At 38.8% G+C, this 57,671-nt stretch carries 47 protein-coding genes (1 of these 47 running past the window's edge); 25 read left to right on the forward strand and 22 right to left on the reverse strand.

The window, feature by feature from the left end:
- Window positions 1-103: 103 nt before the first annotated feature.
- A complete protein-coding gene (gene infC, locus PVV68_RS02645) occupies window positions 104-622 on the reverse strand; it encodes a translation initiation factor IF-3 (protein WP_273720309.1) in 519 nt (172 codons plus the stop codon).
- Window positions 623-815: 193 nt separating this feature from the next.
- Here infC (PVV68_RS02645) and PVV68_RS02650 point away from each other — a divergent pair, with 193 nt between their 5' ends.
- Entirely contained in the window at window positions 816-1,613 is a 798-nt protein-coding gene (locus tag PVV68_RS02650; RefSeq protein ID WP_273720289.1) for a carboxylesterase, read from the forward strand.
- Between the two features lie 247 nt (window positions 1,614-1,860).
- Here PVV68_RS02650 and infC (PVV68_RS02655) read toward each other — a convergent pair whose 3' ends face one another.
- Complete coding sequence (gene infC, locus PVV68_RS02655; protein WP_273720309.1) at window positions 1,861-2,379, reverse strand: translation initiation factor IF-3; 519 nt, start codon at window positions 2,377-2,379, stop codon at window positions 1,861-1,863.
- Window positions 2,380-2,572: 193 nt separating this feature from the next.
- Between infC (PVV68_RS02655) and PVV68_RS02660 the strand changes: the two genes are divergently transcribed.
- The 3 genes from PVV68_RS02660 to dapE all read left to right on the forward strand — a co-directional run bounded on the left by PVV68_RS02660 (window position 2,573) and on the right by dapE (window position 5,523).
- Window positions 2,573-3,355 carry a carboxylesterase gene (locus PVV68_RS02660; RefSeq protein ID WP_273720287.1) on the forward strand — a complete coding sequence of 261 codons (783 nt, stop codon included), beginning with the start codon at window positions 2,573-2,575 and terminating at the stop codon, window positions 3,353-3,355.
- 34 nt (window positions 3,356-3,389) lie between these two features.
- Entirely contained in the window at window positions 3,390-4,136 is a 747-nt protein-coding gene (locus PVV68_RS02665) for a M48 family metallopeptidase (protein ID WP_273720285.1), read from the forward strand.
- Window positions 4,137-4,350: 214 nt separating this feature from the next.
- Entirely contained in the window at window positions 4,351-5,523 is a 1,173-nt protein-coding gene (gene dapE, locus PVV68_RS02670) for a succinyl-diaminopimelate desuccinylase (RefSeq protein WP_273720284.1), read from the forward strand.
- 102 nt (window positions 5,524-5,625) lie between these two features.
- Here the strand turns inward: dapE and hemW are convergent, their stop codons facing one another.
- Together hemW and rdgB are read right to left on the reverse strand one after the other, a co-directional pair.
- On the reverse strand, window positions 5,626-6,828 hold the full coding sequence (gene hemW / locus PVV68_RS02675; RefSeq protein ID WP_273720282.1) for a radical SAM family heme chaperone HemW: 1,203 nt from the start codon (window positions 6,826-6,828) through the stop codon (window positions 5,626-5,628).
- Window positions 6,825-7,475 carry an RdgB/HAM1 family non-canonical purine NTP pyrophosphatase gene (gene rdgB / locus PVV68_RS02680; protein ID WP_273720280.1) on the reverse strand — a complete coding sequence of 217 codons (651 nt, stop codon included), beginning with the start codon at window positions 7,473-7,475 and terminating at the stop codon, window positions 6,825-6,827. Before rdgB ends, hemW begins: the two co-directional genes overlap by 4 nt.
- 314 nt (window positions 7,476-7,789) lie before the next feature.
- Here rdgB and hrcA point away from each other — a divergent pair, with 314 nt between their 5' ends.
- Both hrcA and grpE read left to right on the forward strand, forming a co-directional pair.
- On the forward strand, window positions 7,790-8,860 hold the full coding sequence (gene hrcA / locus PVV68_RS02685; protein WP_273720307.1) for a heat-inducible transcriptional repressor HrcA: 1,071 nt from the start codon (window positions 7,790-7,792) through the stop codon (window positions 8,858-8,860).
- 124 nt (window positions 8,861-8,984) lie between these two features.
- Window positions 8,985-9,647: a nucleotide exchange factor GrpE gene (gene grpE / locus PVV68_RS02690; protein ID WP_273720279.1), complete on the forward strand. Its 663-nt coding sequence runs from the start codon at window positions 8,985-8,987 to the stop codon at window positions 9,645-9,647.
- A 111-nt stretch (window positions 9,648-9,758) separates the two neighbouring features.
- On the opposite strand, the gene thpR is transcribed toward grpE, so the two are convergent.
- The 6 genes from thpR to PVV68_RS02720 form a co-directional block, all read right to left on the reverse strand.
- Complete coding sequence (gene thpR / locus PVV68_RS02695; protein ID WP_273720277.1) at window positions 9,759-10,298, reverse strand: RNA 2',3'-cyclic phosphodiesterase; 540 nt, start codon at window positions 10,296-10,298, stop codon at window positions 9,759-9,761.
- Between the two features lie 957 nt (window positions 10,299-11,255).
- Entirely contained in the window at window positions 11,256-11,552 is a 297-nt protein-coding gene (locus PVV68_RS02700) for an HPr family phosphocarrier protein (protein WP_273720275.1), read from the reverse strand.
- A gap of 25 nt (window positions 11,553-11,577) precedes the next feature.
- Complete coding sequence (locus PVV68_RS02705) at window positions 11,578-11,967, reverse strand: PTS sugar transporter subunit IIA (RefSeq protein ID WP_273720274.1); 390 nt, start codon at window positions 11,965-11,967, stop codon at window positions 11,578-11,580.
- A 133-nt stretch (window positions 11,968-12,100) separates the two neighbouring features.
- On the reverse strand, window positions 12,101-12,565 hold the full coding sequence (locus PVV68_RS02710) for an HPr kinase/phosphatase C-terminal domain-containing protein (protein WP_273720272.1): 465 nt from the start codon (window positions 12,563-12,565) through the stop codon (window positions 12,101-12,103).
- 22 nt (window positions 12,566-12,587) lie between these two features.
- Window positions 12,588-14,372, reverse strand: a complete 1,785-nt coding sequence (locus PVV68_RS02715) for a sensor histidine kinase (RefSeq protein WP_273720271.1) — start codon at window positions 14,370-14,372, stop codon at window positions 12,588-12,590.
- Between the two features lie 39 nt (window positions 14,373-14,411).
- Window positions 14,412-15,134, reverse strand: coding sequence for a response regulator transcription factor (locus PVV68_RS02720; protein ID WP_208441257.1), 723 nt, complete (start codon window positions 15,132-15,134; stop codon window positions 14,412-14,414).
- Window positions 15,135-15,510: 376 nt separating this feature from the next.
- Between PVV68_RS02720 and lysM the strand changes: the two genes are divergently transcribed.
- Window positions 15,511-15,966: a peptidoglycan-binding protein LysM gene (lysM, locus tag PVV68_RS02725; protein ID WP_273782645.1), complete on the forward strand. Its 456-nt coding sequence runs from the start codon at window positions 15,511-15,513 to the stop codon at window positions 15,964-15,966.
- Window positions 15,967-16,075: 109 nt separating this feature from the next.
- Here lysM and PVV68_RS02730 read toward each other — a convergent pair whose 3' ends face one another.
- The gene (locus PVV68_RS02730; RefSeq protein ID WP_273720305.1) at window positions 16,076-16,630 is read right to left on the reverse strand and encodes a copper chaperone PCu(A)C; all 555 of its coding nucleotides are present in this window, start codon (window positions 16,628-16,630) and stop codon (window positions 16,076-16,078) included.
- Window positions 16,631-17,493: 863 nt separating this feature from the next.
- Between PVV68_RS02730 and dnaK the strand changes: the two genes are divergently transcribed.
- The 5 genes from dnaK (at window position 17,494) to lepA (ending at window position 26,603) form a co-directional block, all read left to right on the forward strand.
- The gene (gene dnaK / locus PVV68_RS02735; RefSeq protein ID WP_273720267.1) at window positions 17,494-19,386 is read left to right on the forward strand and encodes a molecular chaperone DnaK; all 1,893 of its coding nucleotides are present in this window, start codon (window positions 17,494-17,496) and stop codon (window positions 19,384-19,386) included.
- Window positions 19,387-19,542: 156 nt separating this feature from the next.
- Window positions 19,543-20,688, forward strand: a complete 1,146-nt coding sequence (gene dnaJ, locus PVV68_RS02740; protein WP_273720304.1) for a molecular chaperone DnaJ — start codon at window positions 19,543-19,545, stop codon at window positions 20,686-20,688.
- 1,311 nt (window positions 20,689-21,999) lie between these two features.
- On the forward strand, window positions 22,000-22,905 hold the full coding sequence (argB, locus tag PVV68_RS02745) for an acetylglutamate kinase (RefSeq protein ID WP_273720263.1): 906 nt from the start codon (window positions 22,000-22,002) through the stop codon (window positions 22,903-22,905).
- Between the two features lie 33 nt (window positions 22,906-22,938).
- A complete protein-coding gene (locus PVV68_RS02750) occupies window positions 22,939-23,853 on the forward strand; it encodes a DMT family transporter (RefSeq protein ID WP_273720262.1) in 915 nt (304 codons plus the stop codon).
- A 944-nt stretch (window positions 23,854-24,797) separates the two neighbouring features.
- Complete coding sequence (gene lepA, locus PVV68_RS02755) at window positions 24,798-26,603, forward strand: translation elongation factor 4 (RefSeq protein WP_273720260.1); 1,806 nt, start codon at window positions 24,798-24,800, stop codon at window positions 26,601-26,603.
- A gap of 86 nt (window positions 26,604-26,689) precedes the next feature.
- Here the strand turns inward: lepA and dapD are convergent, their stop codons facing one another.
- Window positions 26,690-27,538: a 2,3,4,5-tetrahydropyridine-2,6-dicarboxylate N-succinyltransferase gene (gene dapD / locus PVV68_RS02760; RefSeq protein ID WP_273720257.1), complete on the reverse strand. Its 849-nt coding sequence runs from the start codon at window positions 27,536-27,538 to the stop codon at window positions 26,690-26,692.
- Between the two features lie 112 nt (window positions 27,539-27,650).
- Here dapD and PVV68_RS02765 point away from each other — a divergent pair, with 112 nt between their 5' ends.
- Complete coding sequence (locus PVV68_RS02765) at window positions 27,651-28,514, forward strand: LOG family protein (RefSeq protein ID WP_273782646.1); 864 nt, start codon at window positions 27,651-27,653, stop codon at window positions 28,512-28,514.
- 32 nt (window positions 28,515-28,546) lie between these two features.
- Here PVV68_RS02765 and truA read toward each other — a convergent pair whose 3' ends face one another.
- The 3 genes from truA to def are packed head-to-tail and all read right to left on the reverse strand — an operon-like array spanning window position 28,547 to window position 30,751.
- Window positions 28,547-29,290 carry a tRNA pseudouridine(38-40) synthase TruA gene (gene truA, locus PVV68_RS02770; RefSeq protein WP_273720254.1) on the reverse strand — a complete coding sequence of 248 codons (744 nt, stop codon included), beginning with the start codon at window positions 29,288-29,290 and terminating at the stop codon, window positions 28,547-28,549.
- 1 nt (window position 29,291) lies between these two features.
- Window positions 29,292-30,221 (reverse strand): methionyl-tRNA formyltransferase, encoded by a 930-nt coding sequence (fmt, locus tag PVV68_RS02775; RefSeq protein ID WP_273782647.1) that lies wholly within the window; start codon window positions 30,219-30,221, stop codon window positions 29,292-29,294.
- Window positions 30,221-30,751 (reverse strand): peptide deformylase, encoded by a 531-nt coding sequence (gene def, locus PVV68_RS02780; RefSeq protein ID WP_273720250.1) that lies wholly within the window; start codon window positions 30,749-30,751, stop codon window positions 30,221-30,223. The genes fmt and def overlap by 1 nt, the downstream gene beginning before the upstream one ends.
- Before the next feature lie 91 nt (window positions 30,752-30,842).
- On the opposite strand from def, the gene PVV68_RS02785 reads away from it, so the two are divergent.
- The gene (locus PVV68_RS02785) at window positions 30,843-32,027 is read left to right on the forward strand and encodes a DNA recombination protein RmuC (RefSeq protein WP_273720302.1); all 1,185 of its coding nucleotides are present in this window, start codon (window positions 30,843-30,845) and stop codon (window positions 32,025-32,027) included.
- A gap of 105 nt (window positions 32,028-32,132) precedes the next feature.
- Entirely contained in the window at window positions 32,133-32,720 is a 588-nt protein-coding gene (locus PVV68_RS02790; RefSeq protein WP_273720249.1) for a hypothetical protein, read from the forward strand.
- An 859-nt stretch (window positions 32,721-33,579) separates the two neighbouring features.
- On the opposite strand, the gene PVV68_RS02795 is transcribed toward PVV68_RS02790, so the two are convergent.
- Together PVV68_RS02795 and PVV68_RS02800 are read right to left on the reverse strand one after the other, a co-directional pair.
- The gene (locus PVV68_RS02795; RefSeq protein WP_273720247.1) at window positions 33,580-33,831 is read right to left on the reverse strand and encodes a DUF1150 domain-containing protein; all 252 of its coding nucleotides are present in this window, start codon (window positions 33,829-33,831) and stop codon (window positions 33,580-33,582) included.
- 33 nt (window positions 33,832-33,864) lie between these two features.
- Window positions 33,865-34,290, reverse strand: a complete 426-nt coding sequence (locus tag PVV68_RS02800; RefSeq protein ID WP_273720245.1) for an Hsp20 family protein — start codon at window positions 34,288-34,290, stop codon at window positions 33,865-33,867.
- Window positions 34,291-34,409: 119 nt separating this feature from the next.
- Between PVV68_RS02800 and nth the strand changes: the two genes are divergently transcribed.
- The 10 genes from nth (at window position 34,410) to PVV68_RS02850 (ending at window position 44,171) form a co-directional block, all read left to right on the forward strand.
- Window positions 34,410-35,150: an endonuclease III gene (nth, locus tag PVV68_RS02805; RefSeq protein ID WP_273720244.1), complete on the forward strand. Its 741-nt coding sequence runs from the start codon at window positions 34,410-34,412 to the stop codon at window positions 35,148-35,150.
- A 183-nt stretch (window positions 35,151-35,333) separates the two neighbouring features.
- Entirely contained in the window at window positions 35,334-35,537 is a 204-nt protein-coding gene (gene rpmI / locus PVV68_RS02810) for a 50S ribosomal protein L35 (RefSeq protein ID WP_273720242.1), read from the forward strand.
- Window positions 35,538-35,570: 33 nt separating this feature from the next.
- The gene (gene rplT / locus PVV68_RS02815) at window positions 35,571-35,972 is read left to right on the forward strand and encodes a 50S ribosomal protein L20 (protein WP_273720240.1); all 402 of its coding nucleotides are present in this window, start codon (window positions 35,571-35,573) and stop codon (window positions 35,970-35,972) included.
- A 97-nt stretch (window positions 35,973-36,069) separates the two neighbouring features.
- Window positions 36,070-37,155: a phenylalanine--tRNA ligase subunit alpha gene (gene pheS, locus PVV68_RS02820; protein WP_273720239.1), complete on the forward strand. Its 1,086-nt coding sequence runs from the start codon at window positions 36,070-36,072 to the stop codon at window positions 37,153-37,155.
- A 32-nt stretch (window positions 37,156-37,187) separates the two neighbouring features.
- Window positions 37,188-39,602: a phenylalanine--tRNA ligase subunit beta gene (gene pheT, locus PVV68_RS02825; protein WP_273720236.1), complete on the forward strand. Its 2,415-nt coding sequence runs from the start codon at window positions 37,188-37,190 to the stop codon at window positions 39,600-39,602.
- A 289-nt stretch (window positions 39,603-39,891) separates the two neighbouring features.
- Window positions 39,892-40,800 carry a metal ABC transporter substrate-binding protein gene (locus PVV68_RS02830; RefSeq protein ID WP_273720234.1) on the forward strand — a complete coding sequence of 303 codons (909 nt, stop codon included), beginning with the start codon at window positions 39,892-39,894 and terminating at the stop codon, window positions 40,798-40,800.
- Entirely contained in the window at window positions 40,797-41,627 is an 831-nt protein-coding gene (locus PVV68_RS02835; RefSeq protein ID WP_273720233.1) for a manganese/iron ABC transporter ATP-binding protein, read from the forward strand. Before PVV68_RS02830 ends, PVV68_RS02835 begins: the two co-directional genes overlap by 4 nt.
- Window positions 41,624-42,490, forward strand: coding sequence for a metal ABC transporter permease (locus tag PVV68_RS02840; RefSeq protein WP_273720231.1), 867 nt, complete (start codon window positions 41,624-41,626; stop codon window positions 42,488-42,490). Before PVV68_RS02835 ends, PVV68_RS02840 begins: the two co-directional genes overlap by 4 nt.
- Window positions 42,487-43,392 carry a metal ABC transporter permease gene (locus PVV68_RS02845; RefSeq protein WP_273720229.1) on the forward strand — a complete coding sequence of 302 codons (906 nt, stop codon included), beginning with the start codon at window positions 42,487-42,489 and terminating at the stop codon, window positions 43,390-43,392. The genes PVV68_RS02840 and PVV68_RS02845 overlap by 4 nt, the downstream gene beginning before the upstream one ends.
- 392 nt (window positions 43,393-43,784) lie before the next feature.
- A complete protein-coding gene (locus PVV68_RS02850; RefSeq protein ID WP_273720228.1) occupies window positions 43,785-44,171 on the forward strand; it encodes a YbaN family protein in 387 nt (128 codons plus the stop codon).
- A gap of 626 nt (window positions 44,172-44,797) precedes the next feature.
- Here PVV68_RS02850 and pncB read toward each other — a convergent pair.
- The 5 genes from pncB to aroA form a co-directional block, all read right to left on the reverse strand.
- A complete protein-coding gene (pncB, locus tag PVV68_RS02855; RefSeq protein WP_273720227.1) occupies window positions 44,798-46,093 on the reverse strand; it encodes a nicotinate phosphoribosyltransferase in 1,296 nt (431 codons plus the stop codon).
- A 188-nt stretch (window positions 46,094-46,281) separates the two neighbouring features.
- Window positions 46,282-54,843 (reverse strand): GH36-type glycosyl hydrolase domain-containing protein, encoded by an 8,562-nt coding sequence (locus PVV68_RS02860; protein WP_273782664.1) that lies wholly within the window; start codon window positions 54,841-54,843, stop codon window positions 46,282-46,284.
- A gap of 232 nt (window positions 54,844-55,075) precedes the next feature.
- On the reverse strand, window positions 55,076-56,776 hold the full coding sequence (gene rpsA / locus PVV68_RS02865) for a 30S ribosomal protein S1 (protein ID WP_273720226.1): 1,701 nt from the start codon (window positions 56,774-56,776) through the stop codon (window positions 55,076-55,078).
- A gap of 131 nt (window positions 56,777-56,907) precedes the next feature.
- Window positions 56,908-57,555 carry a (d)CMP kinase gene (gene cmk, locus PVV68_RS02870; RefSeq protein ID WP_273782649.1) on the reverse strand — a complete coding sequence of 216 codons (648 nt, stop codon included), beginning with the start codon at window positions 57,553-57,555 and terminating at the stop codon, window positions 56,908-56,910.
- Window positions 57,552-57,671, reverse strand: partial view of a 3-phosphoshikimate 1-carboxyvinyltransferase gene (gene aroA / locus PVV68_RS02875; RefSeq protein ID WP_273782650.1) — the final stretch only. It continues 1,209 nt past the right edge of the window; the window shows 120 of its 1,329 coding nt (coding positions 1,210-1,329); its start codon lies off the right edge, out of view; the stop codon is at window positions 57,552-57,554. The genes cmk and aroA overlap by 4 nt, the downstream gene beginning before the upstream one ends.

A 57,671-nucleotide genomic window follows, 5' to 3' on the forward strand; every position in this document is an offset into this window, starting at 1 on the left:
CACTTAATTTAAAAGCATCACAACAACACTCTCTGATGCTTTTACAACACGCCATACACTCAACTCTTTTATAATCTGTATTTTATATGATTCTCACAAAGAATCATTTAGCTGCTATCACCATCATCATCTGGCGGCCTTCGAGTTTTGGCTCAGATTCAATTTTAGCAATTTCACTTGTATCTTCTTTAACCCGCTGAAGAAGCTTTAATCCAAGATCTTGGTGAGCCATTTCACGTCCACGAAAACGCAAAGTGATCTTCACTTTATCACCATTACCAATAAAACGATGAATAGCTTTGAGTTTTACACTATAATCATGAACGTCAACATTTGGGCGCATCTTAATCTCTTTGATTTCGATGACCTTTTGTTTTTTACGTGTCTCTGCAGCTTTTTTTTGGGTTTGATATTTCAATTTTCCCAAATCAATGATCTTACACACTGGTGGTTCTGCATTTGGCACAATTTCAACCAGATCAAGCCCTGCTTCTGCAGCCATAGCAAGCGCCTCTTGTATTGCAACAACGCCTTGATGTTGCCCTTCATCGTTGATAAGTTGAACACGCGGAACGCGAATATCCTGATTTGAACGTGGTCCGTCTTTTTGGGTAGGTGTTATTTTAAACGGTTTGCGAATGGTTTATATTCCTTAATTCTGATTCATCTACAGCGTAATTTAATATACAATTATACACAGAAAAACAACTAGGATTCGTGCTTTTTTCATATTTGATTTATGACTTTGAGATTTGATTTAGAGGATAAAAATTTTTCTTTTATGAGTATGAAGTGTTTTATGGAGAAAAGAAATTATGGATCAGAATATTCCTTGCCAGTTTTTTTCGTTTGAAGGTACCTCTCTTGCGGTACGGCATCGCAAAGGGCGGGGTTCTCCAGGTTTAGTTTGGCTTTCTGGCTATCAGTCTAATATGTTAAGAAGCAAAGCGATGTTGGTTGATGATTTTGCACAGAAGCATGATTTATCTTGTTTGCGTTTTGATTATTCTGGTCATGGAGAATCGGGGGGAGATTTTTTTCAAGGCACGATTTCACGTTGGGTTAAGGAAAGTTTAGCGGTTTTTGAAACCTATTGTGAAGGGCCACAAATAGTGGTTGGTTCTTCCATGGGGGGATGGATTGCCCTAAGACTTGCTATGTTGTTAGCGCAGCAAAAGAAGAGACTTGCTGGTATGATCTTAATTGCTCCAGCTCCTGATTTTACACAAACATTGCTAGAACCAGAATTAGGGACAGAAGAGTGGAAAATTTTGGAAGAAAAAGGCTATGTTGAACGACCTGGGGATGAAGATGATGAAACGATGCCCTTTACAAAAGCATTTATTGAAGATGGAAAAGATAACTGCGTTATGAAAGGATGCATTGATGCTGGTTGTCCGATCCATATTCTCCAAGGGATGGAGGATGATAAAATACCCTATCAACATACATTGAATTTACTAAATCATTTACCTTTACAGGATGTAACATTGACACTTGTTCGTGATGCAGATCATCGATTTTCTCGCCCAAAAGATTTGGAATGCCTTGAGACAGTTTTGAGGTCATTGATTGATAAAATTTCTGAAAATTTTCTCGCAAAAGACGAATGATAAGATGTTTATCAAAAGCAGAAATTTGTTTTTTGATCATGAGTGCTTCTCTATTCTATCATTATTTATGCAAGATTGAAGCACTTTGATGAGAGACATTTAGCCTTTATAAAATACTCCCCCTGAAAGGTTGCGTACAGCTATCACTTAATTTAAAAGCATCACAACAACACTCTCTGATGCTTTTACAACACGCCATACACTCAACTCTTTTATAATCTGTATTTTATATGATTCTCACAAAGAATCATTTAGCTGCTATCACCATCATCATCTGGCGGCCTTCGAGTTTTGGCTCAGATTCAATTTTAGCAATTTCACTTGTATCTTCTTTAACCCGCTGAAGAAGCTTTAATCCAAGATCTTGGTGAGCCATTTCACGTCCACGAAAACGCAAAGTGATCTTCACTTTATCACCATTACCAATAAAACGATGAATAGCTTTGAGTTTTACACTATAATCATGAACGTCAACATTTGGGCGCATCTTAATCTCTTTGATTTCGATGACCTTTTGTTTTTTACGTGTCTCTGCAGCTTTTTTTTGGGTTTGATATTTCAATTTTCCCAAATCAATGATCTTACACACTGGTGGTTCTGCATTTGGCACAATTTCAACCAGATCAAGCCCTGCTTCTGCAGCCATAGCAAGCGCCTCTTGTATTGCAACAACGCCTTGATGTTGCCCTTCATCGTTGATAAGTTGAACACGCGGAACGCGAATATCCTGATTTGAACGTGGTCCGTCTTTTTGGGTAGGTGTTATTTTAAACGGTTTGCGAATGGTTTATATTCCTTAATTCTGATTCATCTACAGCGTAATTTAATATACAATTATACACAGAAAAACAACTAGGATTCGTGCTTTTTTCATATTTGATTTATGACTTTGAGATTTGATTTAGAGGATAAAAATTTTTCTTTTATGAGTATGAAGTGTTTTATGGAGAAAAGAAATTATGGATCAGAATATTCCTTGCCAGTTTTTTTCGTTTGAAGGTACCTCTCTTGCGGTACGGCATCGCAAAGGGCGGGGTTCTCCAGGTTTAGTTTGGCTTTCTGGCTATCAATCCGATATGTTGGTGAGTCACGCGACATTGGTTGATGATTTTGCACAGAAGCATGATTTATCTTGTTTGCGTTTTGATTACTCTGGTCATGGAGAATCGGGGGGAGATTTTTTTCAAGGCACGATTTCACGTTGGGTTAAGGAAAGTTTAGCGGTTTTTGAAACCTATTGTGAAGGTCCACAAATAGTGGTTGGTACTTCTATGGGGGGATGGATTGCCCTAAGACTTGCTATGTTGTTAGCGCAGCAAAAGAAGAGACTTGCTGGTATGATCTTAATTGCTCCAGCTCCTGATTTTACACAAACATTGATAGAACCACAGTTAGGTCCGAAGGAATGGAAAATTTTGGAAGAAAAAGGCTATATTGAACGACCTGTGGATGATAATAATGATGACCCGACGCCCTTTACAAAAGCGTTGATTGAAGATGGGCGAAATAACCGAGTTATGGAAGGGCGTATTGATCTTGGCTGTCCGATCCATATTCTTCAAGGGATGCAGGATAATGATATACCCTATCAACATACATTGAATTTACTAAATCATTTACCTTTACAGGATGTAACATTGACACTTGTTCCTGATGCAGATCACGGATTTTCACGCCCAAAAGATTTGGAATGCTTTGAGACAGCGTTGAGGTCATTGATTGATAAAATCAATATAAGATAGAGATCCAACTTACTGATAATCAAGGGTATAATATATGACTGTTTATGAGCAGCCTTTTATTTTTTCTGATCGCATTGTGCCTATACGGGTACGTGAACATGAACATGCGCGCCGACTTACATTACGTATTGATGCAAGGTGTCAGGAAATTGTTGTAACAACGCCACCAGCGGTGAGTCTCTGTTCGATTCAAGATTTTATTGAAAAGCATCGATCTTGGATTGAGGTACGCCTTACGCGCGTACAAATTACTCACGAAAATTCTTATCTCAAAGAGGGAATAACGATTCCTATATTGGGTGTAGTGCATACCATAAGACATAAAGCAGGGCGTGGGATAACAGAAATCATTACAGGAGATGGCGAAAAAGAGCCTCAAATTATCGTTTATGGTCAATTAGAGCATTTACCAAGACGTGTTGCTGATGTTTTAAAAAAGCAGGCTGCGTGCATTATAACACCATTGGTGGGACATTATGCACATAAAATAGAGCGTAAAGTAAAATCAATTTGTTATAAAGATACGAAAAGTCGTTGGGGTTCTTGTTCAATAAGAGGAAATCTCTCTTTTTCGTGGCGTCTTATTATGGCACCAAAAGAAATTGTTGAATATGTTGTTGCGCATGAGGTTGCTCATCTTGTTGAAATGAATCACGGCCCAAGATTTTGGGCTCTTTGTGAAAAACTTTGTCCCGAAAGTAAAAAACATCGAGCTTGGTTGAAGGAAAATGGTCATAAGTTGCAGGCTATCGATTTTCATTCATATAAGCTAGAAATATGAAAAAACTTGAAGAAGACAATATTCGGCGGAACTTTTTATTGAACAGTTTATTATATATGTGCCTCATGACATGATGAGGAATGCATTGAAGCCTCAGCAATATTGTCTTCCCCTGCTTAGTTTGCTGAGTGTCTTCAATGTTTTTACTTTATCTTTTTTATAATTCAGCTTAATAATATTTCATAATTCTTAAATTGAGATTGGAAGAGCGCTTATGCCTGTCCTTAGAGATTCCGTTCAGCTATTACAGGCACTTATTCGTTGCCCTTCTGTTACGCCTCACGAAGCAGGTGTTTTATCAACTTTGGAACAATTTCTCACAAAGATAGGGTTTCATATTGAGCGTCCTGTTTTTTCAGATAAAAATACAGAAGATGTCGAAAATCTTTATGCCAAGATAGGAAAAGAAGGACCGCATCTTATGTTTGCGGGTCATACGGATGTTGTACCGCCAGGGGCATTGGAACAGTGGACATATCCTCCTTTTGCAGCTGTGATAGATCAAGGGAAATTGTATGGGCGTGGTGCTGTTGATATGAAGGGTGGGATTGCTTGTTTTGTTGCAGCACTTGCTCGAGTTCTTGAGAAAAGATCCATTAAAGGAATGGTAAGTCTTTTGATTACCGGTGACGAAGAGGGACCAGCACTGAATGGTACGGTTAAACTTCTCAAATGGGCGGAACAAAAAGGTGAAAAATGGACTGCCGCTCTTGTAGGTGAACCAACAAGCGTAAAAACGGTTGGTGATATGATAAAAATTGGTCGTCGGGGGTCAATTTCTGGTATTATTACCGTTAAAGGTCGCCAAGGTCATGTTGCTTTTCCGGAGCGGGCAGCCAATCCTTTGCCTTTAGCAAGCCAACTTCTTCAAGCATTAACACAAACGACCTTAGATCAAGGCACAGAAGATTTTCCACCAAGCAATTTAGAATTAACATCCATTGATACAGGGAATTCTGCAGTGAATGTTATTCCAGCACAAGCGACAATTCGCTTTAATATACGTTACAACGATCTTTGGACAAAAGAAATGCTTATGAGGGAAATTGAAAAACGTCTCACCTCAGTACAATCAACAAACAACAGTGATCAATTGCCCTTCTATCAACTTGAATGGATTCCAAGTTTGGGTGATGTTTTTTTGACCAAAAATGATAAACTTATTCATACATTATCCAATGCTATTAAAAGCATAACAGGGCATATACCAGAATGTTCAACTTCTGGGGGAAGTTCGGATGCGCGGTTTATTAAAGATTATTGCCCAGTCGTTGAATTTGGCTTACCAGGTCAGACAATGCATATGGTAGATGAATGTGTAGCTCTCGATGCATTGGAGACTCTCACGGCTGTTTATGAACGTTTCATTGTTGATTTTTTTGCATAATGAAGGAAGCGATTGTTTTTTCAAAAACATTTCTTCAACAAATTGAAAGCTATGAATATGATAGCATAATTGATGTCATGAAAGATAAAAATGATAGGGATTTCAGTTTGCCAATTGGTTGATAACATAATCAAGAAGGATTCGTCCTTTGTCTGTCGCTTTTAAGCGTTGATTTCCTGTCATTTCTACTAGCCCTTGTTGTTGCAAATCGATAAGCTTTTTCATTGGTAAACCCTTGGTATTTAGGGCTTCATAACGTGAAAGATCCAAACCTTCGCAAAGACGCAACCCCATGAGGAGCATCTCATTTGCTTGTTGCTTAAGAGTCAAGAGTTCTGTTTCAATACAACCATGTCCTGTAGTTTCTACCAATTCAAGCCAATGTTCGGGATATTTCTCATTGATTGTCACATAACGTTCACGGTTTTCAATTTGAGAGACAGATGCTTTTGAAGAAGTAGGACAATGATTTACTGAGGATTCGATAAAGCGTCCATGGGCTCCTGGACCAAAGCCTGCATATTCATGATAACGCCAATAGAGAAGGTTATGAGCTGATTCGGCACCAGGGGTTGCATGATTTGAAATCTCATAGGCTGGTAGCCCATGCCGCGTAGTTATTTCTTGGGTAAGATGATACAGGTCTGCTGCGAGTTCTGATGGGGGAAGGATAAGCCTTCCTACGTCATGAAGTCGTTTAAAAGCCGTTCCCTCTTCGATAGTTAATTGGTAAAGAGAAAGATGATCTGCTGCAAAATCCAGTGCTTGAAAAAGTTCACATTTCCATTGTTCAAGGGTTTGTTCTGGGCGAGCATAAATGAGATCAAAGGATAAACGTGGAAAGATTTCCCGCGCTAGAGCAATAGCGTGAAGGGCTTGTTTTACATCATGGAGTCTGCCAAGTTTTCTCAGTGCGTGATCATTGAGTGCTTGTACACCTAAGGACAAGCGGTTAACGCCTGCTGCGCGATATCCGCGAAAGCGTTCTGCTTCCACACTTGATGGATTAGCTTCCAGTGTAATTTCAACTTTATCATCAATTGTCCATTTTCTAGCAAGAGCTTGCAATAAGGCATCAACAGTTTGAGGCGTCATAAGAGAGGGCGTTCCTCCACCAATAAAAATGCTGGTAATATGACGTGGACCTATTTTATGATATTGTGTTTCTATTTCACGTTCAAAGGCGGTTACAAAACGTGGCTGATCAACACCATGCACACGAACATGGGAATTAAAGTCACAATAGGGACATTTTGCAGCGCAAAAGGGCCAGTGAATGTAAATGCCAAAGAATGCTTCATTCATGAGAGTGTTAAAAGGTTTTCAGCTAAAAGTTTGAAAGCACGTGCACGATGTGAGAGTGGGGGTGTTTTATCATGGAGTTTCCAGCCATGTTTTTGCTCCGTTGACATTTCTCCAAAGGTATTTTCATATCCATCTGGTAAAAAAATGGGATCAAAACCAAAACCTTTATCTCCTCGTGGAGGCCAAATAAATGTTCCTTCAACGCATCCACGAAAATAATCGGTATGAGCATCGGGCCATGCAATGCAAATAACGGATATAAAACGGCATTTTCGTTGGCTTTTTTCATACGCTCCGTTTTTTTGTAGTTCATCTTCTATTTTTTGCATAGCCTTTGAAAAGTCACGTGTGCCATCAGGTTGTAGGGCAAGATCAGCTGTATAAACACCCGGAGCGCCATTTAATGCGTCCACTTCGAGACCTGAATCATCTGAAAGGGCTGGAAGTCCTGTATTTTTTGCTGCTGCAAAGGCTTTTATATAGGCATTTTCTTCAAATGTTGTTCCTGTTTCTTTTGGTTCTGGCAATCCAAGTTCTTTTGCGGATTGTATTGTCAATCCGAAAGGCGCAAACAGTGTAGTAATTTCATGCAATTTACCGGTGTTATGTGTAGCAATAACGAGTTTTTCGGCTGCTATGCTTCTCATAGGCATTTCTCCAGAAGTGAAAAGGGGACTATTTTGTGCTAAAATTAATTGGAATGCTTAATATATACAAATTATGCCAGATTTTATACAATGTTCTCTTTTTTGCAAATTTATGAATATTTAGCCACATGAAATCTTTCATATTTTGTACTAACAGTGATTGTCTTGAAAAGACATAAAGACGGTCTTTTTTTGATGATGGCATTTTTTATAATAAATATATGCTATGCTTTCACTGCTTTAGTCTATTTGACCAAACTTTGGCAAAACTTATATAAGAGAGAGAAGTGTTTTAAAGTAGTGAAACAAGCGTGATGAAACACAAACCTATTGATGATGAACTAAAATATCTTGATGAGCGTTCGCGAGATATCTTTCGCCATATTGTGGAAGCTTATCTTAATGATGGTGAACCTGTAGGATCACGAAATCTTTCAAAGCTTTTGCGACAGACGTTATCACCAGCAACGATTCGCAATGTGATGAGTGATCTTGAACATCTTGGTTTAATTTATGCACCTCACGTATCTGCAGGTCGGATGCCAACACAATCGGGATTGCGATTTTTTGTTGATGCATTTATGGAAGCGGGTGATTTGCCAAACGAAGAGCGTGAAAGCATTGAAGCTCAAGTTAAAGAAGCCGGTCATGCACAATCGGTTGAACATTTTCTCGTTCAAGCAAGTCGCGTTCTTTCAGATCTTTCTCGTGGTGCAGGGCTTGTTCTGGCAACAAAGTATGAAGGTACATTAAAGCATATTGAATTTGTGCGCCTTGATGGGGAGCACGCTCTTGCTGTTTTAGTAACACAACAAGGAGAGGTAGAAAATCGTATTGTTCATTTACCAGAAGGGGTTACCCATGCGCAATTGACAGAAGCAACAAATTTTCTTAATGCCCATATTCATGGGCGCACATTGAGTGAAGCAAAAGAAGAAATAGCACGTTTATGTGCAGAAACACGGGCTGCGCTTGATCATTTATCCCATCATCTTGTTGAAACGGGATTAGCACTCCTGGGAGGAGAAGATGCTGATCATAAAATACACCTTATTGTTCGTGGGCGCAGTAATTTGCTTGAAGATGTGAAAGCAGAAGAAGATTTAGAGCGGTTACGGCATTTATTTGATGATCTTGAAACACGTGAAAGTATGGCACAGCTTCTCGATTTAACCGATGAAGGTTCGGGAGTTCGTATCTTTATTGGTTCGGAAAATAAGTTGTTTTCGCTTTCTGGTTCTTCTTTAGTCGTCGCACCTTATCGTGATTCAAAACAAAGGGTGATTGGCGCTTTAGGAGTGATTGGACCCACACGGCTGAATTATGCAAGAATTGTACCTATGGTTGATTATACAGCACAACTTGTATCGCAACTGTTGCGTTAAAATAACCAAGTGAATATTTATACTATAGACGTTCATTGTATTAAGATACGTAAATACCCCTTGATTTTTGTCTGCAAAATTTCGATATCGAGAATAACAAATCTTATGAAGGAATGGAATTTTTATGTCTGACGAAAAAAACAAGTTTACTGACGCTTCATTTGAAAATTGCGATTTGAAAAATCCGGCTGATCGCGATGCGCTTAAAAAAGCAGCGGATGAATTTTTAAAAACGCGTGAAGCAGAGGCTCGTGCAGAGGTTGAAGAGGAAAAAGATGAAGTTGTCGATCCTCTGATTGCCTTACAGGACGAAAATAAAGAACTGAAAGATCAGCTTTTACGTCTTGCTGCAGATATGGAAAATCTTCGGCGTCGTACTGCGCGTGATGTGGCGGATGCAAGAGCCTATTCAATTGCTAATTTTGCACGTGACATGTTATCTGTTTCTGATAACCTCAATCGTGCTTTGGAGGCTATTCCAGAAGGAGCAAAGGAGAATGATGCTGGTTTGAAAACATTAGCTGAGGGTGTAGAAATGACTGAACGTGCAATGATAGCAGCGTTAGAACGCCATGGAGTGCAGAAAATTCATCCAGAAGGACAGAAGTTTGATCCTCACTTTCATCAAGCGATGTTTGAAATCCCTAATTCCGATGTACCAGATAATACCGTTCAACAAGTTGTTCAAGCAGGTTATATTATCGGTGACCGTGTCCTGCGTCCGGCTATAGTTGGTGTCGCCAAAGGAGGGATGAAAGAGCCTTCTGTTGAAACTGATTCAGCTTAAAATATATCGGTAATAATGCCTTTGGCGTAAAATAAAGTATTGTATATAACCGTCACACTTCCGTGAAGTATTGTGTCAAAGGAGGTTCTAAAGGGTGGTAAAAACACCCTTTTACTCTTGAAGTGCCCAACTTCCTTTTACAATATATGGGGCATCGCTTGTGGGAGATGACGATAACAATAAAACAAAATGATCAACCTCAAAAGGATGAAATGAAAAATTACCTCGAGAAGACAGATAAGAAGGAAGATCTTCAGGTTTAATATCAAACAGTCGCGCAACGGTAATATGCGGAATAAATTGTTTTTCATCAGTTGTTAAGATTAAGTTGTTGCGAATAGTTTGCATCTTTTCGTGTAAGAGGTTGAGAGTTTCACAAGGCTCAATGCGAACAACAAGAGAATGTGGAGCATTTTCTGAACCAAAAACATCAAAACCCTTTATTTGTAACACAAAAGGAGGGAGTTTTATTGTGTCAAAGGCGCGCATAAGTTCAGCTGCTACAGCGTTTTCAACTTCACCAAAAAAAGATAATGTGGCATGAAAGTTTTGTGGATTAATCCACTGCGCGTTCGGTAAACCATTTTGCAGCGATATGAGTGCTTGTGTTGTTTGCTGAGGAATTTGAATGGCACTAAATAGACGGGACATGGGATCTCTTTATAGTAAAAAGGCGCTACCGCAAAAGCGATAGCGGGTAATAAAGGTGGAGTGCACCATTAAGGATAAGACAATTGTGCGGAAAAAGAATGTCTAAAAGATATTTTCTATAATGATAAGTTGAATTCATAAAACTTACTTCATTTAAGAGAATGATTATAATAATAAAAACTCTATTTACGGATGTCTTACGGCCAAAATATGCAGTAGAAGGATTCTTTATGTTTTCATTTCACGACGGTGTTCGTGAATGGTATAGCGTTATATCCATTATGCACCACCATCTTTACGCTTATGAAAGAGCGAATCAAGCACTATCATTGTATTTTCCAGCCCCCAATATTATAATAGCTCTTGGCACCTGAGAGCATTCATAAGAGTCATTTTATTCCTTTTTTATAAGAGTTTTTATCTACACGCCGATCTACTTGTGCTGTCAAGGAAATGATTTTAATTGATTAATATGAAAGGATTTCAGATGAGGGAATCTTATGATATTCGGGTTTCTCATTCCATATAAAAACTGCGAAGTTATTATTATAATCAATGTGGTATCATTTTAAAACACCACAAATCGAGCCAGATAAGGAAAGTTAGTAAATTTCAACTGTGACGATCATTTTTATATTGTTAATGTAGCTTTAAAGTTTAGCATATCCAGTAAAGGGTGAATATTTCTCTTTCTGTAGATATTTCATCATGCATGTTAGGTATGAGAATAGCTATAAACAACAAACATTTAAATTGATCGAATAGAGTTTGAAACGAAAGCAAACACAATATATTGTGCACAACATAATTGTTAGCAAACATTCACACCTCCGATAATCATAATGCCAATCGATGATGCAAGTTACCGGTCCTTTTAAGAGAAAAATAGGTAAACCAATCAAAATAATAAATGACGAGAAGAGGAGTGATCATACATATTTTGGGGATAATAAATTTCTAATTCTCTTCTCCAAATTTATTATTAATGAGTCTTTCAAGCGCATCGAGAGCATCAGTTGCTTCTGGTCCCCAAACGCGAATGGTAAGGTTACAACCAGAGGAAGCAGCGAGCATCATAAGCCCCATAATCGATGAACCGCCAACGATTTTGCCATCTTTTTCAACTTCAACGCTAGCATTAAAATTGTCAACAGTTTGAACGAACTTTGCAGAAGCACGTGCATGTAACCCACGTTTATTACAGATATTGAAATGACGACTGAGTTTAGAGGGGAGAGGGTCTTTGGAAAGCATTAGAGTTTAATTATCCGCTATAAAATTATACTGGTACATTAATATATTTACGTCCTGCTTCTTGTGCTATTCTTAAAGCTTCTGATAATGAAATATCAGGGCATTGGCGAATAGAAATGAGTTTAATGAGCATAGGTAGATTAACACCCGCAATCATTTCAACACGTCCTTTTTCAATAGCAGGAATAGCCATATTTGCTGGCGTTCCACCGAACACGTCTGTTAATATGATTACGCCATGGTTTGTATCTGTAGAGGAAACAGCGGCTATAATATCGCCTCGGCGCTGATCAATATCATCATCGGGATAGACACATATTGTTGCGAATTTTTCTTGTGTTCCAACAACATGTTCTACAGCATGTAGAAATTCGACAGCCAGCTCACCGTGCGTTACAAGCACGAGTCCAATCATTTACACAAACTCCTGTTAACTAAAGATCCAACTATATGGATGAGAAACATATTTTACAAAGCTTTATTCTGCTGCCAAGAAAAATTTGCAAAAAAAAGGCAAAAAATGTGATTTTTTTATATTTAGAAAAAAATTAGACAGATTTGCGCCACACTTTCCTAAAAAAGAATGCCTCAATAGCTTGACAAATGGCTGTACAATCAGCTTCATGAAGACTCGGGAGTTTTAAAAGGGGAATGTGTAAATCTGCAAATTGAAAAGTTTGATTTGTGGAAAAGCGTTCATATTCAGGGCCAAGAAGAATAACGCAATCAATCGTTGTTTGGTTTTCAAACTCTACCATATAGAGACCAACACCGCGAATCTCAATACCGCCCTGCAAGCCTTCTGGAGTGTATCCGTGAAGTTTTCCATTTTCCACACGCAGCATAGTATAATCATCACTGATAAGTTTTGCTTTGCGTTTTGACCATTCAGCACGGTCGAGCAGAGAAAGGGTAAGAGTTGATTTTCCTGATCCCGATGGACCTATAATTAAAAGTCCCTTTCCTCCTAGTTGAAGGCAATTTGCGTGGAGTATTTCACTTTTTGTTGTCATGCCTTTTTCTTTGGATAAAAATTTATTTAGCAAGGGGAAGTATAATAATAAAACGTGCACCAGTTTTACTATTTCCAAGTTTGGGGTCAACAATATTTTCGGCTGTAATTGTTCCATTATGCGCCTCGATGATTTGTCGACTAATAGAAAGGCCAAGTCCTGAATTTTGACCAAAACTATCTTCATTGGGGCGGTCAGTATAGAAGCGTTCAAAGATGCGTTCAATATTTTCTGAACGAATACCGGGGCCATTATCTTCAATGGTTAAAATAAGAGTTGAAGCATGACTTTTCATAGTTATAGAAATTTTACCGCTATCATGGGGAATAAAGGAACGCGCATTTTCAATAAGATTAGAAATGACTTGTCCCAAACGCAGTTCATGTCCCAACACAAGATAGGCTTTTCCATGAGGACGTGGGATAATATTAAGACTTATATCAATGGTTTGCCTATTACGGTATACTTCTTGAACAGCATGAACAAGACTTTCCAAAAGTGGCGTCATATCAACGATCTGTGCGGTTTCACGAGCAAGTTCTGCATCGAGCCTAGAGGCATCAGAAATATCAGTAATCAAACGATCAAGACGACGTACATCATGTTGAATAATTTCAAATAATTGTTCCTGAGCTTCTTCATTTTTAGCCAGAGGGAGTGTTTCAACAGCACTGCGTAGTGAAGTGAGAGGATTTTTTAATTCGTGACTCACGTCAGCAGCAAAGCGTTCAATGGCTTCAATACGCATGTAAAGAGCATTGGTCATATCACGAATAGAGGTTGAAAGGTGACCAATTTCATCTTCACGCATTGAAAAGTCAGGAATTTCTACACGCTTATTATTACCATTGCGCACACGATTGGCAGAAGCAGATAATTTGCTTAAGGGATGTGCAATCGTATGGGCTAAAAAAAGAGAAAGGACCAAAAGCACACTGCCTACCACAGCAAAGACTTTAAAAATAACCAGTCTTTCGCCTTTTACAATGTTGTCAATATCTGAACCGGTTGTTGAAAGAAGAAGCGCTCCCACCACTGCACGATAGCGTTGCACAGGAACAGCGACAGAAACAATGAGTTGACCTTGTCTGTTACGTCGTTTAGCAGTAGCAAGAGACCCGTTTAATGCTCGGTACACTTCAGGGTAAGCAATGCCACTGTTTCTTGCCTGCTCTCTATCAAGAGTGATAGTACTGCCGTAAAATGTGTTTGAAAACCATGAAATGAAGCGTTCCCACATGTTTTGTTCAGTTTTTAGTGGGGGTAAATTATAGCTAAAAACTTCACCACTAGAATAAAGAACGCGCGAGTCAAGAAGTAAAGTCGCATCACGATCATAGATCCGTGCTCTTGTTGTTTTTGGTGTGATGAGGCGTCGTAAAAGAGGGGCGACTTGTTCAGGATTAATGGGAAAGTCCCAGGAATCGGTTGATTGAGGTGCAGGTGTAATACTTTCTCCGGTCTGTAATTCTAAAAGTTTTTGAGGATCAATAAGAATAGAATTGGGATCTACTGTTGCAGAGGCGGCAATGGCTCCAGCGATAATTTTTCCTTGGATGCACAAACTTTTAATTTTCGCTTCAATTAAACCATCGCGAAATTGATTAAGATACAAAATTCCTGTAACAAGAACGGCAAGGGCAGCAATATTTAAGATGACAATACGGCGTGTAAGACTGGAAAAAAGCAATTGTCTAAGAAGATGTCTCACCCTAAGGTGCAAACAAGTAAACATAGAAAATGGCGTCGATAGAATGCCATTTGGTGTTGTTTTTTGCAGAGTTTCCAGTTGAGTATCTTTTGTCATCGATTTGATCGCCGTTCAAACTTTTGCGACAAAATAGTTTTATACCTCGTGAAAACGATAGCCTACACCATAAAGTGTTTCAATCATTGCAAAATCATCATCCACTTGTTTAAACTTTTTACGCAGACGTTTAATGTGACTATCAATGGTGCGGTCATCTACATAGACTTGATCACTATAAGCAGCATCCATCAAAGCATCACGACTTTTTACGACTCCAGGTCTTTGCGCTAAGGTTTGTAGAATCAAAAATTCTGTAACGGTTAAGATAACAGGTTTATCTTTCCATGTACAGGTGTGGCGCTCTTGATCCATCACCAAATCCCCACGCTTGAGAGAAGAGGTCGGAGAAGTTCCTGTTGTAAGTGGTTGGTTGCGGGCATTGGAACGACGCAAAATAGCTTTTACGCGCTCAATAAGAAGGCGTTGAGAGAAAGGTTTGGTAATAAAATCATCCGCTCCCATTTTAAGACCAAATAATTCATCAATTTCGTCATCCTTAGAGGTAAGAAAAATAACAGGAATATCAGATTTTTGACGCAATCGACGCAAAAGTTCCATCCCATCCATTCGGGGCATTTTAATATCAAAAATAGCTAAATGTGGAGGATGGAGTGTTAGACCTTTGAGTGCAGATGCTCCATCTGTATAGCTTTCAACCCGATAGCCTTCTGTCTCAAGCGCAAAAGATAAAGATGTCAAAATATTGCGATCATCATCAACAAGTACGATCGTTTGCGTGATTGTTGGTGTATCTTTCATGGCTTCTTAGACCTTTCTATTGCTGTGGTAGCAAACTATCCACATTATTTATATGGGAGTTCACATTTTTTTTGCAAAACAAATGTGGTACAAATTGTAGCAAAGTAAACTTCTTTTCATTCTTACGGTAAAAGCTTGTTTTATCTTTGTAATTTTATAATGCTGTTGCGTGCGTAAAGATCCCTTCGTTTGAGAGAAAATCTAAAAAAAATATGTTTTTTATCAAGGTGCATTATTTTTTGTCCCAGAATTAAACAGATTTGTTTGTGATTGTTGAAGTTTAGAAAAACCGCCTATCTGTTTTTAAGAGCAAAGAAAAGAGTGTAGTAACATATATGCAAAAATTTTTCTTCCACTGCACGAAAGGAGAGCATAAATGGGATTTTTTAATTTTATAAAAACAGTTGGAGAGAAGCTTGGTATTGGGGATCATGAGCCAGAAGAAAAGGATTTTAAGGCAGCATTTAATAATTTTCAACTTGATACAGAAAAAGTAAAGATTAAGGTTGAAAACGGTAAAGCTATTTTGAGTGGTGAGGTTCCAGATAGAGAAACACTTGAAAAAGCAGTTTTGGTTGTCGGTAATTCGCAAGGGATTTCTTCTGTTGATATTGATCAATTAAAGATTACAGACAGTAAGTCTGTGAAAGTTTCTCGCTTTTATGAGGTTAAATCTGGTGATACACTTTGGAAAATTGCTGAAGAAGTTTATGGAAAAGGACAAGGGAATAAAAACACCTTTATTTTTGAAGCGAATAAGCCGATGCTAAAATCTCCCGATAAAATTTATCCTGGACAGGTTTTGCGCATTCCTGAAATTAATCTTAACTGATGAAAGAGAAAATAAATTTCTATTTTTACAGTATGTTTTATGGCACTAAACCAAATAAGGAGCATGGTTTTTCCGTGCTCCTTATTTGGTTTAAATAATGATGAAAAATTTAATGATGAGGGACTGATTTGGCAGGTGATTTTCCTCCCATAGCGTTTACAGAGAAATCAACATCAATTGTTCCTGCTTTCTCAAACGTCAATTTTGCGCTGATTTTGTCACCTCGTTTGAATGGTTGAGAAAGCCCCATGAACATAATATGATCACCACCAGGCTTAAGGGTGATTTCGCCATTGCCTGGAATTTCAATGCCATAGTGCATTTTTTCCATTTTCATAATATCGTTCACAACTGCCATGGAGTGGATTTCCGTTGTCTGTACTCCTTTTGTTGAAACAGACACCAAACGATCTGGGGTATTGCCGTGATTAATGATGTAGAGATAACCGCTACCAACTTTTATGCCTCTAGCGGTTTCTCGCGTCCAAGGATGAAGGATTTCTATATCTCCAATTTTATATTGTTGAGCGGTTGCGGGATAGGCTATACAAGCAAAAAGAAAAAACCATACGATATTTGTAACAACTTTTTTGAATGGATGTTGTCTGTAAGTTGTATATTGAGATACGAGCCTCTTTGTTTTCTCGATGATAAGTTTTATCATTAATTCACCCTCCTTTGTTTGATTCACTTTTGAATGCTCCTTTTTATTATTTAGCAGAGTTTTTATTTAAAATAAAAGAAAGAATTGCCAGAGTTATAGGAACAAGGATAGGTTGCATAGATCTCTAGAGTTTTAACAGTATACTTAAAAGCAAAAGGGTATTTTTGAATTCTATGGCTCGATTTAATATACAGATTAAAGAGAAAATGAAGTCGATCATATTTACAGTGGAGCTTTTCAAGAGCAATGAACAATAAGGCGCTTAGAAATGGAACGATTAAGAAAAGATTGATAGAGATATTTTTACAAAGAGATTATTTAGAAAGATGCGGTTTAACGCTACAGCTTTAGTGATGGAAAGAACATCGTATTTATTGATTGTATCAAGATATGATCATCATTATAGAGGTGTGCCTTAAAAAGGATTGTGCTATTTGTGGTATAATCATTGAGTTTTTAAGTGATGTGGCAAAATATTCTGACCAAAAGATCATTTCATTGAGAGGGATCAAAAAAATATGCAATGATTATTTGTTATTTTTCCAATTTTTATAGGTTAATATGTTAATGAACATTGTCAAAAAGGGTTGCTATAATATTCGCATTATCAGTATAGAGAGTGTTTGCGGGTAAGTAGAATAGCTAGTTTTAGAAGAAAAATTTTATTTTAAGAATGTTTCTCTCATGACTCTCTTGTAGCGATAAGAGCCTGTTCTTATATACGAGGCAGAAAGGCTTGTTGCGACTTACAATTTATTGTTTGTATAACTTGAAGTGAAGTACAGGCTTTGAGTGTTATGAGGAGCTGTCTTAGAAAATGCTTAATGAAGATTGAGGTAGCTTGCTGAAATGGAGATTATAATATGGCAAAAGTAATTGGTATTGATTTGGGGACAACAAACTCTTGTGTTGCTGTCATGGATGGTAAAAACGCAAAGGTTATTGAAAATTCAGAAGGAGCACGCACAACGCCTTCGGTTGTTGCTTTTACGGATGGGGGAGAACGGCTTGTTGGACAACCCGCTAAACGGCAAGCGGTAACAAACCCTGAAGGAACAGTTTTTGCGGTTAAACGCTTGATTGGTCGCCGTTTTGATGACCCCATGGTTGAAAAAGATAAAGCGCTTGTGCCTTATAAAATTGTTAAAGGTGATAATGGTGATGCGTGGGTTGAAGAAGCAGGTAAGAAATATTCTCCTTCCCAAATTTCAGCAATGATTTTGCAAAAGATGAAAGAAACGGCAGAATCTTATCTTGGTGAGAAAGTTGAGCAAGCGGTTATAACTGTTCCTGCTTATTTCAATGATGCTCAACGCCAAGCTACCAAAGATGCAGGGAAGATTGCTGGATTAGAGGTTTTACGGATTATCAATGAGCCTACAGCTGCTGCTTTAGCCTATGGTTTAGATAAAAAAGACGGAAAAACCATTGCTGTTTACGATCTTGGTGGTGGTACATTTGATATTTCTGTGCTTGAAATTGGGGATGGCGTTTTTGAAGTTAAGTCGACCAATGGCGATACTTTTTTAGGCGGTGAAGATTTTGACATGCGCTTAGTCGGTTATTTTGCTGATGAATTCAAGAAAGAACAAGGGATTGATCTGAAAAATGATAAGCTAGCATTGCAACGTTTAAAAGAAGCGGCAGAAAAAGCAAAAATTGAACTTTCTTCTTCACAACAAACCGAAATCAATTTGCCGTTTATTACAGCCGATCAATCTGGTCCCAAGCATTTAACAATGAAATTGACTCGGGCAAAATTTGAATCTCTCGTTGATGATTTGGTTCAGCGCACTATCGAGCCTTGTAAAGCTGCATTGAAAGATGCCGGGCTAAAAGCTGGTGAGATTGACGAAGTTGTTTTAGTGGGTGGTATGACACGTATGCCCAAGATTCAAGAAGTTGTGCAAAGCTTCTTTGGCAAAGATCCACACAAAGGCGTTAATCCTGATGAAGTTGTTGCAATGGGTGCAGCCATTCAAGGTGGTGTATTACAAGGCGATGTAAAGGATGTATTGCTGCTGGATGTAACACCTTTATCTTTGGGTATTGAAACGTTGGGTGGAGTCTTTACACGTCTCATTGAACGCAATACCACTATTCCAACAAAGAAATCGCAAGTTTTTTCAACTGCTGATGATAATCAGAGTGCTGTGACTATTCGTGTGTTCCAAGGTGAACGCGAAATGGCTAATGATAACAAGTTGTTGGCTCAGTTTGATCTTGTTGGTATTCCACCAGCACCGCGTGGTATGCCTCAGATCGAGGTTACTTTTGATATTGATGCGAATGGTATTGTCAATGTTTCGGCGAAAGATAAAGGAACGGGTAAAGAGCATCAAATTCGTATTCAAGCATCAGGTGGTTTAAGTGATACTGACATTGAAAAAATGGTAAAGGATGCAGAAGAGCATGCCGCTGAGGATAAGAAGCGCCGTGAAGGTGTGGAAGCAAGAAATCAGGCGGAAGCTCTTATCCATTCAACGGAGAAGTCGCTGAAAGAGTACGGTGATAAGGTCTCTTCAGAAGATAAAGAACAAATTGAAACAGCAATATCTGATTTAAAGTCTGCACTTGATGGCACCGATACTGAAGAAGTGACAACAAAAATGCAGAAATTAGCAGAAGTCAGTATGAAACTTGGACAGGCAATGTATGAAGCTTCACAAGCAGCAGCCGCTAACACTGAAACAGATACAAAGGATGATGATGTTGTTGATGCTGATTTTGAAGAAGTTAATGATAAAAAGAAATAGTGCCAGCAAATGTGTTGATCAATAAAGAAACCCGGCCTTTGAAATATAAGGCTGGGCTTTGTTATTTGAGATAAGTTGCAACTTTTTTGCTAAAAATATAAATTGAAAGCAAATCTTATCCATAAAGATGGATGAAAAAATTATCAGGAATACATGATGAAGGTTGATTATTATGAAATTCTTGGCGTGACTCGCGAATGTGATGATAAAAAGTTGAAATCTGCTTTTCGTAAGTTGGCAATGCAATATCATCCTGATCGCAACGCAGGAGACAAAGAGGCAGAGCGGAAATTCAAGGAAATTGGCGAAGCTTATGAAGTCCTCAAAGACCCTCAAAAGCGTGCTGCTTATGATCGCTTTGGTCATGCAGCTTTTGAAAATGGTGGACGCGAAGGAGCAAATCCCTTTAGTGGTTTTGCTGCTGGTGGCGGATTTGCTGACATTTTCGAAGACTTTTTTGGCGAAATTATGGGGGGAATGCAGCGTAAGCGTGGTGATGGACGCGAGCGTGGTGCGGACTTGAGTTATAATATGGAAGTGACCTTGGAAGAGGCATTTTCGGGAAAAACTGTGCAAATTCATATTCCAAGTTCCGTTACTTGTGATACTTGTGAGGGATCGGGTGCGAAAAAGGGCTCTAAGCCACAAGTTTGTGGAACCTGTCATGGAGCTGGTCGTGTACGTGCTGCACAAGGTTTCTTTTCGATTGAACGGCCATGTCCTGCATGTCATGGGCGTGGTGAAACCATAACAGATCCATGTCCAAAATGTCAGGGAACGAGACGAGTGGAAAAACAGCGTTCATTGAGCGTGAATATTCCAGCTGGTATTGAAGATGGTACGCGTATTCGTCTTTCTGGAGAAGGAGATGCTGGTATTCGTGGTGGTCCCAGCGGTGATCTTTATATTTTTCTTTCTGTTAAACCGCATGAGTTTTTTCAGCGAGAAGGGGCAGATATTCATTGTCGTGTTCCAATTTCGATGGTGACAGCTGCTTTAGGAGGTGAATTTGAGGTTTCTGACCTTGATGGTGTCAAAGCACGTGTGAAGGTTCCAGAAGGTACTCAAAATGGACGACAATTCCGCCTTAAAGGAAAAGGTATGCCCATGTTGCGCCGTCAGCAAGAAAGGGGTGATCTTTATATTCATATCACTATTGAAACACCGCAGAAGCTAACTCAAGAACAACGCGAATTATTGCAAAAATTTGAAAAGCTTTCAAATCATGAGAATTCACCGCAATCACACGGTTTTTTTTCACGTATGAAAGAATTTTTTGAAAATATCTCGAAACAAAATTAATAAATATGCAGCAAAATTCATGATGGGAAAAGTATGCTTGCAAGATTGTTGTCATGCATTTTCTATTGCATCATAATCTTTGAAAAGATTGCTCTTTTTTCTGTCATGAAGTTATTTAAAGAGAAAAGAGGGGGATGTTTTAGGCTATAGTTTTATGGCTATCTGTAGATGTCTTAAATTATGGAGTATCACGAAGAGAAGAAACAATTGAATGATTTTACGGTTTTTTATCAGAGGGGGGTCGTATATTCTATTAAAAAGGACAAAGCATGACAGAGCTACAGTTTTTTTGATGTGCTGTTGTCAAGCCAGTCCTATCATTCATTTATCCGCTTCTATTATCGCGACTATTTTTTCAAGGGTTCATAAAAAACATTTTTAGTTCTTTTAAAACGGTTTTATTCAATTACTGATATTATCTAGTTCTGCCGTAAAATACTGTTGTTTATGATAGTGATATAAGGTATGGGAAACTTTGCGCATGAAGTCTTTTTAGAGAACGTGTGAGTATTCAGAGCTAGACTTGTTCGTAGAGTCTATGCATTGAACTATAGCAATAGTCAGCAGTAGGAATCCACCGAGAGGGTTCGGGTTGTTTACAAACCGGCAGTGGTAGGGATCTTTGTCTTTTCGGACACGGAGGAGATCAGTTGTCATCTGTAAGCTAACGATTTTATTCATTCATCATAAAAAGGAGGTGGAAATAAAGAAAATATTTCCCTATTCAGAGCTCTCATTTAAAAGAATAATTATGAATTATTATTATAAATCAATGTATTATAGTTATCTGTAGTATGAGAGAGGGAGACGGTTCAGTTCATATTTTCTGATATTCAATTATGGAAAAGAAGACAAATTTTGAGGTTAAAATTTTAACTTATTTGAAGGTGGACATATGTGCGACTGAGGCATTTTCTATATTGGTGATATGGTGATTCATGATATCGTGATTTTTATTTTCATCTTATAAAATCAATGGTTGTATATATCTGTATTCATTGTTAAAGATCCGTAAGTTAACATCCGTAAGTTAAGTGTACGGTGTGGCTTCAAAGTTCTTCTAAATTCTGCTTTCATTTATATACAAGGTCATAAAGACAATGATATTTTGTACATCTGTTTTGTTTTATTTTTAGATATCAATTCTTTTAAAGGGCAACCTTTATTGCGTCTTTTGATTACTTTTGTGTGATGTAAACAATGGGCGTTTTTTAAGGGGGGGGGTGGATAGAGTAAACTTGTTTTAAATTTTTTTCACTTTTTCTACATTCTGCTTAAGAAAGGGTAAAAAGTGATGAGGAGGCTCTTTTGATGGATGAAGTTGAAAATGATATTGAAGATGTTTTTGCAACACAAGCAGCATTTTTATCATCTGCTTTACCTTATATGCAAAAGTATGAAAATGAAACAGTCGTTGTAAAATATGGCGGTCATGCTATGGGCGATCCTGATTTGGGGCGGGCATTTGCACGTGATATTGCTTTGTTGAAGCAATCAGGAATCAATCCTGTTGTTGTTCATGGTGGAGGACCGCAAATTGCTGAAATTTTGATGAAAATGGGGATTGAATCACGTTTTGAAAACGGGTTGCGCGTAACTGATGAGCGGATTGTTGAAGTCGTTGAAATGGTTTTGGCGGGTTCCATAAACAAAGAAATTGTTGCTCTTATCAACGCCGAGGGGGAATGGGCAATAGGGTTGTGTGGGAAGGATGGCAATATGGTTTTTGCTGAAAAGGCTTATAAAACTGTTATTGATCCCGATTCACATATTGAACGTGTTTTAGATTTGGGTTTTGTTGGAGAACCGGTTGAAGTTGACCGCACATTGTTAGATCTTTTAGCATGTTCTGAAATGATACCAGTTCTTGCGCCTGTGGCTCCAGGACGCGATGGAAAGACCTATAATATTAATGCTGATATTTTTGCTGGAGCTATTGCTGGTGCATTAGAGGCCAAACGTCTTTTATTTTTAACAGATGTCCCTGGTGTTTTAGACAAAAAAGGTAAACTTTTAAAGGAATTAACGATTTCTGAAGCGGAAATCCTCATTAAAAATGGAACGATTTCAGGTGGTATGATCCCAAAAGTAGAGACGTGTATAAAAGCCCTCCAAAATGGTGTGGAAGGTGTTGTCATTTTAAATGGCAAAACCTCGCATTCTGTCTTGCTAGAATTGTTTACCGAACAGGGAGTTGGAACACTCATTGTTTCCTAAGCTAGAGAGAAGAATTGGAAAAGAAAACCTTTCATGATGAATATAAAACAGTTGAAACATTCTTTATTAAGCAAACCAGAATTCACATTATTTGCTGCGACAATATTGTGGGGTATTACATTTTTAGTCGTTCACATTGCGGTACGCTATAGCGGTCCTCTGTTCTTTGTTGGATTTCGTTTTATTGTTGCATCACTTATATGCGGGGCAATTTTTTGGCGCTCTATGAAAGGTGTAACTGTTTATGAAATTTTTGCTGGGATGGCTATTGGTGTAGGAATGTTTTTAGGTTACGCTTTACAAGCAGCGGGGCTTCAAACCATTATTAGTAGTCAGTCAGCTTTTATCACAGCACTTTATGTTCCGACAGTTCCAATATTGCAATGGATTGTTTTTAGAAAACCACCTCGTTTAGCTTCTTGGCTTGGTATTATTTTCGCCTTTATTGGTCTTGTCTTTATTTCTGGACAAAAGCCAGGACAGTTTGATTTTTCGAAAGGCGAAGTTTTGACTTTGTTAGGCGCTTTAGCAATTGCTGGAGAAGTGATCCTCATCAGCATTTTTGCTAACAGGGTTGATAGTCGACGTGTAACGATTATACAGCTATTTTTTAGTGGTGTTTTTTCATTTTTTTGTATGCCTTTGGTGGGTGAAAGCATACCTGAATTTTCATGGGTATGGTTGAATATCGGAATAGGTTTGGCATTGATGAGTGCGATCATTCAATTGGCGATGAATTGGGCACAAAAATCTATTTCGCCCACACGTGCAACACTCATTTACGCAGGCGAACCTGTATGGGCTGGTATCGTTGGGCGTTTAGCTGGTGAGCTTTTGTCCCCTTTAGCTTTATTGGGGGGAGGGTTTATTTTGATTGGGATTGTTGTGGCTGAACTACAACCTTCACAATGGCGTAAAAAAACGAAAATGACTGAAAAATTTGATTAATTGTGCATTTTTGTCATGCTATTTCCATCTAAAAAGATTTCATAGTTTTTATTTTCAAGTCGATATATTTCTTTATAAGAATAATCTATTTCTTCCTATGTTGAAGAAGAAAGAGGAAAATAGTAAAATTGTCTCATTTAAATCCTATTATTAAATCACTCAAAATCATTTATTTACATGCTACAAGTGAGGTTAGTGGTATGGATAAGAAGCGTTTTTAAAAGCGTAAAAATGTTTCTTATATGAACGCTCTCAAATGAAAGTGTTATTGTAATATTGAAGACTGGCAATAGATGATGGCGCCTTCAGAAGTATAAAAATGGTTTTGTTCAATGCATTTGATATTATACTATTCATGGTTGTTTTCATAAAATGGGTATGATGAGCATTAAGAAAAGTTTCTTTAAAACAGGATATGAATGTGCAAGACAATGGCATTCTATTTTGCGGCGTTTTGTGCTTTATGAGGGGTATGATCCGATCAAGAGAAAGAAGAATAAAATTTTTTAAAGAGTAGACGTTTTTCAAAAGACATGGTGCAAGAGAGAGCTTATTTCTAAAGTTTTAGCAGTTGCGAAGATCATCTGCTTCGATATAAGGTTGTTTTGTGTAAGGTTGTTTTGTGTAAGGTTGATAAAGAAATAGGCTAGCATGTACAAAGAGAAAACAATACTCTTTGCAAATTTTATCGCAAGTCTAAAGCTATAGAAGAATTTCTAACAATATACAGCATATGAGCGGTAAAAGGGCAATGAATATAAACAAGTTAACAGCATTTGGGTGTTTTGAATCATTTGTATAGAGTTTAGCAAACAAAATCCTCATTTTTTATGTTATGAAGGGCTATGTTTTTAAAGAGTCTTTTCATTTATATTTTTTGCAAGGTTTTCGCAGAGACATAATTGGTCTTTGCCTTTTGTGCCATTCTTTGCTAAATCGCCCCTATGACAGTAGATCGTAATTATATTCGTAATTTTTCCATCGTGGCACACATTGACCATGGAAAGTCAACTTTGGCTGATCGTTTGATTCAAATGACAGGAGGGCTTGAGAGCCGCGAGATGAAAGAGCAAGTGCTCGATTCTATGGATATTGAACGCGAACGTGGGATTACCATTAAAGCACAAACAGTACGTTTACACTATAAAGCGCACAGTGGTGAAACTTATATTTTAAACCTTATTGATACACCTGGTCATGTGGATTTTGCTTATGAAGTTTCACGGTCTCTTGCCGCTTGTGAAGGTTCGCTGTTGGTGGTAGATGCGAGCCAAGGTGTAGAGGCGCAGACGTTGGCAAATGTTTATCAAGCTATTGATAATTCTCATGAATTGGTTGTGGTACTTAATAAGGTTGATCTTCCGGCGGCAGAACCTGAACGTATAAAAGAACAAATTGAAGATGTGATAGGCATCGATACCTCTGAAGCCGTGGAAATATCAGCAAAAACAGGTTTAGGTGTCCCTGATGTTTTAGAAGCAATTGTTACACAATTGCCCCCTCCACATACGGGTGATGTTGACAAGCCTTTAAAAGCAATGTTGGTTGATAGCTGGTATGATGCATATCTTGGTGTTATCGTTTTGGTACGCGTTATTGATGGTGTGTTGAAAAAAGGTCAAACCATTCGCATGATGGGGACTGGGGCAAAATATCCAGTGGAACGGGTTGGGTTTTTTACTCCCAAAATGATTCAGGCCGATGAATTAGGTCCAGGAGAGATTGGTTTTATAACGGCCTCCATCAAAGAAGTTGCAGATACACGGGTTGGTGATACCATTACGGAAGAGCGCCGCCCTTGTGAAGAGGCATTACCTGGTTTTAAACCAGCCCAACCGGTTGTTTTTTGTGGACTTTTTCCCATTGATGCCGCTGATTTTGATGATTTACGCGCAGCCATGGGCAAATTACGCTTAAATGATGCAAGTTTTTCTTTTGAAGTTGAAACATCAGCGGCTTTGGGATTTGGTTTTCGTTGTGGTTTTTTAGGCCTTCTTCACCTTGAAATTATTCAAGAGCGGTTAGAGCGAGAATTTAATTTAGATTTAATTGCGACAGCGCCTTCGGTTGTTTATCGTATGAATATGAATGATGGTTCTGTCAAAGAACTCCATAATCCAGCAGATATGCCAGATATTATTAAAATTTCTTCTATTGAAGAACCATGGATTCGCGCGACAATAATGACTCCTGATAATTATCTTGGATCCGTTTTAGAGCTTTGCCAAGAACGGCGTGGAATACAAGTTAGTTTGTCCTATGTCGGGACGCGTGCCATGGTGACATATGATTTGCCACTCAATGAAGTTGTTTTTGATTTTTATGATCGTTTAAAATCAATCTCAAAAGGTTATGCTTCCTTCGATTATCAGATGACAGATTATACAGAGGGCGATTTGGTTAAAATGTCTATTTTGGTGAATGGAGAATCGATAGATGCATTATCGATGCTTGTGCACCGCACTATTGCAGAAAAGCGTGGGCGTTCACTGTGCGAAAAATTGAAGGATCTTATTCCTCAGCATATGTTTCAGATTCCGATTCAAGCAGCAATTGGTGGTAAAATCATTGCGCGCGAAACAATTCGTGCTTTACGCAAAGATGTAACAGCGAAATGTTATGGGGGTGATGTTACGCGTAAGCGCAAGCTGTTAGAAAAGCAAAAAGAAGGCAAAAAGCGAATGCGCCAATTTGGAAAAGTAGAAATTCCACAATCGGCTTTTATTCAAGCGCTCAAAATGAATAAATAATGAAATAAGGGAGTATTCTCCCTTATTGATTGCTTTGATTTTGTTGATTGGCTACAGTTCTTTACGGAATTCTTAAAGAGTACACTTTAGTCACGCAAAAGATCATTAATGGATGTTTTCTCTCGTGTTTTTTGATCAACGCGTTTCACTATAACAGCACAATAAAGGCTTGGACCTGCTTCACCATTTGGCAGTGGTTTAGCGGGGAGAGAACCTGGAACAACAACAGAATAGGGAGGGACTTCGCCTATAAAAATTTCGCCTGTTGTACGGTCAATAATTTTTGTGGATTTCCCAATAAAGACTCCCATCCCTAAAACAGAACCTTCACGAATAATGCAACCTTCAACAATTTCAGATCGCGCGCCGATAAAACAATGATCTTCAATAATCGTTGGGTTTGCTTGCAGTGGTTCTAAGACACCTCCGATTCCAACACCACCAGAAAGATGAACATGTTTGCCAATTTGTGCGCAAGAACCAACGGTAGTCCATGTATCAACCATTGTGCCTTCATCAACAAAAGCCCCAAGATTGACAAAGGATGGCATGAGTATAACGTTTGGTGCAATATAGGCAGAATGGCGGACAATTGCTCCAGGAACGGAGCGGAAACCGGCTTTTTGAAAGTCAGCTTCTTGCCAACCAGAAAATTTCGAAGGGACTTTATCCCACCAATATGATTCATTGACGCCACCAGAAAGGATGCGCATAGGATTGAGGCGAAAAGACAAAAGAACAGCTTTTTTCAACCATTGATGAACATGCCATTGTCCATCTTTTTGGCGTTGTGCAACACGGATTTCTCCTTTATCAAGGAGGTTTAGTGCATGTTCGACGCTCTCACGAATTTCCCCCTTTGTGGTAGTATTGATAGAATTGCGGTCGTCAAATGCTTTTTCAATAATCATTTCCAGTTGTGTGAGATGAGTCATGGCTAGAGTTCCGTTAAACAAGTTGAAAGTTTCAATATTTATGACTCTATGGACTACGTGAAGAAATCTGTGCAGTCAATAAAACGATGAGGAAGAGAAATAGGATAGATGCATGAAAAAAGGCTATAAAGAAAAACGAGGAGAAGAACAAAACCATTGGACACCACTGCTTCATGCGAAGGATGCCCTACAACAGGTAAAAAAAGTTTCTGATTCAGCACAAATGCGTTCGCCTACTTATCGTTTGGCTTATATCGATCAAGAATTTATGATGCGTCCAGAATTACGCTCACAACGTATTGGTCTTGAGTTTTTAAAGCCAGAAATAACGCTTCAAGAATGTGATATCCAATCAACAGTTGTTTTATTTGGTGGTGCGCGTATTCCTGAATCTGGGCAAGCAGCGTGGGCAGCAAAAAATGACACGCAAAAGAAAAATTTGCATGCTATGTCCCATTATTATGATGAGGCAAGGGAGTTTGCGCGTTTGTGCTCACGCTATTCTGCTACCACTCAATATCGTGAATTTGTGGTTGTCACAGGGGGAGGACCAGGGATAATGGAAGCAGGAAATCGTGGCGCCTTTGATGTTGGTGCACCAACGGTTGGTTTAAATGTTGTTTTACCCCATGAGCAGGCGCCTAATTCTTACATAACTCCACATTTATGTTTTAATTTTCATTATTTAGGGATGCGCAAAATGCATTTTCTCATGCGGGCAAAGGCATTAGCGATTTTTCCTGGAGGATTTGGTACTCTAGATGAGCTGTTTGAGACATTAACGTTAATACAGACAGGACGGATGAAACAGGTTCCAATTTTATTGTTTGGCAAAGAATTTTGGCACAATGTGATCAATTTTGGTTATTTATCAGAACAAGGCACAATTTCTCCCTCCGATGTTGATTTGGTAAAATTTGTTAATACTGCAGCAGAAGCTTTTGAAGAAATTTGTTGCTTTTATAAGCTTCCTTAATTGCTTTTGAAGAATTAATTTTGATGGGACAGTTAATATTCCACTTTAGTCAAATAAAGCCCTGAAGGCGGTGCAACAACACCACACCGTGTGCGATCTTTAGCATGGAGAGCTGCTTCAAGATCTTGTGCTCTCCAGCGTCCAACACCAACTTCCATCAAGCTTCCTGCAAAGGAACGGATTTGATGATGCAGAAAAGAGCGTGCTTGTGCATAGAGGAAGATTTCTTCTCCTTCTCTTTTCACATCAAGGCGTTCAAGGGTGCGAATAGGGCTTTTAGCTTGGCAATGTACTGAACGAAAGGTCGTAAAATCATGCTTTCCTACAAGTTTTTGGGCAGCTTCATGCATAGCTTCAGCATTAAGGGGTTTTGGTATCCACCATACGCGTTTAGCGTTTAGGGCTGGTGGAGAACGGCGATTGAGAATTTTAAAAAGATAATAACGTTTGATTGCGGAAAATCGTGCATCAAAATCATGAGAGACATTTTCGACATTTAAGATTGAAATATTTTCTCGTTGTTTTTGCAAATGCGCATTCAGAGCATCGCGTATAGTGTGCGTCTGCCAGTTTTTTTCAAAATCAACATGCGCAACTTGCCCCATAGCGTGTACACCAGCATCCGTTCGACCCGCTGTTGTGATGGTCAATTGTTGTCCACAAAAGAGAAAAATGGCTTGTTCAAGAGCTCCTTGTATGGTGTGCAGATCTGCTTGACGTTGCCAGCCAGCATAATTTGAACCATCATATTCAAGGGTGAGTTTAAAACGTGGCATATCAAGAAACAGCAGAAATATGAGCGCCTCGCAAAAATGTTGCGCACTCAAGGACTTTACCACCAGATCTTTGCAGATAGGTTACTTCAAGGCGTCCTTTTCCACAATGGATAATTAAAGAATCTGGTTCTATTCGACCGATTTCAAGAGAAGGACCCGTTGTTACACGACTTCCAAGAATTTTTACACGTTCTTCTCGTCCACCGATATTCATGTTACACCAGCAACCAGGAGAGGGAGAGAGTGCACGAATATGTCTATGAATATGTTCTGCGGGCATTGTCCAATCAATGCGAGTTTCTTCCTTGTCAATTTTGGCGGCATAGGTGATGCCTTCTTCTAATTGTGGGGTAAGTTGAAGCTGTCCTTTTTCCAGAGTTGATAGAGCTTCTATCATAAGTTCTGCGCCGATATGTGAAAGCTTGTTTGCGAGTTCATCGGTCGTTATGTGATCAGTGATAGGGACGGAGCGCGATAAAGCGATAGGCCCTGTATCAAGTCCTTCATCCATTTTCATAATCATCATCCCCGTTTCCTTATCACCAGCCATAATGGCACGCTGAATAGGTGCAGCACCACGCCAACGTGGTAAGAGTGAAGCATGGGCATTAAAACAACCAAAACGCGGTGTTTCAAGAATGGCTTTAGGTAAGAGAAGCCCATAGGCAACAACAACCGCAGCATCAACCGCAAGTGCTGCAAATTGCCTCTGCTGTTCGGTTGTTTTGAGTGTTTGAGGGGTGAATACGGGAATAGATTTTTCTTCTGCAGCATTTTGCACAGGTGATGGGATCAATTTAAGACCACGACGCCCTGCTGGGCGAGGAGGTTGACTGTAAACAGCGACAATATCATGGCCTGCATCTAACAAAGCCTGTAAAATAGGAACAGCAAAATGCGGTGTTCCCATAAAACTTAATCGTAATGCCATTACAATACTGCATCCTGTGTATTGTTTTCTTTTGCACGTTTTTTAAATTTTCGTATCACCATATCACGTTTGATTTTTGAAATGTGATCAATAAAGAGGCGACCATTTAAATGATCAATTTCATGCTGTAAGCAAGTTGCCAAGAGATCATCTGCTTCCATTTCTGTTTGTTTTCCTTCACGATTCTGATAACGAACACGAAGGCGTTTAGGACGTTCAACCTCTGCAAAATATTCCGGAATAGAAAGACACCCCTCTTTGTGAACATTACGTTCTTCTGAAAGCCATAAGATTTCTGGATTGATAATAACCTGTGGATTTCTCTGTTCATCATTTTGCGAGACATCTATGACCAACATGCGCAGTGGTATACCAATTTGAATAGCAGCAAGACCAACGCCTTGAGCATGATACATAGTTTCCAGCATATCATCAGCAAGCTTTTGGAGAGCTTCATCAATATGCTCGACAGGTTTAGATACTTTCCGTAAAATCGGATCAGGTAAAATAACTAAAGGTCTCATTGGCATGGATCACAGATTAATCAATCCATTGTTGTGGGTCAATATTGAATAACGGATTCTCGCGCTTTTTTGCGATAAGAACGTTATATTGTACCTTATGTTTGATTCGTTTTTTTCTTTTACGCTCTCTGATGAGTCTTTTACAAGACTGAGTGCTCTGCTTTTATTGCTGCTTGTATGTTTGGTGTTCTTTATATTGATTTATTCTCACCGAAAAAAGGCATTTTGGGAAAGCGAAGTTGCTAAGTGTGCCCGTGAAGCACAAATACAGATGGCCACATTGCTCAAAACACAAGCTGAAATGCAAGGACGAATGCAAACAATGGCGGAAATTTTTGGTCAAAGGCAGGCTGAATTGAATAAGTCACTTAGTGAGCAACTCAATGGCATGACAGTTAATTTGGGTCAAACCCTTCAGGTACAGACCAAATCAACTTATGAAAATTTAAATCGTTTGCAAGAACGTTTAGCGGTCATTGATGCAGCGCAAAATAATATTCAGTCACTTACGGGGCAAGTCGTTCAACTACAAGCCATTTTAAGCAATAAGCAAACGCGTGGTACTTTTGGTCAAGGACGAATGGAAGCAATTATTGCCGATGCCCTCCCAGCAAATGCTTATGTTTTTCAGGCAGTTCTCTCCAATGGAAAGCGACCAGATTGTCTTATTCATATGCCGAATAAATCACCCTCCTTAGTTGTTGATGCTAAATTTCCTCTAGAGGCTTGGAATGCCATGCGTAAAGCAGCATCCGCACAAGAACGTCAAGAGGCAGAACGTCAATTTCGTACCGATATGGAAGTTCATATTCGTGATATTGCCCAAAAATATCTCATTCCTGGAGAAACACATGATACGGCTTTTCTCTTTGTTCCATCGGAATCGATTTTTGCCACAATCTATGAGGATTTTGAGCCATTGGTACAAAAAGCCAATAAAGCACATGTGATCATTGTATCTCCCTCTTTGTTGATGTTATCCGTTCAGGTTGTACAAACCATTATGAAAGATGCACGGATGCGTGAACAAGCGCATTTGATTCAGTCAGAAGTAGCAAAATTGATGGAAGATTTTGGAAGAATGGATACCCGTGTTCGTGCATTACAGAAGCATTTTTACAAAGCGGGTGAAGATGTAGAGGGAATCTTAATATCGTCCTCCAAAATTATGAAACGTGCTAATCGCATTGAAAATTTTCAATTAAAAGATAATCATGTTGAACCAACGAACATGACAACATCTGTTCAATCGCAAACATTGCGTTTGGTTGATGAGGAATAAAACCAGCTTCTCAGTAATCACAACTATCATGATAGTCTTTTATGGATTGGTAATCATTTTTTAGTATTCATCTCTCATGATTTCCTCATGAAAGAAAGAGAGAATATGCGACACCTTTTGTTTTTAGGGGCATTGGTGTTTCTGCTGGAAGGGTGTGCAACAACTTCCCCGATCCATACAAATAATGCTTGTGCCATTTTAGCACAAAAAGATGGTTTTTTTGATAATTGGGGAAAGGCTTCCAAAAGAGCAGAAATGCGTTATGGAATTCCGATGCCTATTATTCTTGCAACCATTAAGTTGGAATCAAACTTTCGCCATAATGCACGTCCTCCACGCACAAAATTACTTGGTTTTATTCCATGGAAGCGCCGGTCGACAGCTTATGGTTATTCTCAAGCGCTTGACAGTACATGGGCAATGTATCTTCGCTCTACGGGGAGGTCTTTAGCATGGCGTACGAATTTTGCTGATGCTGCTGATTTTGTCGCTTGGTATCATCGTCAAAGTGTGGAGCGCAATGGTGTGAGATTTGATGATGCCTATAGCCTTTATTTAAATTATCATATGGGGCATGGTGCTTATGCGCGCAGTGGGGGATATGCAAATGGTGCACTTGTACAGGCAGCGCAGCGTATGGCAAGAATGTCTAAACAATATGAGCAGCAATTAAAAGCATGTGGGCGGCGTTAAGGAGGATTATAAAAATACCGACAAGAATTGAGTTGGTTTTGTAATTTGTTCCATTATAGAACTTCTTATCAGTAAAATGATCAGGTTTGGTTTTAAAGAGATATCTCTTCATGCTTTCAAGCCAATTTCACGAGAGTGCTCGTGGATAGTCATAAAATGAAGTCCATTGGGCACCACAATTTTTATGCTTATGCAGGTGCAATTGGTCACTATCATTCTCTTTACAGATCCCATGTTCCGACAGCCTTTACATCAAGACTTTTGATAAGAGGCATTTTACGCTTTTTTATAGTTCTTATCTATACCATACACGCTTGTCTTACTTGCAAGAAGCCAGACAATACTTTAATTGATTCAACATAGAAGAGATTTACAATGAAAGAGTCTTACGATATTCAGATCTCTCATTCGATATGTAAACGATAAATTATCATTATCAATAAAATATATATTTTTAAATTTACATGAATAAAAAACCTTCTTATGATCAAATAACTCTTTCAGTACAGTTGAGAACATGACAGAGATGCATTTTGATCAAAATCCTTTTTGAAAAGAAAATGCAAATAATAAAAGCTAAAAAGCTCAATATAAAAGAGTGCTAACAGAATATATTAAATAGCATGAATCAGAAAAGCTCTCATCTTTTATAAAAGCTAACAGCGTAGAGTATACGTAGAGTATAAAAGAAATAGCAGAAAATTAAGCGCAGCTATACTTCTTTATAAAAACTAGTTACGCCATTCCTTAAATTAAAATGATTTGCTTCCAATTTATCTATAAAAAGACTAATAGCTATCCTTTCTTAAGAAAGATCGATAATGCGTATAAAAACATTCAATTATTTTTTTAAACAGTGTTAGTGTAGAGTTACAATTTGTAGCTCATGTTCATTGGCTCCGGCAAGAGCAATAGAACGCTCATCAGACAAAATGATCGGATAACCTGTTTCACCAAAAAGAGCCCATATTGTAATGCCTGGGGTCATTGGAGGAAGATCTGGAAAATTTTTAGCGAGGTCATCGGTACAAACTTTTTTTAAATAAGCAATTTGCCCTACTTCAGAGTAGGACATATTCTGCAACGAAAAGCTTTGTTTATGTTCTCCCATTTCTCTATTCCTTTATGCATTGGCTTTTATGATTTAAGCACTGCTCACTTTAATCGGAATCTGTTTTATTTGTTTTTTTGCTTTTGGTTGGTGTAGATTAATTGATAAAAGACCATTTTTCAACTCCGCATTTGAAACCTCCATTCCCTCGGCTAGAACAAAGGTCCGTTGAAATTGGCGCGCTGCTATACCGTGATATAAATATTGATGATTTTGATTGTCTGTTTGTTTGCCATGAATGATCAGTTGATTATCGTCGAGCAAGATATTGAGATTATTGACTTTAAATCCAGCAACAGCCAAAGTTATACGTATATAGTTTGTGTCATCGTTTTTGTGTAAACGCTCAATATTATAAGCGGGATAAGTCTCATCAGCTTTACTAATACGTCGCAATGTTTTTTCTACCGTTTCAAATCCTAAAAGAAAGGGATTGGAGAAAGGCGTCACATGTGTCATTGTGAATGTCCTCTTCAAAGCGGCTTTTCTTGACCAAGCTCTATAAAAAGTGTTTTCTGCATGACTCTCATATGGCAAGTATAAATGATAACTTCAAGAGAGAAGATTGAGAGAGTTCAATGGCTCAAAGGACAAAAAAAGTATCAAAGACGCGAAAATCTTCTGGAACATTGTACAGAGAAGATGAAATTGAAGAAATATTTCGCCGTTTTTCTGTTCAACGTCCGGCTCCTCAGAGTGATCTTATCTATACAGATGTTTTTACGCTCTTAATTGCTGTTGTTCTTTCGGCTCAAGCGACAGATATGAGTGTTAATAAAGCAACAAAAGAATTATTTCGCCTCGCTGATCGTCCGGAAAAAATGATTGCTTTAGGAGAAGAAGAAATTGCACGCCATATTCGTACCATTGGTCTTTGGCGTGCAAAAGCGCGTAATGTTTATACACTTTGTTGCTTTTTAATTGATCACTATGGTGGTCGAGTACCCGATACGCGTGAAGCACTTATGTCCCTTCCTGGAGTGGGGCGTAAAACAGCGAATGTTGTTTTAAATATTGCTTTTGGTCAGCCTACATTGGCAGTAGACACACATATTTTACGCCTTAGCAATCGTCTTGGTTTAGCGCCTGGTAAAACACCAGAGATTGTTGAAGAAAAGTTGCTCAAGATTATACCGGTTCACTATCTTCGTCATGCGCATCATTGGCTTATTTTACATGGGCGTTATATTTGCCAAGCGCGCAAAGCACAATGTATGCAATGCATTATTGCTGATCTCTGTAAAGCAGCAATCAAAACGAATGCAATTCCAGCACCTTTGGTTGAAGTTCAAGGCAATGGAGCTCCCGTTTTTTTTTGATACACTCTTGCTATTTTGTGTAGACTAGCTTATGAAATGCGGTTGGAACCGTCCGGCAGGGCATGCCGTGGCTGTTTGCATGCTTATTCAAGCGTTGGTCCGCTTGAATAAAGAAGTCCACTTTAATGAATTATGTGGAATAAAATGAAATTGTAATGAATAAATATTGTATGGAGTAGCAAAATGCCCAAGATGAAGACCAAATCATCCGCTAAAAAGCGGTTTAAAATCACTGCGTCAGGCAAAGTTAAAGGAGCATCTGCTGGTAAACGCCATGGCATGATTAAACGTTCGAATAAGTTTATTCGCGATGCACGTGGAACAATGGTTTTGAGTGAACCAGATGCTAAAAAAGTTATTCAGTATTATTTGCCAAATGGTTTTTAAACCTTACGCTTTTGATTTTTAGGAGAATATTACATGGCACGTGTAAAAAGAGGTGTAACAGCGCACGCTAAACACAAAAAAGTTTTGAAACAGGCTGAAGGTTTTTATGGTCGTCGTAAAAATACCATTCGTGCAGCTAAGGCAGCAGTTGATCGTTCAAAGCAGTACGCTTATCGTGATCGTAAAAATAGGAAACGTAATTTCCGTGCTTTGTGGATTCAGAGAATTAATGCGGCGGTTCGTGCAGAAGGTTTAACTTATGGGCGCTTTATTGATGGTTTATCAAAAGCTGGTATTGAGGTTGATCGTAAAGTTCTTTCAGATATAGCAATTCATGAAAAGGCAGCCTTTTCTGCTTTGGTTGCTTCTGCAAAGAAGGCTTTGGAATATTTGAAAAACACAACGCCTAATGCTTTTGAAGGCGCTGTCAAATAAGCCAGTCGTGTTCTCTTAAAGCATTCATTTATTTGGGATCCCGTACTGGTTATTTCTGGTGCGGGGTTTTTTCTATTCAAAAACAATAGGCAAAAATATGAGCGACATTGAGCGTCTGGAACAAGAAATTTGTTTAGCTTTAGAGGGGGCTTGCGATGAACAAGCGCTAGAAGCAGTGCGTATTGCGGCGTTAGGCAAAAAAGGCAGTATTTCTGAAAAATTAAAAGCATTAGGGAAGATGGATGCTGAAGAGCGCCAAAAAGTTGGTCCAGCTCTTAATGGGTTAAAAAATCGCATTTTAGAATTATGGGCGCAAAGACGTGATCTTTTAAGACGTCAAGCAATGGATGCTCGCTTATCTCGTGAAAAGGTGGATATCACTTTGCCCGTGCGTTCTTCGCCTATGGAACGGGGACGTATTCATCCTATTTCACAGGTCATTGAGGAAATTATCGCTATTTATACGAAAATGGGTTTTTCTCTTGCAGAGGGTCCAGATATTGAAACAGATTATTATAATTTTACGGCATTGAATTTTCCTGAAGGTCATCCAGCACGTGAAATGCATGATACTTTCTTTTTTGATGTTGATAAAACAGGGGAGCGGAAATTATTACGCACCCATACATCCCCTGTGCAAATTCGTACCATGGAAAAGCAGAAGGCTCCGATACGTATCATTATTCCTGGGAAAACCTATCGTATGGATTCAGATGCAACGCATTCCCCTATGTTTCATCAGGTAGAAGGTCTTGTTATTGATAAAACCTCTACCATTGCCCATATGATGTGGCTTCATGAGACTTTTTGTAAAGCTTTTTTTGAAGTTCCCTCTGTAAAGATGCGTTTTCGCCCCTCTTTTTTTCCTTTTACCGAACCGTCCATGGAAGTCGATATTCAATGTGATCGCTCTGGTTCAGAAGTAAAATTTGGGGAAGGAGAGGATTGGTTAGAAATCTTAGGATGCGGAATGGTGCATCCCCATGTTTTAAAAAATGTTGGTTTAGACCCTGATGAATATCAAGGTTTTGCATGGGGCATGGGCATTGACCGCATTGCCATGTTAAAATACGGTATGCCTGATTTACGGGCGTTTTTTGATGCGGATCTGCGTTGGTTAAATCATTATGGCTTTCGCTGTTTTGATATGCCTGCTTTTTTTCCTAGTTTAAGAAATGTGTGATCTTGTCAGAAGCTTTAATGTGAGGTTTTAAAATGAAATTTACATTGTCGTGGATAAAAGATCATTTAGAAACAGATGCATCTTTGGATGAAATTTGTGAGAAGCTAACGGCTATAGGTCTTGAGGTTGATCATGTTGATGACCGTTCTTCTTTAAAAGCTTTTGTTATTGCGAAAGTTTTAACGGCAGTAAAACATCCTGATGCAGATAAACTTCAGATTTTATCGGTAGATACAGGGACTGGTACACCTATACAAGTTATTTGTGGGGCACCAAATGCACGTGCTGGGCTTGTGGGTGTTCTTGCTTTACCAGACACTTATGTACCAGGACTTGATGTAACGCTATCGGTAGGAAAAATTCGCGGTGTTGAAAGTTTTGGGATGATGTGTTCATGGGCCGAGCTTGAATTATCAGGTGAACAGGATGGGATTATCGAGCTTCCAAAAGACGCACCTATTGGGGAATCCTTTGCGGTTTACAGCGGTTTAGATGATCCAATTATTGATATTGGTTTGACTCCAAATCGTTCTGATTGCACAGGTGTTCGCGGTATTGCCCGTGATCTTGCTGCTGCTGGAATTGGAAAATTAAAAGAATTATCCTTACCACAGTTCGACGCGAGCTTTGAGACATCGCTTGATGTTTCTGTAAATTTTTCGCAAAGCGCACCTTTATGTTTAGGTTTTGCTTGGCGTGAAATGTATGATGTTCAAAATGGTGCATCGCCGCAATGGATGCAACAACGTTTAAATGCCATAGGTTTAAGACCGATTAATGCGCTGGTGGATATGACCAATTACATTAGTTTTGATCTTGGTCGTCCGCTTCATGTTTTTGATGCCGATAAAATTAAAGGCAATTTGCATGTACGTTGTGCACGTGAAGGTGAACAGCTTCAAGCGCTTAATGGAAAAATCTATCATTTGAGTGTTAAAGATTGTGTCATTGCCGATGAAGAGGGGGTTGTTTCCATTGCTGGTATCATGGGTGGTGAAAGAACAAGTTGTGATGAAACGACGCGGCGCGTTATTATCGAGTCAGCGCTTTGGGATGCACGGAGCATTGCGCGGACTGGTCGTGCATTAGGTCTTATTAGTGATGCCCGTTATCGATTTGAAAGGGGTGTTGATCCAGCTTTTATGGAAACAGGGCTTGAGTTTGCAACAGAATTAGCTTTACGTCTTTGCGGTGGTGAAGTATCTAAGAAGAGGATTGTTGGTTATCAGCAACCAGAAGTCAAGCAGATTGCTTTCCCCTTTTCTGAAATTAAACGTTTAACAAATTTGCCAATAGAGCGTGAAGAAGCCGTAACTATATTAACAAAGCTTGGATTTTGCATTGAAGGAAAGGGAGATATAGTTACGGTTAAAGTACCAACATGGCGCCCTGATATTGCTGGTAAAGCTGATTTAGTGGAAGAGGTGATGAGGATTTATGGGCTAGATAAAATTAAACCTATTCCATTGGAAAATTTTACAGAGAACACAGGTCCGATTTTAACAGTCTCACAACTTCGTGCGCGTATTACGCGTTTGGTTTTAGCGCATCGTGGTATGAAGGAGGCTGTGACTTGGTCTTTTATTTCTGAAAAACAGGCACTGGCTTTTGGAGGTGGTCAAGCACAGCTTAAATTAATAAATCCTATTTCTGCTGATATGTCCGTTATGCGTCCTTCTCTTTTGCCTGGTTTGTTGGTGGCGGCACAACGCAATGCTGATCGTGGTTTTCCAGATCTTGCTTTGTTTGAAGTTTCCAATATCTATGAGGGTGATACTCCCGATAAGCAACAGCGTATTGCCGGTGGTATTCGTCGTGGAACGGAGCGATTTGAAGGGGCAGGACGCTTTTGGCATGGAAATGCGGCAGCAGTTGATGTTTTTGATGCAAAAGCTGATGCATTGGCTGTTTTAGAAGCATGTGGTATAGAGAGTGGCAAGCTACAAATTGAAGTTGGAGCACCTGATTGGTATCATCCTGGCCGTTCGGGGATCATAAAGCTTGGATCAAAGATTATTCTTGGTTTTTTTGGCGTTTTTCATCCTGCTACATTGGAAAAACTAGATGTCAGTGGTCCTGTATGTGGTTTTGAAATTTTTCTTGATCAAATTCCAGAGTCAAAGAAAAAAGCAACAAAAAGTCGTCCTCCATTGAAATTATCGCCTTTTCAAATGGTGCGGCGTGATTTTGCCTTTGTCGTCGATAAAACGGTTACTTCTTCTCTTATCATGCGTGCCGCGAGTGGAACGGACAAAAAGCTTATTCATTCTGTACAAGTTTTTGATATTTTTGAAGATTCAAGCCTTGGTGAAGATAAAAAATCTGTTGCCATTGAAATAACTCTTCAGCCCATGGAACGGACTCTAACAGATGAAGATCTAGAAGTGCTTGCCTTAAAAGTGGTGGAAAATGTCACGAAGGTGACAGGCGCATATTTGCGCTGTTGAGTATTCTTGTCTTCTCTTGGACGCTTTTATAAATTGGGAGCATTTTTGAATGCTCCCTTTTTGCATTCAAGAGTTATAGAGCTTCTTGAAAGATGATTTTTTTATCAAAGCAGGCTCACTTTAAATCATTAAATTTCTCAAGATGAAAAAGGCTGTTTTTAAACATCTTGAAAAGTTATTATTTCTGATAATCTTTCATTGCAAATATAAAATATAACTGTTATTGCTAAATGATAATGCAAATTATTCGCAATAATAAGAGAGGGCATATGAAGGAAAGAGAGAAGCAATGAAGATAAGAACGTTTTTCACTATAGTTTTTGGGAGTCTTGTTTTTTTTACCCCCAATTTTGCTTTGTGTGCTGGTAAATTTAAAGCTGTTACGACATTTACGATCATTGCTGATATGGCGCGCAATGTAGCGGGTGATGCTGCTGATGTTGAATCAATCACGAAACCAGGTGCTGAAATTCATGAATATCAACCCACCCCTCGCGATCTTATGCGCGCACAAGGAGCCAACCTTGTATTGTGGAATGGGTTAGAATTGGAGCTTTGGTTTGAAAAGTTTTTTCAAAATATCAAGGATGTTCCAAGTGTGGTCGTTTCAAAAGGTGTTGTACCCATTAAAATTGGTGAAGGTCCCTTTAGCGGTAAGCCCAATCCTCATGCTTGGATGTCACCCACTTCTGCTCTGATCTACGTTGATAATATTCGCGACGCTTTTGTAAAGTATGATCCTGAGAATGCTGCTATTTATAAAGAAAATGCCGAAATTTATAAGCAGAAGATTCGTGCAACAATTGATCCAATCAGGACTGCATTAGAAGCAGTACCGCAAGATAAGCGTTGGCTTGTCACCAGTGAGGGTGCATTTAGCTATTTAGCGCGTGATTTTGATCTAAAAGAACTTTATTTATGGCCCATTAATGCTGATCAGCAAGGAACACCACAGCAGGTTAAGCATGTTATTGATATGGTTCGTAAATATAATATCCATGCTGTTTTTTCTGAAAGCACTATTTCTCCAGCGCCTGCTAAGCAAGTTGCCAGTGAAACAGGGGCTAAATACGGTGGTGTGCTTTATGTTGACTCTCTGAGCGAGAAAAATGGTGAAGTACCAACCTATATTGATTTATTACGCGTCACAAGTGGGCGTATTAGCAATGCCTTATTAGAGGGAGTAAAAAGCCAATGAAGAGATCCGGAATATTTGCCCAAGGAGTAACGGTAACTTATCGTAATGGACACACAGCTTTACGTGAAGTGAATTTTGAAAGTCCAACAGGTTCTATTACGGCATTGGTTGGCGTAAATGGATCAGGTAAGTCAACGTTATTTAAAGCGATTATGGGGTTTGTCCGCCCCTCGAAAGGGAAAATTCGCATGCTTGGTTTGCCTGTTGATACGGCTTTGAAAAAAAACCTTATTGCTTATGTTCCCCAGAGTGAAGATGTTGATTGGAATTTTCCTGTTCTCGTTGAAGATGTTGTCTTGATGGGGCGGTATGGTCACATGAATTTCTTTCGTTATGCACGGGCACGAGATTATGAAGCTGTTCGTATTGCCTTAGAACGGGTTGATATGTTGGCATTTGCCAAGCGCCAAATTGGCGAACTTTCTGGTGGGCAAAAGAAGCGTGTTTTTCTAGCACGCGCTCTTGCCCAGCAGGCAAAAGCGATTTTATTAGATGAGCCATTTACAGGGGTTGATGTCACAACAGAAGATAAAATCATTGCTTTATTACAGGATCTTCGTAAAGAGGGAGCAGTGATATTAGTTTCTACACATAATTTAGGTTCTATTCGTGAGTTTTGTGACCACACAGTTTTAATCAAGGGAACGGTTTTGGCTTCTGGATTAACTGAAACCGTCTTTACAAAGGAAAATCTGGAAAAAACCTTTGGTGGTGCTCTGCATCATCATATTTTTGATCTTCAAGCTGTGAATAAAAATGATGGTTTCACGGGTGCAAACCGCTCTGTCGTTCATGAGAATGTTCAAAGAATGGAGCACGTTGCATGATTTCTTGGTTGCTTGAGCCACTGAGCTATCAGTATATGGTTAATGCGATGTGGGTTTCTGGATTAGTTGGGTGTGTTTGTGCCTTTCTTTCTGCATTTTTGATGTTAAAAGGTTGGTCGCTTATTGGTGATGCACTTTCCCATTCGATTGTTCCTGGTGTAGCAGGGGCTTACCTTTTAGGTTTACCTTTTTCACTTGGAGCTTTTTTTTCTGGTGGGCTTGCAGCAGCAGCGATGCTGTTTTTTACTCAACGAACAAAACTAAAAGAAGACACGATTATTGGTCTCATTTTTTCTTCTTTTTTTGCTTTTGGATTATTTCTTAAATCATTAAAGCCAATGGCTGTGAATATTGATACAATTGTTTTAGGAAATATTTTAGCAGTGAGTTCATCAGATATTATCCAATTGGCTTTTATTGGTTTTTTCTCTTTGCTTATATTGCTGTTAAAATGGAAAGATCTTCTTGTTTCTTTATTTGATGAGACGCATGCACGTGCCATTGGACTGAATGTAAAGTTTTTAAAGATTCTCTTTTTCACCTTGCTTGCCGCTTGTACTGTTGCTGCTATGCAAACAGTTGGAGCATTTTTGGTCATTTGCCTTGTGGTGACGCCTGGGGCAACAGCTTATCTTTTAAGTGATCGTTTTGTAAATGTTTTGATCATTGCAGTTATAATTGGGACATTCACAAGCATATTAGGTGTGTATGTGAGTTACTTTTTAAATGCGCAAACAGGTGGTGTTGTTGTGCTTTTTCAAGCATTTTTGTTTATGTTAGCTTTTATTTTTGCTCCTAAGCACGGTTTTATTGCTGCACGTTTGCGTATAAATGCGGCTAAAAAAGGTGTGATATTGTCATGATTGATCAATTACTACTTCCTTTTCAATTTTCTTTTATGTTGAAAGGCATGCTTATTGTCATGATCCTTTCTGTTCCTATGGCAATGCTTTCTTGTTTTCTGATTTTGAAAGGATGGGCACTGTTAGGCGACGCTATTTCCCATGCTGTTTTTCCTGGTGTTGTTGTTGGTTATATGACGACACCGTGGGTGATAGCATTTTTGACTTCTTTACCGTTTGCTTGGCTTCAGCATATGCGTTCAGAAAACATTACAATGACTTTGATTACTTGTGGTGCTTTTGTTGCAGGCATGGTGTGTGCGCTTGCAACAGGTTTTTTAGGAAGCAATAGCCGCATCAAACAAGATACGGTGATGGGAGTTGTTTTTTCATCGATGTTTGGTTTAGGGCTTGTTTTGGCCACATCTATTTATAGCAGTTTAGATTTGAATCATATTCTATTTGGTAATCTATTGGGTGTTAACTGGCTTGATATTACACAGACGGCAATCATTTCTGCTATTGTCACCTTTATTTTAGCAGCAAAATGGCGCGATTTTATGCTGTATATTTTTGATTCCGTTCAAGGTCGTGCCATGGGATTGCGAATATCATTACTTCACTATACTCTCTTAACAATGATTTCTCTCACGATTGTTGCAGCTTTGAAAGCTGTAGGTATTGTTCTGGTTATTTCGTTACTCATAGCACCAGGAGCAATTGCTTATCTTATTACAAAGCGATTTTCTTTTATGTTGGTGATTGCTATACTTGTTGCAAGTTTTTCTGGTTTTTTAGGAATTTATCTCAGTTTGTTTATTGGCTCTGATTCCGCTTCTACGATCGTGTTGATTTTGACATTGATTTTTATTGCTATTTTCATGTCGATTTTTTTTCGTCGCGCTACGATTCAAGAAATTTGAGGTTGCTAAAGTTCATGCATATCAGCCATGCATTTTTGTGTATTGTCTCTCATGTTTGTTTTAACTAGAAAGCACCCCGCTGGGTTATTTTCCTCCTAACACCTAGCAAATGGGTGCAGTGTGTATTCTCCCCCCAACACTGCATTCGTAATTAAGAGGCTGCATTGATTTATTCTGCAGCCTTTTTATTTTATCTTTTTCTAAAAATTTATTCATATTTCTTGAAAAATTAAAAATGATCATCATATTGCGTAAGCTGTTTTTGCTTTAGAAGAAGTTATCAAAGAAAATACACTTGCGAATAAAGTCGTATAAAAGATTGTGCTCTAGAGCATGCGAAAAGCAGAAAAATATGGAGAGTAATCTTATATGGAGAGAAATAGTACGAGAGGATGAAAAAAGATTTTAAAATATTTCACCCTTTGCGTATTTGCTACTATGTAGCAGGTTGGGCAATGATTATATTGGCTGTTATCGGTATAGTATTACCTATTATGCCAACTGTGCCATTTTTATTAATTGCTTCATGGTGTTTTGCTCGTTCATCGCCACGTTTTCATCGTTGGCTGAATAATCATCGCATTTTCGGTCCACCCATTAAGCAATGGGAAGAAAAGAGAGCTATTTCCACATTTGTTAAAGTTTTGGCATTGGTGAGTATTGCAGGTGGTTTTTTATCTTTTCTAGTGATAACGCATCCTGCTTTGTGGCTTGCTTTATTGGTTGCTGCACTTTTACTGTTTATTGTTATTTATATTGTAACGCGTCCATCTTCGTAATGATAGAAAGTAAAGGACTTATAAATCGAGCAGTTTTTTGACTCCAAAATTTGAGGGAAATGCTTACATAACAAGGATATCTATAAGATAATGCTTTTGGGACAATTTATTATAAGATAACATGTTGGTGAAATAATTGTATGAAAAAAAGGATTATGTGCAAATACCTTAACTAAATACGCGTTACATTGATAAGAAATGAGAACTATGTTCAGAGGGGGGGTATTTCTGCAAGTAAATGATGAGTAAAATCTACATTCACTCTATCCATCAGTGATGTATTTTACCCTCTTTTAGTTTTCAATATTTTCCATGAACAGTATAATGAGAGCTCTTTTAAGCGTCATCATTTTTTTATTTATAAAGTAACAGATCAGTTATTATCCAAAGCTTGTTCTCATGTTATATGTATTTTTGCCTTACAGAGAATTCAGAGAAAGTAATATAGTCTCTTTTCAAAAATTTTTTATGCATAGATTCATTCTTTTTATGACATACAACTAACAGATTTTTTATATAATTAAAAACATCTGAAATAAGAAATTGTTTTATGTTGTGTTTTCAAGCTGGAATGATAAATGATAATGAATATATTCATTTTTTAATTTAGTGAAAAGCTAAAATTTTTATAGATCTCGCCCACGTTTTTCATTGCCAAAAAAATTGAGATAACGCTGTACTTCTTGTGGATCACCAATGGTTTTTTCAGGATTATCTGAAAGTTTTACGGCTGGTCGACCATTGGCATGGGTGACTTTACAAACAAGGGAAAGGGCATCAAAAGTTTCGATTTCTTGGGGGGAACAGCCTGCAAAATCATTCGTCAAGTCTGTTCCCCAGCCAAAGCTCATGCGTACTCTTCCATGGAAATGGTAATAGGTTTTTTCGATTGTATCGACGTCAAGTGCATCAGAAAAAATTAATAATTTTTCATGTGGATCTTTTCCCTTTTCTTTCCACCATTGAATAATGCGTTCACCTCCCTTGATGGGAGGAGCACTGTCAGGTCTGAAACCTGTCCAGTCAGAGACCCAATCTGGTGCATTGCGCAAAAATGCTTCTGTGCCGAAAGTATCGGGCAAAACAATAAGAAGATTTCCACCGTAATAGCGATTCCAATCTTGCAAGACTTTATAGGGTGCTCTGTGTAGATCATCATCATTTTCTGCAAGAGCAGCAATAACCATGGGTAATTCATGGGCATTGGTTCCAAGAGCTTCTAAATCTGTATCCATGGCTAAAAGAACATTAGAAGTTCCGGTAAAAGAATTGCCAATACCTTCTTTTAATGCTTCAACACACCATCGTTGCCATAAAAAAGAATGACGACGCCTTGTCCCAAAATCAGATATTTTAATATCAGGTAATTTTTTAAGGCGTTCAACTTTACTCCACATTTTTGCTTTAGCGCGTGCATAAAGCACATCGAGAGCAAAACGATCGAGGTTTTTCATAGCAGCACGTGAACGTAATTCACTGATAATAGCAAGAGCAGGGATTTCCCACATGGAGCTATGAGCCCATGGACCATGAAAATGAAGGATATATTGGCCATCTTTGCGGGTAAGTTCATATTCTGGGAGTTGAAAGTTTTCAAGCCAATGAAGAAAATCTGGTTCGAAAATTTGTTTACGCCCATAAAATGTATTACCAGCAAGCCAAATCATTTCTTTTTTTGTAAAGCGCAAGCTCAAGGCATGATCAAGTTGAGCACGCAGCTCACTCTCATCAATATCATCGGCAAGACGTATTGTTTTGCTGCGGTTTATGAGGGAGAAGGTAACATTGACATGAGGATAAAGCCCCCAGATCATCTGTACCATAAGAAGTTTATAAAAATCCGTATCGAGCAATGAACGAATAATAGGATCAAGTTTCCAGGTATGATTGTAAACACGCCTCGCAATATCTGGATGATTCATAATCCTCGTTCTTTCAGTCTCGTAGAATATAAAATCACTTGTGCTCCAACAAAATCCATATAGGCCAATAAAATACATATAGGCCAATAAAATCCATATAGGCCAATAAAATACATATAGGAATGAGAGAAACTATAACAACTCTAAGGTTTGGGGCAAGAATAAAAAAACTTTTATCTTTTCTGTTTTTAACGTTTAAGAATGCGTATGATCTCATGTCGTCCGGTTTTTTCCAACTTTATCCCTGCTTGAATATGAGCATATTTTTTCCCATCAACATGAAGCATATTTTCAACTCCCCATTTTACGGTAATGGTATAAACAGCCTCATGAAATTTCATTTTTGCTTCATATTCAGACCATGAAGAAGGTAAATGTGGATCTAAGAATAATTGATCATCTTGACGATTAATTCCAAGAATGGCTTGTGTTGCGGCCCGGTAGAACCAGCCTGCCGAACCTGTATACCATGTCCAACCACCTTGCCCACGATATGGTTCAATGGCGTAAATATCTGCGGCCATGACATAAGGTTCAACACGATAAATTTCAGGATTTTGTCCATGAGTAATCGGGTTAATCGCAGAAAATAAAGCATAAGCTTTATCGCTTTCACCCATTTGCGCAAGCGCCAAAATACTCCAAATAGCACCATGCGTATATTGACCACCATTTTCTCGAATACCTGGAGGATAACCTTTAATATAGCCGGGTTCGAGAGTTGTTTTATCAAAAGGTGGCCAGAAAAGACGTATAAGACCGCTTTTTTCATCATACAGCTGTTCAAGCATTGATGCCATTGCTTGTTTTTGTCGCTCAAGCGATGCCATTTGCGAAATAACAGCCCAAGATTGAGCTATGGTATCAATTTTACATTCATCATTTATTTGAGAGCCAAGAGGTGTGCCATCATCAAAATAACCACGTCGATACCAAGCACCATCCCAACCGTTTTCTTCTAAGGATTTTGTTAAACGTTCAAGATATGCACTCCATTTTGCAACACGGGTGTTGTCACTCTGTTTTTTGGCAAGGGGGATAAATGTTTGTAGTGTGGTACCAAGAAACCATCCCAACCACGTGCTTTCCCCTTTTCCTTTAATACCTACCAAATTCATGCCATCATTCCAATCTCCGCCTAAAATAAGAGGAAGTCCATGTGGTCCACAGCGTTTGATAGCAAGATCTAAAGCCAAAGCACAATGTTCATAAATTGTGGCGACCTTTAAGGATTGTATGGGCTTAAAATAAGCGTCTTGTTGTTCATTGTTGAGAGTATCTCCTTCAATAAAAGCAATAGGGGTATCAAGAAATATGCTATCACCAGTGGTGTTGACATAAAGCGCTGTGCCATAGGCAAGCCACACAATATCATCAGAAATACGCGTGCGAACACCGGCATTTGTATCAGGCAACCACCAATGTTGTACATCGCCTTCGAGAAATTGATGTGCTGCGGCGTTTAACAATTGTTCACGCGCCAGTTTTGGATTCAATAATAATAAGGACAAACTGTCTTGTAATTGGTCGCGAAAGCCAAATGCACCACTTGCTTGATAAAAGGCAGCGCGTGCCATCATACGGCAAGCGTAAATTTGATAAGGAAGCCAATGATTGACCATAAGATCAAAAGAGGGGTCAGGTGTTTTAACTTGGAATGGGGAAACAAAATCATCCCATTGCTGTTTTTGTTGTGTGAGCAGAATTTCAAAATCGCTTGCACGCACGTTGTCTAGTAAATTTTCCGCTTCTTGCCTATTTTCAGCACTGCCAAGATAGAAAATGATTTCTTTTGTTTGCCCTGGGTGAAGATCAATATCATAGGAAAATGCTGAACAAGGATCACAGCCTGCTTCAACTGTATTTGAAAGAGCATCTGCGTTACGGATCGCGTGAGGATGTGTCACTGTTCCCGTTAGACCGATAAATTCAGTGCGATCAGTAGTCGTACTTGTTGGTATTTGGGAAGCAGACAAAAATGCCACTTGTTGCGATTTGTCGATGTGGTAGGGATTTTGGATAAAATGTGCACCACGTATAGGATCATAACAGGGGAGTATGAAAGGTGCATATTTTGTACGGACATTACCCAAAACCCATTCAACATAATTATAAAGGCGTAAACTGCGTGTTTTTTTCCCACTATTTTTAAGGGTAAGTCGTGAAAGACGTACAGTTTTTTCTGGATAGAGTATATGGGTGAGCTCTAAGGCGATCTCTGTATGTGTGGATTTAAAGGTTGAAAATCCAAAACCGTGGCAAGCCTCATAGATAACATTTTCATCACATTCAACGGCAGAAACGGGTGAGAACCGTTTTAAAGAAAGGCGGTCTACAAGATAAAGTGCTTCTCCTGGACGGTTAGAAATGGGATCATTACTCCAAGGGGTTAGTTGATAATCACGGCTATTATTTGCCCAAGTAAAGAGTGCTCCTTCAGCAGAGACATGGAAGCCAAAGTTTTTATGAGCAATGATGTTAATCCATGGTTGTGGTGTGGTGGTATGTCCATGAAGACGTATTACATAATGATTATGATGATTAAATCCACCATAACCATTCCAATATTTTAGGTCATTTCCCTCAATGGGGAGAGGTGAAGTTTTTTGTTGACCGATAAGACCAAGAGAAGCAAAAAGGCTTTGCTCCGTTGATATTATACTTTGTCGTTCTTGATGATGTTTTGGGTCGTTTAATTGATAATAGGATTCTTGATGGCTCTTATGGATGGTGAGATCAAAGTCATTATTGTCAAGGTGTTTAAGTTGTTCAGACAAAGATCCATTTTGCGCATCAAGAATGACGCGTGCTGAGGCAAGAAGGGTTTTAAAACTCTGTTCATTCATTTGATCACGCCGAAGTGTGAAAATATGTTGGCGTTCATCTGTATCATGAATGTGATGGCGATAGGATTCGCATACCCATTCAATAGCATGTTGTGTATTTTGTATGTAGGAAAATGCCTGTTCATTAAGAATGACAAGATCAACAATAAGTCCACGCATACGCCAATATTCATGTGCTTTAAGAAGTTCACGTAGAACAGTGATATCTCCCTCATTATCTAATCTGAGAAGACAGAGCGGAATGTCTCCTGAAAGTGACATTGGCCAAAGATCAGATTGTTTACCAAGATTTTTTGCTAAGTTTTTTGGAGAAAGACGCCATGTTTGATCGAGATAGATAAGTGGTGTTGCATATTTTTGATAGGTAATAGCTTCTTTCAGATCGATACCACTTTGATAGAGCGAGACTTGTGAGCGTGTCCATGCCATTGAAAATTCTTGCTGGAATATATTTGGTTGCTGATAATGTTTAATATAATTGTGCAGTGTTTCTTTTGCATGAGCAGCAAAAGTCCAAAAAATGAGTTCAATTTTTTCGTGTGCTGGAATTTTTACACGGCATCGCAGTGAGATAATGGGATCAAGCACACAACCTTGACTGTTGCGAAAATGCGTATTGTTGTCAAATGCAGCAGGTCGATGAATAGATCGTCCTCGACCAATAAACAGCAAGCGGTCCGTTTCAGCTTCTGTTTCTTGGATATTATCACCAGTAACAAAATGGGCAATGTGGATTTCAGGGTCATTGGGAGAGCGTTTGCGCCTTTTAGCAAAAATTGTTCTTCTTCCCTTAGCAATTTCTGTTTCTATAAACAATCGCGAAAAAGCAGGATGAGCTTGGTCTACATCTATTGTTGCGAGAGCAAGTTCACCATAAGAGGTCACTTCAATGATACGCTCTTTGTTTGTTGTATTAATAAGTTGAAGACGTCTACCTTCACCGCACCCTTCAGATGTAATAAGACATTCAAGTGTTGATTTGATACCATCAACCATTTTTGTATATTCAGCTTTTTCATCTGTAAAAATGCAGACTGCTTCTTCTCCGACAACACGTGTTGGCTCACCAGTTACAGACCACCAACGACCATTTTCTATATCACGGAGAAAGAACAAAATCCCTTGTTGATCTTCTGTTGCATCGGGAATAAAGCGCGTAATCGCATAATCATGCCAACGGCTGTAACCAGAACCGTTGGCTGTCAATATTGTAGAATAGGAACCATTGGACAAGAGCAAAGTTTCACGTGGTTTAAGCAGCGGGTTCTTGATAATACGCAAAGGAGCATCGTTGAATTCTTGATAATTGTTACGCATGCGATGAATAACTTTGCTATGAATGATGGGAATTTGATGTGGTGCTCTTTCCTGTAATAAAAATTGGATTGCTTCAACGATTGGGTCACGGTGAAAGCGATCACGCATCCGCCCTTGAAAAATAACATTGTCGATAGCAAGAATAGACATACCATGATGATGCGCATAATAATTGCGTACCACAGCGTATTTTTCGCCTGTTTTCACGCGTGAAGGGGTAAAATCAAGAGAATCGTAATAACCATATGTTCCTAAAGCTCCAAGATTACGGAGATGTTTTAAATTAGTCACGGTTTGGTCAGGGACATATTGTGCTGCTAAAAGACTAGCATAGGGAGCAATAACGGTATTGCGTGAGAGACCACGTTGGAGTCCGAGGCTTGGAACACCAAAATGAGCATATTGGTAATTCATTAACTGATCACGAGCGTTAAATGCCGCTTCTGAAATGCCCCAAGGTACTCCACGTTTATAGGCATATTGTATTTGATGATGAATAATCAGTCGATTGGTTTGATCGAGGAGAGATCCCAAAGGTTCGTGCATAATAAGGGATGGCATGAGATATTCGAACATGGAGCCAGACCATGATAACAATGCACCTTTCCAACCAATGGGGACGAGGAGTCGACCAAGATGAAACCAATGTTTTACTTTTATATCGCCTTTTGCGATAGCAAAAAGACTTGCAAGGCGCGCTTCTGAGGCGAGTAAATCATAACAATTTTCATCGAGTTTATTTTCTTGCACACGATACCCAATAGACAAAAGATGACGTTCAGGTTGTTCTAAAAAGTCAAATTTCATATCCAAGGCAAATTGCCGCGCTTCTACAGCCAAACTAGTTAATTTTTGCGATAATTTTTCACTGTCGTAGCCGCTAGTAGCGTCATGGTGGTGAGCTTCACAGGTTTCTAAAAGACATTTTGCCCAAGAGAGTGTTTGAGAGGATTTTGTCGTTTGAACTTTTTGATGAAGTTCATCTATTAAGTGGATAAGATCACGAGCGATAAGTGATAGCTTGGTAAGCTGAGAAATGATGGTGTTTGGTGTTTCTACGACAGTACTCATACAATGATCAAAATTGGTGATGTGCTTTTCGATTTTTTGATGTAAGGAATGTAAAATAGGTTGATTATCCGGAATTTCTTTGACAGTTTCTTCCAAAAGAGCATGAACATCACGCAAGCCGTCCAGATCACTTTGAATAAAAATATAAGGTTTTTCAGCCCATTCTCTTAAGGCTGAAGCAAGGGTCAGTAAATGGCCAGCAAGATTTCCTGAATCAACAGTTGATACATAAGTGGGTAAAAGAGGTTTGAGAGTATCCGTTTCATACCAGTTATAAAGATGCCCACGAAATTTTTCCATTTTTGCAAGAGAGCTTAATGTACTTTCAATGCGGATAATGGTTTCTTTACAACTAATCCAGCCAAAGTCACGCGCAGCAATAACAGAAAGAAGATAAAGCCCAATATTGGTAGGAGATGTGCGTTGTGCAATCAGAGGTTCAGGATCTTCTTGAAAATTATCGGGGGGCAAATAATTGCTTTGCGCATTGACAAAGGTTGCATAATAAAGCCATGTCCGTCGTGCAATAGAGCGTAGCATTTTTTTATCTTCAAAAGAACTATGAAGAGTATCTTGAAATGTTGAGGGTTGACTCACAATCCATGCAATTAAGGGTGAAAAAAACCATGACAGACCAAACGGTAAGGCAATAAAGCTTGCAAAATTATGGGAAAAGAAAGGAAGTGCTATAGCAAGAAGCCCCATAAGCGTTGCTGACCACATTGTAAAGATATAGAAGCTCAGACTATTGGGAATAGATTTTGTTGCAGCCGAGGTTTTCCATTCAAGCAAGTACTGTTTTGAAATCGTTATGCGATAAAGTGTGCGGATAATTGCATCAGTCATAAAATAAGCTGCATGAGCAAGAAATGTCATTTTAAGAAATATATTTGCGCCTGTCAGGGTCGTTTTATTGAAGATTAATTGAAAATACCCACGTAAAGAATCATCAATATTGGATGGAACAAGCGTTTGTAAGATACTTAAAATTGGTGCAATGAAGAGACTAAAGAGCAAGAATGTTTGCCAAATAATTGCACTCTTTAATGGCAAAAGAGACCATCCAGCAAAGGCAGCAATGAGCCACATAAGTGGTGTGAGAGAACGGCGCAGATTATCTTGCATTTTCCAACGTGTCGTAGAGCTAATTTGACGAGGGAAAAAGAGATAAGGCAAGAGTTGCCAATCTCCACGAATCCAACGGTGATAACGTGCAATATCCATATTATAAGCTATTGGATAATCCTCAATGATTTCCACATCACTCACCAGTGCGGTACGTGCATATCCTCCTTCTAAAAGGTCATGACTAAGAACAGTATTTTCTTTAATTTTGCCATCAAGTGCTTGCTGAAATGCATCAAGATTATAAAGACCTTTGCCAATAAAAGTTCCTTCTCCCAAAAGGTCTTGATAGGTATCAGAAACAGCAAAGACATAAGGATCAATACCGCGATTGGTAGAAAAAACCCGTTGCAAAATTGATGTTTCTTTTCCTGTGGTAAGAGAAGGCGTAATACGGGGTTGTAAAATGCTATAGCCTTTTATAATCTTTTCATGGAGCGGATCAAAAGTATGACGGTTGAGTGGATGGTTCAGTTTTCCAACAAGTTTTGTGACACATTCAGGGGTTAGGCGTGTATCTGCGTCCAGCGTCATAACAAAACGGCAATCCATGGGAAGATGTGGGTTAGGGGGATAAAAGCTAGTGTTTTTATCACCTCTTAATAACAGATTGAGTTCGTGAAGTTTACCACGCTTTCGCTCCCATCCCATCCAGCATTTTTCGCTGGTATTATAAAGGCGTCGACGGTGTAAAAGGAAAAAAAGAGGGATATCATCACGATGATAACGACAATTAAGTTTATCGATACTCTTTTGTGCGTAATACAGCAATTCAAGATCATCTTGCGTTTGCTCTAAGGGAGAATCTACCCAATCTGTGAGAAGTGCAAAATGGATGGCGCCTTTAGGATTGGAAAGGTAATGCACTTCAAGATTGCGCACTTGCTCATCAATATAATCACGTGAGGTGATTAAAGTAGGCACAACAACCATTGTGCGTGCATGTTCCGGAATCCCCTTTTTATATTCATAACCAATGAGTTGTTTTGAGGGAATAATCCATGAAACAACAGTGTTGAAAAAAGCAAAAGCAGCATCCATAGCAGGAAACAGCGCTAATGCAGTGAAAAGAAGAGATATCCAGAGTGTTTCAGATGTCTGTAAGAGAGCGTAGATTGTAAGCAAAAGGATAAGCGTGAGAAAAGAGACAGGAATAGTAATAATGCGTATCTTTGAAGAGCAGAAAAACCGTGCCCATTTTATAAGCAAAGGTGGAGTATAGCCACATGCTTTTTCAAAACTATGCTGCCCATCACCGATAAGGTACCACCCAACAGAGGAGTGCAGAAGTGTATTTTCAGAAGGAGAACGTGCTATTTCTATCGCTTTTCGTGCAACTTCCCATTCACTAAGGGGTGAAAAGCGAGCAATTTTTTCGATCACTTGTCGATAAATATTGCGTGAATGAGCATCAATTTCGGAAAAATCACTATTTTCATGCAAAATAGAGTCTACAGAACTAACAGTTTCAAACCATACTGTCCAATCAACATCACCAAGTGCTTTAAGGGAACGGATAATATTGCCCATGGTGACACCATCTGCTGCTTGGCGCATATGTTCATCAGTTGTGGCGATTTCTAGGCTACTGCCTTGGTTTTGTAATTGCTGTTCAAGCCAATTTAATGCGGTTGTTGAATCGACAGATGCACTACGCAGACGATAGAATAAATGGGCTGAAAAGTTTGGATAAACAGTGAATAGTGCATAACGAGTAAAAAGAGTATGTAATTTTGTTTCATTATCAGTGAGGGAAATTTTATCAGCAACTTTATGGGCAAGCTGGCGCATAGTGCGTGTTTGTTCAATACGCAGTGCAAGACGACGGACATTTTCAATGAGCAACATCTGTATAACAGAAGGAAGAGCCCATAATTCACCAATTTTGAGAGCACAAACTTCTTGAAATCCATTGATCATAGTCGTGAGTGTTTTTTGTGAAAATATGCTGTCCGTATGGGCAATATAAAGCCAAGCTAAAGCAAAGATACGTGGTATGTCTTCCTTTTGTTTATAAAGAGGAAGTTGTTTAATGAAGGACTTAGATAAGTTACGACGGAGTTGTTGTATTGTTTTGTCAATAGTATAATGATTATCAAGCAGCCATTGAGCAGATGGCGCCATGGTTTCATCGTTTCGAGCAGCAATATAACAGGTGTTAAAGACACGGAGAATAAGTTTAGCATTTTCATCCAACCTTTTGTGAAAATTATTTTCTCCTTTATATTCAGGAAGGAGGATTTCTTTTTTAGAGGCTATGTCATAGCCTAATTTATAAAGTTCATCCTGCGATTTATGAGTTGAACGAAGAGGAGCATTGGTCTGAGTCAAGTGATAGTTTTTTGTTGGCTGAGAAAAGAAATACTTTAGGAAAGATATTGTGAATGCCATATTATTAATATTCAATTATGTTATCTCTTTGTATTTAATAGGCTGTAAGCATTTTATCTTAATAATAAGTAGTTCATAGAAAAAAATAAACTTTCTGTTTTTTTAAGAATATTTATAATTTTTAACGAGATAACTGAAAAAATAAGTAAACAATTTTTTAAAACAAATAAAAAAGGCCGCTAGAAAAACAAGCGACCCTACTTTATAGATAATTTCTTTTAACAATGGAACATTAATCTTGTTCTTGTTTTTTCAAAGCAGCACCGAGAATATCACCAAGAGAAGCGCCTGAGTCTGTAGAACCGTACTGTGCAACGGCTTCTTTTTCTTCTGCTATTTCTAAAGCTTTGATAGACACTGAAAGTTTACGTGTTTTCTTATCAAATGCGGTGATGCGGGCATCAACTCTTTGACCAATAGAAAAACGTTCAGGACGCTGTTCATCACGATCACGAGCGAGATCAGCACGGCGAATGGTTGTTTCAAGGTTATGGTCAATTAATTTGACATCAATATCATTGTCATTAACGGCGATCACTTCACATGTTACAACAGCCCCTTTGCGAAGTTCACCTGCTGCTGCTGCTTCTCCAACTTTATCACTAGAAAGTTGCTTAATTCCAAGAGAGATACGTTCTTTTTCAACATCAACATCAAGGACCACAGCTTTAACGATATCACCTTTATTGTAAGTATCAATGACTTGTTCACCAGGGCGATTCCAGTCAAGATCAGAGAGATGAACCATGCCATCAACATCACCTTCAAGACCAATGAAGAGACCAAATTCTGTCTTATTTTTAACCTCTCCTTCGATTTGTGAATTGACAGGAAATTTGTTAGCAAAAGCAACCCATGGATTTTCAAATGTCTGCTTTAAGCCAAGAGAAATACGCCGTTTAGAAGGATCAATTTCAAGTACAACCACTTCTACTTCTTGTGATGTAGACAGAATTTTTCCAGGATGAACATTTTTCTTTGTCCAACTCATTTCAGAGACATGGATCAATCCTTCGATTCCTGGCTCTATTTCAACGAAACCACCATAATCAGTAATGTTGGTAACAGCACCGGTGATTTTTTTACCCACAGGATATCTGGCACTGATGCTTTCCCAAGGATCACTTTCAAGCTGCTTCATGCCAAGAGAGATACGGTGTGTATCTTGATTTATGCGAATAATCTGGACTTTAATTGTTTGCCCAATGGTGAGAACTTCTGATGGATGATTAACGCGTCGCCAAGCCATATCTGTGACGTGTAAGAGCCCATCAATTCCACCAAGATCAACGAAGGCACCGTAATCAGTAATATTTTTAACCACACCTTCAACAATTTGGTTTTCTTCAAGATTTTGTACAATTTCTGAACGTTGTTCAGCACGACTTTCTTCTAAGACAGTGCGGCGTGAAACAACAATATTACCACGACGACGATCCATTTTTAAAATTTCAAAGGATTGTGAATTGTGCATAAGAGGTGAAACATCACGGATGGGGCGAATATCAACTTGGCTACGGGGTAAAAAAGCAACGGCACCATCAAGGTCGACTGTAAAGCCGCCTTTTACTTGGCTAAAGATAACCCCATCAACGCGTACACCAGCATTAAATTTTTCTTCCAAACGAATCCAGCTTTCTTCACGCCGTGCTTTTTCACGCGATAGAACAGCTTCACCCATCGCATTTTCAATGCGTTCAATGTAAACTTCAACTTCATCGCCAACTTGTAAGGAACCGTCTTTTCCTTTAGCTCCAAATTCTTTGAGTGGAATACGTCCTTCGACTTTAAGTCCAGCATCAATAATGGCCATGTCTTTCTCGATTGCAATAATGCGACCTTTAACAACGGATCCTTCATTAAGATCATTGGTTTGAAAGGATTCCATAAGAAGGGCTTCGAAATCCGCTGTTGTGGGATTGTATTGTGACATAAGAACTCCTGATACATACCTTGAATTTAAAGGTATAAGCGCTAGGTTAGTGTTAACATGGGGCAAGTTCCTGCCTTTTTCCTTGAATACAGAAAAAAATTAGCGCTCGGCCGGAAATCACCTTTACAACTTCATCCAATTATACGCTCTTTTATGATAGGATCAATAAAAGTGCATGCAATTGCAAATGTTGCTTCTATACTCAATTCTGACGTATCAAGCAAGTGGGCGTTTTTTGCTGGTCGCAGTGGGCTTTGTTTGCGGGTTATGTCACGTCTATCGCGCTGTTCAAGATCGCCAAGGATTTTGTGATAATCTGCCTGGTCTCTTTTTTCTACCATCTCCTGATAGCGGCGTTTTGCACGTGTTTGAACATTGGCTAAAACATAAAACTTAATATCGGCATCGGGGCAAACAACAGTACCAATATCACGTCCATCAAGTACACTACCAGGTAAAATTTTAGCAAAACCACGTTGTTTTTTGACAAGGATTTCACGTACAGCGGGGTTAAGTGCTATTTTTGAGGCAGCCTCACCAAGTTCATGAGAAGAAAGAAGGACTGGATTTAAAGTGTTAAAATCAAGCTCTTTGGCACAAGCAAGAGCACTTTTTTCATCATTGAGAGGCAATTTTTGTTGTAAAAGTGCGTAGGCAACACCACGATAAGTAAGCCCGGTATCGAGATGGTGAAGATGATAATGCGTAGCAATTTTGCGTGCTAATGTTCCTTTTCCTGAAGCTGCTGGACCATCAATTGCGATCACAAAAGGTTTCAAGCGATTTTCCCCCCAAGTTGTTTTATGAAAGAAATAAATTCTGGAAAACTAGTAGCGATCATTCTTTGATCATCAATGGTAACAGGCTTTTCTGACGCGAGTCCAAAAACCAGAAA

Origin of the sequence: Bartonella sp. ML69XJBT, assembly GCF_028618515.1 — a bacterium.
Classification (GTDB): Bacteria; Pseudomonadota; Alphaproteobacteria; order Rhizobiales; family Rhizobiaceae; genus Bartonella.

Bases quoted from the DNA above. Each gene is read 5' to 3' on its own strand.
- PVV68_RS02650 (WP_273720289.1), top strand. From the start codon at position 816: ATGGATCAGAATATTCCTTGCCAGTTTTTTTCGTTTGAAGGTACCTCT.
- PVV68_RS02660 (WP_273720287.1), top strand. From the start codon at position 2,573: ATGGATCAGAATATTCCTTGCCAGTTTTTTTCGTTTGAAGGTACCTCT.
- PVV68_RS02665 (WP_273720285.1), top strand. From the start codon at position 3,390: ATGACTGTTTATGAGCAGCCTTTTATTTTTTCTGATCGCATTGTGCCT.
- dapE (WP_273720284.1), top strand. From the start codon at position 4,351: ATGCCTGTCCTTAGAGATTCCGTTCAGCTATTACAGGCACTTATTCGT.
- hemW (WP_273720282.1), bottom strand. From the start codon at position 6,828: ATGAATGAAGCATTCTTTGGCATTTACATTCACTGGCCCTTTTGCGCT.
- rdgB (WP_273720280.1), bottom strand. From the start codon at position 7,475: ATGAGAAGCATAGCAGCCGAAAAACTCGTTATTGCTACACATAACACC.
- hrcA (WP_273720307.1), top strand. From the start codon at position 7,790: ATGAAACACAAACCTATTGATGATGAACTAAAATATCTTGATGAGCGT.
- grpE (WP_273720279.1), top strand. From the start codon at position 8,985: ATGTCTGACGAAAAAAACAAGTTTACTGACGCTTCATTTGAAAATTGC.
- thpR (WP_273720277.1), bottom strand. From the start codon at position 10,298: ATGTCCCGTCTATTTAGTGCCATTCAAATTCCTCAGCAAACAACACAA.
- PVV68_RS02700 (WP_273720275.1), bottom strand. From the start codon at position 11,552: ATGCTTTCCAAAGACCCTCTCCCCTCTAAACTCAGTCGTCATTTCAAT.
- PVV68_RS02705 (WP_273720274.1), bottom strand. From the start codon at position 11,967: ATGATTGGACTCGTGCTTGTAACGCACGGTGAGCTGGCTGTCGAATTT.
- PVV68_RS02710 (WP_273720272.1), bottom strand. From the start codon at position 12,565: ATGACAACAAAAAGTGAAATACTCCACGCAAATTGCCTTCAACTAGGA.
- PVV68_RS02715 (WP_273720271.1), bottom strand. From the start codon at position 14,372: ATGACAAAAGATACTCAACTGGAAACTCTGCAAAAAACAACACCAAAT.
- PVV68_RS02720 (WP_208441257.1), bottom strand. From the start codon at position 15,134: ATGAAAGATACACCAACAATCACGCAAACGATCGTACTTGTTGATGAT.
- lysM (WP_273782645.1), top strand. From the start codon at position 15,511: ATGGGATTTTTTAATTTTATAAAAACAGTTGGAGAGAAGCTTGGTATT.
- PVV68_RS02730 (WP_273720305.1), bottom strand. From the start codon at position 16,630: ATGATAAAACTTATCATCGAGAAAACAAAGAGGCTCGTATCTCAATAT.
- dnaK (WP_273720267.1), top strand. From the start codon at position 17,494: ATGGCAAAAGTAATTGGTATTGATTTGGGGACAACAAACTCTTGTGTT.
- dnaJ (WP_273720304.1), top strand. From the start codon at position 19,543: ATGAAGGTTGATTATTATGAAATTCTTGGCGTGACTCGCGAATGTGAT.
- argB (WP_273720263.1), top strand. From the start codon at position 22,000: ATGGATGAAGTTGAAAATGATATTGAAGATGTTTTTGCAACACAAGCA.
- PVV68_RS02750 (WP_273720262.1), top strand. From the start codon at position 22,939: ATGATGAATATAAAACAGTTGAAACATTCTTTATTAAGCAAACCAGAA.
- lepA (WP_273720260.1), top strand. From the start codon at position 24,798: ATGACAGTAGATCGTAATTATATTCGTAATTTTTCCATCGTGGCACAC.
- dapD (WP_273720257.1), bottom strand. From the start codon at position 27,538: ATGACTCATCTCACACAACTGGAAATGATTATTGAAAAAGCATTTGAC.
- PVV68_RS02765 (WP_273782646.1), top strand. From the start codon at position 27,651: ATGAAAAAAGGCTATAAAGAAAAACGAGGAGAAGAACAAAACCATTGG.
- truA (WP_273720254.1), bottom strand. From the start codon at position 29,290: ATGCCACGTTTTAAACTCACCCTTGAATATGATGGTTCAAATTATGCT.
- fmt (WP_273782647.1), bottom strand. From the start codon at position 30,221: ATGGCATTACGATTAAGTTTTATGGGAACACCGCATTTTGCTGTTCCT.
- def (WP_273720250.1), bottom strand. From the start codon at position 30,751: ATGCCAATGAGACCTTTAGTTATTTTACCTGATCCGATTTTACGGAAA.
- PVV68_RS02785 (WP_273720302.1), top strand. From the start codon at position 30,843: ATGTTTGATTCGTTTTTTTCTTTTACGCTCTCTGATGAGTCTTTTACA.
- PVV68_RS02790 (WP_273720249.1), top strand. From the start codon at position 32,133: ATGCGACACCTTTTGTTTTTAGGGGCATTGGTGTTTCTGCTGGAAGGG.
- PVV68_RS02795 (WP_273720247.1), bottom strand. From the start codon at position 33,831: ATGGGAGAACATAAACAAAGCTTTTCGTTGCAGAATATGTCCTACTCT.
- PVV68_RS02800 (WP_273720245.1), bottom strand. From the start codon at position 34,290: ATGACACATGTGACGCCTTTCTCCAATCCCTTTCTTTTAGGATTTGAA.
- nth (WP_273720244.1), top strand. From the start codon at position 34,410: ATGGCTCAAAGGACAAAAAAAGTATCAAAGACGCGAAAATCTTCTGGA.
- rpmI (WP_273720242.1), top strand. From the start codon at position 35,334: ATGCCCAAGATGAAGACCAAATCATCCGCTAAAAAGCGGTTTAAAATC.
- rplT (WP_273720240.1), top strand. From the start codon at position 35,571: ATGGCACGTGTAAAAAGAGGTGTAACAGCGCACGCTAAACACAAAAAA.
- pheS (WP_273720239.1), top strand. From the start codon at position 36,070: ATGAGCGACATTGAGCGTCTGGAACAAGAAATTTGTTTAGCTTTAGAG.
- pheT (WP_273720236.1), top strand. From the start codon at position 37,188: ATGAAATTTACATTGTCGTGGATAAAAGATCATTTAGAAACAGATGCA.
- PVV68_RS02830 (WP_273720234.1), top strand. From the start codon at position 39,892: ATGAAGATAAGAACGTTTTTCACTATAGTTTTTGGGAGTCTTGTTTTT.
- PVV68_RS02835 (WP_273720233.1), top strand. From the start codon at position 40,797: ATGAAGAGATCCGGAATATTTGCCCAAGGAGTAACGGTAACTTATCGT.
- PVV68_RS02840 (WP_273720231.1), top strand. From the start codon at position 41,624: ATGATTTCTTGGTTGCTTGAGCCACTGAGCTATCAGTATATGGTTAAT.
- PVV68_RS02845 (WP_273720229.1), top strand. From the start codon at position 42,487: ATGATTGATCAATTACTACTTCCTTTTCAATTTTCTTTTATGTTGAAA.
- PVV68_RS02850 (WP_273720228.1), top strand. From the start codon at position 43,785: ATGAAAAAAGATTTTAAAATATTTCACCCTTTGCGTATTTGCTACTAT.
- pncB (WP_273720227.1), bottom strand. From the start codon at position 46,093: ATGAATCATCCAGATATTGCGAGGCGTGTTTACAATCATACCTGGAAA.
- PVV68_RS02860 (WP_273782664.1), bottom strand. From the start codon at position 54,843: ATGGCATTCACAATATCTTTCCTAAAGTATTTCTTTTCTCAGCCAACA.
- rpsA (WP_273720226.1), bottom strand. From the start codon at position 56,776: ATGTCACAATACAATCCCACAACAGCGGATTTCGAAGCCCTTCTTATG.